Genomic DNA, 57,671 nt, shown 5'->3' with positions numbered 1-57,671 from the left:
CAGCATGCAACACATCCGCAAAAATATAAGAAGTCTCCTTCTTAGCATTAAGCACAACAACACCCTTACTACCCTTCTCAATCAAAGAAACAAGCTCCCTACAAACCTTTAACTTAAGATCACCATCCGAAGGCGGAATATACTCATCATTAGCAGAACCCAACCTCTTCTCAACAATAGAAGCCTGCTCCAACATCTCCTTCTGACGACTAACCTCATCCTCACCAACCAACCCAATCTCCAAAGCCCTATCCAACGTCATCTTAACCCCAGTAGTATTATCACGAAAACCACTATGAACATCAACAGTCAAAATCGGAACATCACAATCAACCTTCTCCACAGTAGACCCCAAATCCTCACCAATAATCATAGACGCACAAGTCCCAACAACACCAACCAAATCAGGATCAAACCTATCAATACCACGCTCAATAGTCTCAACCAACTTATCCTCACCACCAAAAACAAAATTATCCTCACCCATCGCAGAAGTCAACACAACAACACCATCCTCCTCCAACAAACGACCATGCTTAAAACTACAGCCCGGAGGACCATGCATAACAATCAAATCAACATCAAAATCACGCATCGTATACATCGCAGCAACAATAGTACTCGGACGAGGATGCAAAACCTCCTTACCATCAAATACACTAGATTTCAAAACAAATCACCAACCACAGAAAATAGAACCTAAAACCAATTAACTCTTTACACAAAAAACCAAACAAAAACCAAAAACAACACCCCAACAACCTAAACAAAACAAAAACCCAACAACCTAAACAAAACAACACCCCAACAACCTAAACAAAACAAAAAATCGTTAACCAATATGATGAACAAAACAAACCACTGAAAACATCTAAACTACACCACCACAACCTATTGAAACAGAGAATCCAGACATTTACCTCTTAAAAATATCGAGAAAAATAAAAAATCTAAATAAACAAAATAAAATAGAATTCAATTGGATTAAATTAGGTTAAGTTGGGTTGGGTTGGGTTGGGTTGTGTTGGGTTGTGTGTTTTGTTTTTGTGTTTGTTATCGCCAGGTTTTTACGAAGTTTAGTATTGTGTCGTTGGGTTTTGATTTTTTTAGTGCTAGGTTGATGGCTTTGTCTATGTCGTCTACGTTTGTTCCTAGGTTTTGGTATTTTTTGCCGACGGTGATTAGTTGTTTGTAGTTGTATTTGTTGACGGTTTTTTTTACTTGTTTGTACTGCATTTCTTCGCATATGTTTTTTTCGTCTTCGCCTACTAGGATGATTGTGTTGTTTAGGGATTTGTTTTTTTGTTGTTGGTTTTTTAGGTATTGGTTTAGGCTTGAGATTCGGGTTCCGGCGCATGAGTTGTCGATTATTGTTCGGCCTTTGATTTTTTTGGTTTGCATTCTTCCGGGGATTCCGTTGAACTGGTTTAGTATTTTGTTTATTGATTTGGGTGTGCATCCGTTTGAAGCTGCTGTTAGCACGGTTGTTCGGATGCTGTCTTTGAAGTAGGGGTATAATGGTAGTTTGCAGTTTACTGTGCCTTTATTTACTTGTTTGGTTGTTGTTGTTTTGTAATCGATTTTGAGGTTTTCTCCATCGAACTCGGTTTTTAGGCAATTGAAGTCGTTGTTGGCTCTATCGTTTTTGATGGCTGAGTTGAATATACAGTTGTTTTTTAGGTTGTCTACGCTATCCAGTTTAGCGTTACTTGCTTTTTTGGTTTTATCAGCTATCAGGTAGTCTTGGTCGACACTTGTTAGTGAAGCTATATCTCCAATGCCTGTAAAGCCTATTGAGAATTCAGAGATCCATATATCTGGGGTTATATCCAACTCAATGGTTTTCTCTAGAGCAAGTATTGTTCCATATGGCGCAACGGATTGTTTATCGATTCTATTGTCAAGGTTGTTGTGGTAAACGCCGTTTGAAGTGTGAGCAACCGTTTCAAAACCCTCTTCTCTGAAAATCTGTAACAACAGTAACGAACAACTTGTTTTACCGACCGTTCCAGTAACCTCTACACACAGGTCAACATCATCCAAATAACCTAACTCCATCAATATTTTTTTAGTTATTTGGTGATGGTTGATCACGGGTATGTTTTTCTCTTTCGCCTTCCTCAACATACCACAGCTAGGGTACATATGTACCGGGGAAACAAGGACATCATAATCCATGACATCCTCTTTTTCACCCCGATATGGATTTATAGCAACCGCTTCACACCCTAACTCAACCAAACGTTCAGCAAGCAAATCTCCACCATGAACAGTATCCAAAACCAGATACCTACTACCCAACATAAGTCAAACTCAACTACTCAAGAGCTTCCTCAATCCTCTTAACACCAATCTCAACTATCTCATCAGACATACCAAGTGGATTGGAATAATAAACCTCAGTCTCCCCACCTTCATGCTCCAAAACATCATGACTACCTTCAATACCAAGAGCTTTAGGTATATCCTCAGTCGTATGAACACCAGGCGCTAAAAACATCGGAAACGCAACAATCTTATCCAAACCCATACCCAACAACTCATCCAAAGCATCAGGCACCTTAGGCTCATTCATACCCAAAAAACTGTACTTAACAACATCAAAACGACCCTCAAGCCGTTCAGCAAAATCCATAATCAACTGCTTATTATAATCGAGCCTACTACCATGTCCAATAACCAAAACACCAATCTTACTATCCATATATATCAAATCTCCTACAAAACCCCTTACAAAAAAAGGGCTAACAAAAAAATAAATCTCACGCAATATATTTCTACTTACCAAAAAACCCAAACAAAATTATTTTTTTATTAGTTTTTTTATGTTGTCTCTGAGGTAGTGTTTTTTTTGTCTATTGGTTAGTTCCGCTACTTCTGTTTTTTTGAGTTCTACAGATGGATGGTGGAACGGAATGTCAGTTCCAAAGAGGACTCGGTTTATGCCAGTTCTTTCAAAGGCTTCCTTGATTTTAGTGTGCATCGGCATACCTGACGTTTCCAGATATAAGTTCGAGTGTTCACCTGCTGCCTGTATCGCGTTTTCTATATAGATCCCATGGCCATGCCCCATGTGGATTAAGACTATATCTAAGTCTGGATGTTTTTTGGCTAGGTTTGCAATTTGATTAGGCAGTGAGAAAGGTGGATGGCCTGAATGGACAAACAAAGGTATACCATGGTCTAAAGCGGTTTCTGCTACAGGATCTACGACATTGGAATCGGCAGGAAATGCATCGACCAAAGGATGAATCTTAACCGCCTTAAACCCTTGGTTAACATACTTCCCGATTTCATCAACAACCTCTTTGTTGTAGGGGTTGACCCAAACTTTACTAATAAAGCGATCTGGATATCGCTCAATAGCATTCAAAGTTTTTTCATTATCTTTAGAACACAAAACCGATTTAACAAACCCAAACCTATCCATCAAATCTATCAAATCATCAACGTTGATACCAACATCGAAATAACCGCCGTAATACCCAACATGGCAATGAGCATCAATTTTACCGAAATCAATAATATTCAATCAAACACCAATCCAAACTAAACATTAATCTAATCAAACCAACTCAATCTCCAGTAAATTCAAATACTAAAATTATATCTTAAGAACTATTTTCCATTATCTATAATTCAGGTTGACGACATCCTGCTCTAAAAAAATAAATATGTCCTCCCTGAATCAACATAAAAAAATTTTTTTACTTCTTTTTTATCTATGTTTGTTTTGTTGTTTTGTTAATGGCCGTGTTTCACGGTCCATTGTTTGATTTTTCCTTTGTAGTTGCAGTGTACGCATCTGGCTTCTAATTTATTTTCTAATCGGTATTCACAATCTACTTCCCGCATATTCTTTTTCTTTCCACAGTCGGGACATAACAACTTTAACATCCCGTTCTCGTCATACAAATCAAAATCAAATATCGACATACAATCCCCAGTTAAAACAAATAAACATACATCCTATTAGAATGATTCCCATCCAACTGAAAATTACAACAAAAACTGAATCTTCAATTATATAATAGATACAATCAAAGAAGAGATGGGGTGCAGAGTTTATTGGATATCTTGTTTTTTTGGGTTTGGGTTTAGGAATTGTTTTGTAGTTTTAGGATTAATTGTTGGTTGGTTTTGGTGAGATTATGATTGATTGTTCTATTGATGATGGTTTGCGGATTTGTGTTTATTTTCATATGCCTGATGTTTTTGATGTTGGTATGGGTGAGGAGGTTGTTGGTGGTTTAGAGGAGTATGGTTGTGTTGATGTGGTTGTTTCTGGGACCCTTACTAAAACGGCGGTTATTGATTGTGGTGTTGATGCTATTCAGATTGATGAGAAGTGGAGTAGTTGGGCTTTGGAGAATCAAGGTCGGTATGATGTGTTGTTTAGTGTGACTCATGCTTCGAGTCCTGATAAATCGTTGGCTGAGTGTTGGTATATTTCTGGTAAAACTGGGGATATTCCTTTGGTTAGTATTGAGACTAACAATGGGGTATTGGCTTGTTGGAGTGATAAAGTTCGGAAGTTTGGTTTGACTTTGGCTCAAGACCTTGGTTTGGAGTTGGTTGATACACCTGATTATGGTAGGGTTTTGTGGGAAGAAGACGGTAAGACATATAAACGGGTTTTGGCCGTTGAAAAAGGCGAGTTTGTATTGATAAACGGTATCATTGTAGGTCAAGCCACTTCGAACGACATACTAATTGTTGAAGAAAATAATGAGATCATTGAGTTGAGAAATGTCGATGTCAAACAACATGGGCTAGAGAAGTTGGGGCCAACTAAAATAGAAGAAGCAAAAATAGTTTCCACCGATTCATTCAGACGCACAGTTGAGAGACGTGGCTCGATAGAAGTTGAAAAGAAAAACCAGATAGGCCTACTAGACCACAGCGCCTACAACGTCCATGAAATCGCTAGCAAGGGATTATGTGGATGTATAACAATCGGTGATGACACAACAGCAGTAGCAGGAGACATACTACATAGATACGACATACCAATAATCGGAATCACAGACGGGGACATAGACCAAATACTAAACAAACCAAAACACCACCCAAAATCCCAAATCCTAAAAGTAAAAAAAGACGACACATTTGGAAAAATAATCAAAAAAGAAATATTCAAAAACCAAAAAACCCAGAAAATGACCTGGCAACAAGCAAAAAACCAAACAATAAAACTCGCAGAAAAACACAACCAACTAAAACAAAAACAAAAAACCCAACAAAACCAATAAAAAAATTAAAAACAAACAAAAATATCTAATAAAAAACTTAAGCTAGATATAATAGTTAAAACTAATTCTATATGGACATTAGATAGGAGTTTGTCTATACGTTCCTCTCTAAAGAGTACGTCTTAGGTTGAGTTTGGTATGAAGTTGACTGAAAAAGAGTTAAAGAAGTTTTATTTGGATCTGTTTGAAGAGGTTCGTGGTGAAGGAAGGTCTACAACCAATACTGGTGAGATCGTTCGAAAACTTAAAAAAGACCTGGATATCCATGAACAAGAAGAGTTGATTAAAATAATTAAAGAGATGAACGATAAAGACTACATCCAGTCCTATGGTATGACAGACTGGTTACTGAAAGAAATCGAATAACACACCCAACATCCAAAAAAACCCAAAAAATACGAAGACCCAAAACAGAAATAAAAAAGAGATTTAAACCCCGATCAACGAATACCAATGTTTGTATAAACCCTATTTTTATTTCTTTTGTTTTGTTTTATTTTATTATTTTTTTTTATTTTGTTGATTATTTTTTGTGTGCGTTTCCTCTGAATTCGGTTATTTTTTTGTAGTTTTTGTTTTTCATGTATTGTTTTATTCCTTTGTTGATTTCTTGGAATATGTTTATGTTTTTGTTGACTGCAGATCCTATTTGGATTGCGTGGGCTCCGGCTAATATCATTTCTACTGCTGTTTTCCAGTTTGATATTCCTCCGACGCCGATGACGGGTATATCGATGTTTTTTGTGATTTGGTATACTGCGTTGACGGCTATTGGATGTATTGCGTCTCCTGACACGCCTCCAACCTGGTTTCCTAATACGGGGAGTTCGGTATCAATATCTATAACCATCCCGGTAAGTGTGTTTATTGCTACTACGCCATCTGCATCTGCTTTTTCAGCCATAACTGCGACTTCGGATATATTGTTTACGTTTGGAGATAATTTGACCCAAACAGGTTTGTTAACGCTGGATTTCACGTTTTTAGTGTATCTATAGACGAGGTCAGGATCTTTACAGATGATGCCTCCTTCTACGTTGGGGCAGCTAAGGTTTAGCTCGACCACATCAACATAATCAGCAATCTTGTTACTTACCTCTTTAAATTCGGAGGGAGAGCTACCATAAACGCTGCCAACTATTGGGACATCGCCGCTAAAACGATCAAGTTCATCTATAAATTCATCTACACCAGGGTTCGGCAACCCCATGGAATTTATCCAGCCACAACTAGTTTTAGAGATTACCGGTCCTTTATTACCTGGTTTTGGATTCAAACTGATGGATTTCGATATAACACCACCGGCACCAGAACGCACAACCCTATTCAAAGAACTGGCAGTTGTACCTAAAACACCGGCAGCTAACAAACAAGGATTTTTAAAACCCACACCACCAACATCAATCGATAAAGACATCTCTAAATACTACCACCTAAAGATATTTAATTTTTAACTACCCAAACACAAACACCAGGTATCTGTATGTTTGGGTTTTGGGTTTGGGGAGTGATATTTTTGTGTTTAGGGACAATTAGGTTTTGTGATGTATTTTATTGAGACTTGGTTTGGTATTTTTATTGTTGATAGTGAACTTAATGTAGTTGATTCTAAGTTGTATTCGGAGGATGTTGATGAGATTGTTAGGTTGAATCGGGATTTTGATTGGAGTTATGTTAAGGGTTTTGATGCTGAACCTGCTCCTTTAGATTTGGAGAGGGAGTTTAGGTTGAATTTATGGGGTAGGTATGAAGAGAGGTATCGGTCGTTGTTGCATGAGGTTGGCCATCAGGTTTGTGAAGGTGATGTTGAGGTTTCGCTTGAGGATCGGGGTGAGGATGTTATCCGGGCTGTTGAGACCTTGGATAAGTTTGATAAATCTATTAATCTACTTGGTGAGTCTGTTAAGGAATGGGCTCTTTCACATAATGTTGGTGATGTCGGTTCTGGAGAGGAGATTGCTCAAGATATTTTAGATGGTGAGATATCTGAAAGTAGTTTCAAGAGCTCGGTTGTTTATCAGGAAGTTAAAAGGGTTTCAGAGCAGTTGATGTCTCTGAAAATGGCTAGAGATAGTGTTCTTTCCTATATTGAGAGGGAGATGATGGGTTTTGCGCCGAACTTAACCAAGGTTTGTGGCCCGGTTATTGGCGGGCGGTTGATATCGCTTGCCGGTGGTTTAAAGAAACTGGCTTTGATGCCTAGTGGTACCATCCAGGTTCTTGGAGCTGAGAAGGCTTTGTTCAGACATCTAAAGGATGGGTCTGAACCCCCAAAACACGGTGTTATATTTCAACATGAATTGATTAGGAACACGCATTGGAGTAAACGCGGTAAGTTGGCCCGTACATTGGCATCTAAAATAGCTTTAGCAAGCCGAATAGATTACTTCAGTGGTGAAGATAAATCTAAAACACTACTAGAAGACCTAGAGAAAAGAAAAAAAGAGGTTTTGCAATGAATAGATATTATAAAGAGATAGACGGAAAACCAACTACTCAAAACCAACTACCCGGTGAAACAGTATATGGAGAAGAAACCATCAAAAAAACAAATGAATACCGAGTTTGGAAGCCAGAGAGAAGCAAGTACGCAGCAATGTTAGAAAAAACAAACCAAAAACCACCAATCAAACCCAACGACAAAACCCTATACCTCGGTGCCGCCAGCGGAACAACCGCAAGCCACCTATCCGACCTACAGCCAGAAGGAACCATATACTGCATAGAATACTCACCAAGAACACTACAAGACCTAACAAAAAAATGCAAAAACCGAAAAAACATGATACCAATACACGGAGACGCAAACAAACCACAGACATACCAAAAATACATCCCAATAGTCGACAACCTATACCAAGACATCACCCAAAAAAACCAAGCAGAAATAACAAACAAAAACACAGAAAAATTCCTAAAACCCGGCGGCAACATAATACTCATGATAAAAGCAAGAAGCATCGACATCACAGGAAATGCAGAAAAAATAATCGAAAAAGAAATACAAAAACTCCAAAACATAGAAATAAAACAAAAAACACCACTAAACCCAATACACACAGACCACATGGCCATACACGCAAAATACAAACCAAAACAACCCTAAAAACCCTTAAAAAAATTTTTTGCTAACTTAAACCCAATTCTAAAATAACAACGCATTAATAAAAACAAACGAATAACGCAGTAGAGCGAGGTTAACTCACCTCCTCAACTTCTTTAGCTTACTACGAATATCTCTAACCACAGGACAAACCGTTTTAGACAGATCTACAAACTCACCAGTAAACGGATACCGTCTACATCCCAACGGCCGGTCACTATAAATCAAACAACTACAAACCCCACCAATAACCCCACCACCAGTTTCATCACACTTGAGAAACGGACAGAAATCAAGGTGTTCACCAGTTTCAGGATGGAAAAAAATACCATCAACCCCCTGAATCGTATAATCCATCGAAACAAACTTTATAGCAGGATACCTCCCAAACCGAGAATCAAATACCTTCTCCCTCCACTCCAAAACCTGACTTCTAGGCAACGAAAAACGACCAGCATACTCACGACAACACCTACCACAACGCCTACACACAAAACTATCTCTAAACAAAAACTCCATACAAAAAAATAATCAACAAAAAAATAAAAAACTACCTAAAGTACAAAATGGTTTACAATTAATTTTTATGATGCGGCTTTAAAGACAACTTATCTTCCAAACCAACAACCCTATCAATACGATCCCTCAACCTCTCCCTTTCATTACTTAAAACCGGCTCTAAAAACTTCCAAACAACCCTACGTTCAACATCAACCACAACTCGATCAAAACCACCATCACCAAACAAACCACCATCAAAAAACAAATCAGAAACAAACTCTACATCACTATCCAAACCATCTACATCTCCCTCAAAAACAAACAACTGCCACTCACCATCAACCCACTCACCAACCAACCCCATAAACAAAACACCAGAAGAAAACCTAACCTCTAAAAAAGGATTCCCCTCAACAACCCTACCCAAACCAATAAAATCAAACAAACTACTCTCAAAAACCCTTTTATTCAAATAAAAACTATAATTCGGCATCCCAACACCAACCAACCGCTCCAAAATATTATATCCTTCAAATTCATCTATCTTCCTACGAACCCAAACATCTAAAGAAGGAAGCTCATCAAACTTCTCCTCAAAACTCGAAGGCCTCTCATCAGTCGTACCAGAAAACCCATGAACAACAGACCCACCAGGAGAAAACTGCAAAACATACATCACATCACTATTATACCTAAACACCTTCACCCTGCAAAACGGCTCACCCCACCAAGCCTTATTCGGAACATCACCAGGAACATACTCCCAACCCTCAAACTCATACCAATCCTTCAAAGGCCTCTCATCCTTATACCAATCCACCTTCCGAATAATATCACCAACATCTAAACCTAAAAAACCCGCCAAAACCTCCTTAGTCCCTTCCACCTCATCAACAGACACAATCGACATAACAAACACTCCAAACAAAAAATTCAACGAAAAAACAAAACACCACAATAGCAAATCAAATCTAAGACAATAAAAAACTTATCGATAACGAAAAACCATTAAAAACCATTAAAAATCACATAAACCAACAAAAACACAACACAAAACTAAAAAAAGAAAAAACTATCAACAATAAAAAACAAAACCTATAAAATAAAAGCTCCGATAGTGTAGCCAGGCCAATCATCCTGGCCTCTCGAGCCAGGGACCGGGGTTCAAATCCCCGTCGGAGCACTCAAAATACATTTCAATTCTCTTAAACCCAACATAACATACCTATTCCATCTAAACAACATCTATATCAATGTAACCATAACTCGTTTATAATTATACTTTTTACATAAAAACTATTGACTAATTTAAATTAGTCTTTTAACTAAAAAATGTGTATGTTTGTGATTGATATTTTTTTATTACTGTTTTGATTTTTTTAGATTTTTTAGGCATTTTGGTTTGTTTTTTGTTTCATCATCCATAATTAATAAACCTTATTGTGTTTTTTTATGTCTATTTATTAATATATATGGGTGTGTTTGGGTGTGTGCGCGTAGTGAGATATTTCTTTTAAGGTTGGTTTTTTTGTCTTGTTTTGCGGGTTTTCTTGGTTTTTCGAAGAATTCAGTATTATTTTTAGAAAGTTTTTTATATGAGTGGTGTGTAGGAGATAAAACATTTTGATTAGATTTCTTGGAAGTAAAAAACCAAAATGTGTTACATATAGAGGTTTTCGTAATACTTATTATTACTTAAATGTATTTTGTGTTACTGCGGTGTTCTTATGGATAGAAAATTGAGTAGAAGAGATTTTATTAAAATGGGTATTGGTGGTTTAGCAGGTGTAGGTGGGCTTTCAATGATCTCAGGTTGTATAGACTCAGGTTTTGAAGAAGAAAGAAAGACCGAGTTTATCGATATGTTCGACCGTTCAGTAAAAATCCCTGGTGAGATTGGTAGTTTTGTTTGCCTTGGGTCAGGATGTCTAAGGATGACTTCATACCTGCTTGCCGGTAGAGAGGTCGATGATTTCGTTGTTGGTGTTGAGGATTACGAGCATTCAAATATGTCGAGGCCTTACAGTATGGCTTTCCCAGAATTCCAGGAAAAACCAATTATTGGTCCTTCAAATGAGGGAGATGCTGAGAAGATTTTGAGTGTAGATCCCGATGTAATTCTGGCAGTTAATGCTCCCTCTATCGACCATGACATGCTTCAAGAGCAAACTGGAAAACCGGTTGTAAAGCTTGATCATCCTTCTACTCTGGGGGGTATCTCCAATCCAGATACAGGTATTGGAACGCTCTATGACTGTATCGAGATGATAGGGGATGTACTTGGTTTTGAAGAACGTGCTGATGAGGTTGTTAGTTTATTTCAATACTATATAAACGATATACTTGATAGAGGTAGTGAGGGCGGGCTTGATCGCCGAATCTTCGTGGGAGGCGCCACCTGGCGAGGAGCTCAAGGGATAAGAAGCACAATACCGATTTTTCCACCTCTAAAGCTGAATGGCTTCAAAAACATGGATGGAATGTTAGAGGATGTTCAAACTGGAGAGCGTGTTGAAGTCGACCCGGAGAAACTGATTGAATATGACCCTGAAATCATGTTTGTCGACGCAATGGGTGAACATATAGTACGTGAAGATGCTGAGGAGCCTGAATACCGCGATATATCTGCTGTCAAAAGCAACCAGGTTTACAGGCTATATCCATACAACCAGTTTAACACTGAGTTTACCACAGTACTGGTTAACTCATATTTGGTGGGCCGTCAACTAAATCCAGATAACTACAGCGATATCGAGCCGGTCAAGTTGATGAATAATATCTACAGCGATTTCTTTGGTGAAAAAATTGCGGAAGAGATGGTTAGTAAATGGGGAGCTCCAGGTAAAATAGAGTTATAGTGAAATCCAGAGTTATATAATGAAATACGAGCCTTATTGGAACAAAAATGAGATATGTAGGGATAGTTCGCTGTATACCTACTGGAGAGATATGTATGAGAGTGACCGGGTTATTGTCGACTGGGATTCTCTGGCAGTTAGTTACAGCAGGAGGAAACGGAGAAATGATTTCAAGTTTGGCCGTGAAGTTTTGAGTTGTCTTGTTGAGGAGGAGGTCTGTAGTAAGGGTGGTTCTGCGCTGGATTTGGGTGGTGGGCCTGGTAGTCTGTTGATTCCGTTTTCAGGTTTTATGGGTTGGATGGTTGTTTTAGAGCCTTCTAGTATGATGTGTCTGGAGTTAAAGCGGAATGCTCATCGTTATGGTGTTAGGAATTATTCGGTTGTGAACTGTGGGTTCTTGGATGGGTGTATCTCTAATGCCGGTGGTTTTGATGTTGTTATTGGTAGTCATTTTTTGTCTTGGAGTTTCTTCAAGGATGTTAAAAGGGTTTTGTTAGGTATGGAGCGTAATTCTAGAGAGTTTTGTTGTCTTGTAGGCCGGCCAGACTATTGTTTAGCTTGGAGTGAATGGGAAAAGGAGTTATGGAAAAGTGTTGTTGGAGAGGAGATTCCCAGCAGGCCGGTTCTTGATACTACACTCCATGTTTTAAGTGATATGGGTAGGGATGTCTTCAGTCGAGTGGTTTGGCATAAGGAGTTTATCTCGGTTAATAGTTTGGTTGGTCGTAAGATTAGGTTTATAGGTAGGTATAAATCACTTAACTATGAGGATAAGTGTTTTATAAAGGATTTTGTAGAGAGCCGTTTTAGTGGTAGGGCTTGTTTGGATCGGTGTTCTGTGGTTTCATGGTGGCCAGTTTCCCAATCATATTCATGATTTTTTTGTTTTTTGTGTTTAAGACCTGTTTTTTTGGTTTTTGCTTTGATATCTGTTTATATGGGTGTGTTTGAGTGTGCGCGTGTTTTTTTCCTATACTTAAGATAACTATGAGTTAGTCTTTGTAATTTAATACATTATTAAGTTAGTTTTTGTAAGTTTTTCTTACTTTTAGTTTATTAAAAAATTTATATGTATTTGAAAATGCGCTCTTGTATATTTAATATGTTTATTAGTGGATTAAAGAGGGAGAGATAAGAACTAAATCTCTATTTAATAATACATATTGGTGGGTTTTCAGGTTTCACGCTTTTTTTTCTTATTTTCTCAAGAAACGCATATAACAAAAAACTCCATGCGCGTGCAATATTATATACTATATATGTAAGTTACAGCACACAAGTACCTTTTAGGTTTCTTTCTATAAGTTGCGTTATTTAGGTTGATTTAATTAATTTGGATTTACGCGCTTGTATTTAATTAATATGGGTAACTTGTGCGCACAATTTTGTTTAAAAAAAATTATATCTCAAAAAATTATAAAGGTTTTAGTAAACTGGTATATCTATATGCTGAGTAGTATCAACAGTCCACTCGAGACTGTATTTCAATGTTTCTGCATTCTGGTATCCACGTATTTCAAATACTACTATGTTATAAATTAGCTCTATATTGATCTGCAAAATAACAACGGTATTTGGACATAATCAGGACATGAAGACCCGTTAACCGATATTCTGCTCTTCTTCTTATACTTTTCAATATAGAAGTATTGTCTAATTTAACTCATTCACAACAACAAAAGAGTAACAGTTCAAAAAACAGCGTAAGAAAGACAGTACACAAGACAACAAACAAATAGAACAACAGAAACCAAACACCAGCAAAAGCAAGGTAAGACAGCAGCAGAACAACAGACAGTAAGAAACAGCGAGATACAATTAAGTGCAAGGGGGAGAGAGACACAGAGAACGAAACAGCTATACAAACTGCAGAGTAAACAGCAGGGCCGTACAACAGGACAGCAAGACCAAGAATTGTGTTCTCAATAGGGGATAACAGCTGAACACAGAAGGATAGGATACTGCATCTGAAAAGTAAGCTAAATCAACAGCTGTAAACCACAATAAAAATTTTGAAAGAGGGTTTTTTTGTTTTTTGAGTTATTTTTGCATGTTGGGCAATGTTTTTTTAGAATGATTTTGTTCCTTTACATCTTTATCCGTCTTCAACAGAACTATATTGAACTATTATTAAATTTCTACATACACTTAGATTTTGAAACCTTAAAGTGTCAAGAAATAAAGTAAAGATGATAGATTTACCCATCATCAGTGTAAGTTATCTTCCAATCCTCCTCGCCATCATGCTCTTCAATACTATCAATCATCTCATCTTCACTAACGTCGTCATTAAGCGTAGTATCACCATTAAGCTCAAGTGTATTGCCTGATGAATCTACACGTTCTACTGAAGTATCCTCGTGTAGTATCTCGATTATTACTTCTTCTGAATCTGAACCATCATTGATAATCTTCAATTCATCTTTCCATTCCTCAGTTTCTGGTTCTGTTGGGTCTGTGTCTGTTTGGATTGTTTTTAGTGTTGTTGATTGTTCTCCGTTGTTCCATACTACATATATTTCTTCTTGTTATTGTTCTGGTTCTAGTTGTATTCTGTCTCCGGGTTGTATTTTATCTGGTATGTTTTCGGGGTTTGCTCCTTTTACTTCTATTTTATCTCTGTCTAGTGTTTCTCCTCCGTTGTGCACTATAATGATGTTGTCGTCGTTTTTTTCAACTTCTAGGTTTGTGGTTGGTGGTGTTTCACCTAGCTGTCCGGTTAGTGTAGGTGTGAATGCAAAGAATAAGACTGCTATTAATACTGTTATGGAGACGAGTAGAATCACCCCAACTACTGGGGCCAACCCATTATTATTCGGAGGCAAAAAAACACCTGATAAACTTCGTTAACTACTGTTATATTCTAATATTTAAATGTTATCTTTTTTTGTATTTATTTTAGATTTATTTTTTTAGGTTTGTTTTTTAGGTTTTTTGGTGGTTGGTTCTCATAGATTATATCTGGGTTGTAGTTTGGTTTGTGTTTAAACTTCGCTGGTATTTTGGGGGTGGGGCACGGTTTGGAAGAAGGTTTTGGGTATCATGTTGTTATGAGGGACATTTTGTTGGGGGTTTTACTGTTTTGGATAGTGATAGAAATTCAAGGATTTTTGGATAGATCAAATTATATCTCTGAGTGCTCCACCTTTGGAAGCGGTTTTGTTACAAACTTCGGTGGTGAAGCATTCAAAATAATCTTTGAAACTGCTATATAATCTGTTTAATAATTCTGTGTTTATGGGTGTTGTTAGATTAAAAATTACTTTGTAGTCGTTTTCGATCGAACTCACCTACAGTAACATGTAACACAAAACCGGTCAGTATGACGAGTAATAATAAATTTCCAGTTAGCAGTTCTGCCGACCAAGCGAGAGCAACCAGTCCGATACCTAATGGAAGACCTAGACCACCTGGTCTTGGCACAAATTCGGAGAGTCGTAGAGCGATCCAGAGCGTAAATCCGGCTATGACTCCAATTGATAAAAGTAGTGTAATTGTCAAGTCTGTGAGGATGAGGCTAGATATACCAGTAAGTAGGGCTCCGACAGTGATTCCGAATCCGGTCCGCTGTAGCAATGTGGTTACGCGTCGGAATGGAAGTGATATTGATTCATGGGGATCTGTGTTTGCTTGTTTAGTTGTTTCGGTATGGTTGTGTGTAGTGATTTGTTGGCCAGCGGTGATTTCGGTCAGCTCTTGCCTTTCCTTTTGGCTTTTATTTTCTGTATTTTCTTCAGCTGGCAATCTCGATGATCTTCTTTCGACTTTATTTTTATTGTGTGAAGGTTCGTTAATTTGGATATTGTTAAATTGGACTGGGAGGGCTGCGGCTGTTTCGAAAGTGGGGCTGTCTTGTAGTTGGAAATGTAGATGTGGTTCTGAGGAGTTACCTGAGTGTCCACATCGAGCAATCTGTTGGCCTTGTTTGACATGGTCTCCTATGTTTACTTCGATGCTGCCAGGAACAAGGTGAACTAATGAACTGTATTCGTTGGAGGCGTGCTGGATGGTTACATAGTTACCTCTAATATCACGTTTCAACGGATGTGAGATACCTGCATGCTGAGACTCAAAGTCACTGTCCAGAATGTCTACGACGACACCGTCGGCTGGGGCAAGTACTGGTTCGTTGTAGCAGTAATATTCTTCAACGGCTGTTGAAGCATTATCTGGATGAGTTTGTCCCTTGTCATCGGTTATTACGTAATCGTAGGCATATCGCTGTGTGAGTGGGAACCACGAGTGCGAGTTTTCTTTGGTGAGGCCTCCATTAACAACTGTCCAGGTTCCTTCCACCGGTAACCGATAGTTAGCTTTAAGCTTGTAGTCAGCCTCAGGAACCGCTCCTTTATAGCGAATGTAGCCGATCAGGGAACCGGCAAACTGGAATGCATCTTGAACCATCAATAGAGGATTCAAGAACGTTGTCGGAACATAAATGACGTAGAAAATAATCCATTCAAGCCAACCACTATCAACACCATCGGTCGAATCGGATCTTGCTTCACTATCACCGTGTAATAAAGAATCTATGGCAGGGTGTATGTATGGCCAGAGGAACAAGAGAAAAAAGAGGGCGAATATTTGGAGAAGTTCGGCTGATTCAATGAACCAACCAGGGATAGCCAAGAAGCCTAGTAATCCTATTTTGGTGGGATCGATTTTACTGAGCCAGCTTTTAAAACTTCTCGCATTGGTTGGTGAGTCATCCTGTATCTCGGTATCGGTTTCAGTTTCGAAGGAATCTGCTCTGTGATTGGTGGCGTCATCAGTCATTGATATTCCCTCAGCCATGGCCAATCTACCGCTCCATATTCTTCCTTCATGCTGAACAAGATTGATTTTTGAACATCTGGATAGATATGGTAGCTATCGAAAAACGCTAAAACTGTCTTCTCCAGCATCGGCTGTTTCATGTAGGTCAAAGAACCGTAGAACGAACCAAGAAAGGTTCTTCCGGTTGGGGTGTTGTTCCAGTTAACATCTCTATCAAGTTCAAGGTTAATCTACACGTGATAACACCATTTTTTGTTTTTTTTAAATAGCTTTCTATGAGAATGACTTGGTATAATTGAGTGGTGAAAAATATAGATGTATCCTTGGTTTGTGGTTTGAAAGCCGTATATGCTATGGAACATCCTTTTAAGTTGTTTTCTGGCTATTGGGGTTTTTATTTGTTTGTGGGTTGGTTTTTTGGGTTATGTTTATTTGTTTATGAGGTTTATTTTGTTCTGGGTTTTTGGTTGTTTATTGTATGTTTATGGGTTGGTTGGGTTTGTAATGAATTTTGATTCGTATTTGCGTGAGTTGTGGTTTGTTTTTTTGGTTGGTTTTGGTGGTTTTTTTGGTGCTTGTCTGCGTTATATATTTGATTTGTGGGTTGGTGGTTTGGGTTCTACTTTAATAGTTAATTCTTTGGGTAGTTTTTTGCTTAGTTTGGTTGTTTATTATTCTTTAGTTCGGAAGAGCTTATCTGAGGGTTTTGTTGTTTTAGTTGCTACAGGTGTGTTGTCTTCGTTTACGACATATAGCACTTTTATCTTGCAGAGTTTCACTGCTAACCCTGTAGTTTTGGTTTTGAATATTTTAGGTAATTATGGATTTGGTTTGTTGGGTGCATATCTTGGTAAATTATTGATTAGGCGTTTTGGAGGTATTTGAATGGAGTGGTTGTTAGTAGGGTTTGGTGGTGTTGTTGGAGCTATATCAAGGTATTTTGTGTATCTATTTTTTAGGCAGGAAGAAAGTCCTAAAGGAACTTTATTGGTGAATTCTTTGGGGTCTTTCCTTATAGGTATCATAGTTTTTATAGGCTTGGATAGTTCGTTGGCTTTGTTTTTCGGTGTTGGGGTTGCAGGGTCGTTCACAACCTTTTCGTCAATGTCGGTTGAGACTATAAGAATTCAGGAAGAGAAGGGTTGGTGGCCAGCTTTCACCAATGGTTTTTTAAACCTAATACTGAGTGCAGCAGCCTTCCTAACCGCTTACCTAATCACTCAAACCCTTATATAAAAACCTAACGCCTAAAAAATAAATTCTATGTATCTATGTAATCAAAGTTTGATGAAAAAAGTTGGTTGTTTTTTTGTTTTTTTATAGATGGTTTTGTTTTTTATTTGGTTTTTAGAAAGTTATTTGTGGGATGTTTGTGTTATTGTTTATTTGTGAAAGTTGATGGTTAAAGATAAGCATGGTATGGGTGAGCCTGATAAGGATGGGGAAAAAGTGAGTTTGACTACTAATTCTGGGGAGCCGGTTCCGGATAATCAGAATTCTAAGTCTGCAGGCCCTAATGGTCCTCTTTTGATGGAGGATTATCATTATTTTGAGAAGATGGCTCAGTTTAATAGAGAGGAGATTCCGGAGCGTATCGTTCACGCCAAGGGTGGTGGTGCTTACGGAACGTTTACAGTTACTAATGATGAAATTGCTGAGTATAGTTGTGCAGATCTTTTTTCAGAGGTTGGTAAAGAAACCGATGTTTTTGTCCGTTTTTCAACTGTTGCTGGTTCTAGAGGGTCTGCAGACACTGTTCGAGACCCACGTGGCTTCGCAGTGAAGTTCTATACAAATGAAGGGAATTGGGATCTTGTTGGGAACAACACTCCTGTGTTCTTTATTCGAGACCCATCTAAATTCCCTGACTTCATACATACCCAGAAGGAAGTTCCAGGTAGTGGACTTAAGGATCCTACACCACAATGGGATTTCTGGTCCTTGAGTCCTGAATCTCTGCATCAAATCACTATTTTGTTCAGTGATCGTGGGATTCCAGCTTCCTGGAGACATATGAATGGATATTCAAGCCATACACTATCTCTATACAATGAAAGTGGAGAGCGGTATTGGGTTAAGTTCCATTTTAAAACCGACCAAGGAATAAAAAATTTAGACCCAGAGGAAGCTAAACGAATAGCTGGAGAAAACCCAAACTACCATCGTGAAGACCTTTGGACCGCAATAGAAAACGGTGAATATCCAACCTGGACCTTAGAAGCACAGATAATGCCTGAAGAAGAAGCAGAAGAATATCACATCAACCCATTCGACCTAACCCGAGTATGGCCTCACGGCGACTATCCACCAATAGAGGTTGGTACATTAGAACTGAATAAAAACCCCAGTAATTTCTTCCAAGAAGTAGAAGAATCCGCATTCAGTCCAGCACACCTAGTTCCCGGCATAGCTCCAAGTCCAGATAAAATGTTACAAGGGAGAATACCATCCTACGACGACGCCCACCGATATAGATTAGGTGTAAACTTCGAAAATATACCCGTAAATAAACCAAAAAACGCTGAAAAAAACAACTACCACCAAAATGGATTCATGCGAACCGATGGAAACCTCGGTTCTGGACCAAACTACGAACCAAACAGCTTCGGCGGCCCTATCGAAAAACCCTCAGTTAAAGCACCTCCACTCAAAATCTCTGGAAACGCCGATAGATACAAACCACAAGAAAGAATCGACAACTACAAACAACCCGGTGACCTGTTCCACAAAGTAATGAATGAAGAACAACGCCAACACCTAATGGATAACTTCGCAGAAAACATCAAACCTGTAGATGAAAAAATACAGAAACGCCAACTAACACATTTCTATAAAGCAGACCCCGACCTAGGACGAGGAGTTGCAGAAAGATTAAACATAGACATCACCGAAGCAGTGGACCAAAAACTAATCGAACTTGACGACACAAAGATAAGAAATGCAAAAAAAGTAGAAGACCTACTTTAAAAACAAACAATATAGGAGGATTTCAATTCCTCCTCTTCCAGTTTTTTTTCCCTCCAAACCTTTCCAAAAACTATTGTACTGTTGGTTTTATAATAGCTGTTTTTTGAGAAATATCTCTGATTTTGTGGATTATGTTTGTTTATTATAGTAATACTGTTTCGCCGTGTTTGTACTGCGATTAAAAAGGTATTGCCAGCTGTTGAATATTATTTGCCTAACTTCATCACAACTCTAGAAGGGGTTTTTGTCTTGAATATTTTATAGAAACTTCATTGAAAATTTTTCTGAGAAATATCAAACGGATTCTAATAATTTATATACTTTTGGTTTTGTTTTTATTTTTATTTCTTGTTTCTTTTGGTTTTGGTGGGATGGTTTAAAATGTTTTTAGATTTAATTCTGTTTGTTAGGTTTATGGATGGTGTTAGATGCCTGTTGAGATAGTTTATTTGACGGATTTTGCAATTGTTGTTGTTGCTGCTACTTTTATTGGTGTTTTGGCTCAGAAGTTTAAGCAGCCTACTATTGTTGCTTATATTTTGACTGGTGTGATTTTGGGTCCGGTTTTGTTTGATGTTGTTACTGAGGAGGGCTTGGTTGAGGTTATGGCTGAGTTGGGTCTTGGTTTTCTTTTGTTTTTGTTGGGTTTGAAGTTTCGTTTTAAGGATATTAAGGAGATTTTGAGGCCTATTTTAAATATTTCGGTTGGGCAGACTGTTTTGCAGACTGCTTTGGCGTTTGCTATTGCGTGGGTTCTTGGTTTTTCTCTTACTGAGGTTATTATTATTGCTTTGGCTACTGTTTTCGGTGCGACGCCTGTTATTGTTAAGATTCTTTCTGATAAAGATGAGATTACTACTTTGCCGGGTAAGATTGATGTTGGTGTTTTGATTGTTCAGGATATTTATTTGGTTGTTGTTTTGGCGTTGTTGGGTGCTGAAAATCTATCTAATCCTGGTGAGATTGCTTTAAGTTTGGGTCAGATTTTTTTATTGATGTCGGCTGTTGGTGTTGCTGCGATTGCTTCTTCTAGGTATTTACTTCCTAAGTTGTTTAAGAGAATAGCAGATCAGAAGGATATTTTCTTTACTTTGGCTTTGTCTTGGGCGTTTTTGTTTATTTATGTTTCAGAGTTTTTCGATCTTTCTATTGAGGTTGGGGCGTTTCTAGCTGGTTTGAGCCTTGCACAACTTCCATATAGCGATGAACTTCAAGATAGGATGAAGCCTTTGACAGATTTTTTCATTCTAGTGTTTTTCAGCAGTATTGGCCTCCAGATAGCTAGTGATGAATTATTCTATTATTGGTCTGAAGCTGTTATAGCATCAATAGTATTGGTTGTAGGTAATTTCTGGATAATGTTTTATTTAATCTGGAGAGAGAACTTCTCTATTGAGACATCCTTTTTGGGCAGTATCAATATGATTCAGGTAAGTGAGTTCTCGCTTGTTGTGGGAGCGCTTGCTTTAACTCAAGGGTTTATAGAAGCTGAGATTCTCGGATATTTGAGTTTGATGGCGTTGATGACGATGAGTGCGTCAACATACGTGATTAATTACAATCGGGAGATTTATGAGAAGGTTGAGCACCTATTCAGTGTTTTTGATTCTCCAGGACGTAAAGACACGGAGATACGGGAATATAAAAACCATGCTGTCGTTGTTGGTTATGATGAGTTAGCTGAAGCAATAGTTCCATTGCTTAAAAGGCATTATAACGAGGTTGTTGTGGTGGATCGTAAGACAGATAACATTGATTTACTTGAGAAACAGGACCATGAGTATGTGTATGGTGATTTTAAGCACACTGAAGTTAGGAAAGCCGTGAACCTTAAATATGCAGATTTTGTGTTCAGTTCTTCGGAACAGATTGATGTGAATAAACAGATATTGGCGGAAGTTAAACCTGAAACAATCTGTGTTTTCGAGGCTTCAAACTCTGGTGATGCTGAGAAACTACGTGAAATCGGTGCAGATAAAGTGGTTCTTCCAAAGGAGTTATCTGGAGAGATGATGGGTGAATACCTAGAGATCTACCTAAAGAACCCAAGCCATTTCAAGGAGATAATTCAACATGACTTAGATAGAATAAGGGGGGAGACAGATGGCTACTGAACTGATTCTCGACCTTTCAATCATCTTTATACTTGTTGGTTTCCTGCTCTTGGTATCTAACTACTTTGAATGGCCTACAATACCATTCTACATAATTGCAGGAATCGTTGCAGGGTTTTATATCGATGGTCAAAACATAATCGAGTTTGCTTATTGGGGAATCGCTTTCCTGGTATTTGTTTTCGGTGTTTCAATCGATTTCAATAAGATAAAATCAGTTATTTGGGAAAGCGAGATAACTGTTGGATTACAGGTATTAATCCTGGGTCCAATTGCATTTGCTATAGGGTTATTGTTAGGTCTAGATATAGTTAATGCGTTTTATTTCGCTGTAGCAGTGGTTTTAAGTTCAACAATAATAGGGTTTGAACTAAAAGACTATGAAAAGAGAGAAAGCTTTGTTCATGGAAGGCTTTCACAAACCATACATTTTTTCGACGACTTATTAGCAATTTTAATCGTTTTAATATTAAGTGCAGAAGCGTTCACAGCAGGGGAGATAACGCAGAACATACTGGCTGGTGGTTTATTAATATTAACTGGATTCCTAATCTATAGATATTTATTCAAATACATGGTGAAGATTACAAACGGATCCGGCGAACTCATGTTGATGGGAAGTATAACAATACTCATCTTCTTTTTAGGAGCTAGTGAGTTTTTAGGACTCTCAATTGTGGTTGGTGCTTTCGCAGCAGGTATATCGATTCGGACCGATGTTCCAAAATCCATGGATATGCTCAATGGCATAGAATCGATAAAAGATTTCTTCATAGTCCTGTTTTTCACAATGCTCGGTGCATTACTATCGATGCCTACAACAGAGACATTAATCATCGCTTTAGGCCTCCTAGTTTTAACAGGAATTTTAAAACCAATTATAAACACTGCATTCTTAGTTCAAGAAGGATATGACACGCGGACATCGACCCTAACAAGCATCAGCACAGACCAAATAAGCGAATTCACCCTAATAATAGCAATAGAAGGATTCCTAATCGGATTAATAGCTCCCGAACTATTCGATGCAATCATACTCTCAGCAGTAGTACTCATGATCTACAGCACATACACACATAAATACGACGAATATATCTACCGAAACATCATGAAAAAAATATTCAAGAAACCAGAAACAACTCAAACAGACAATCTAAGCGAGGTCAACCCCGACATAAAAGACCACGTAATACTGGTAGGGCATGGAAGACAAGGTAAAAAAATCCTGGAAAGCTGCAACAAAATCGGACACAAAACCATAGTGATAGAAAACGATCCCGCAGCCAGAAAAGAACTTAAAGGAAAAACGGAAAACTACGTAATAAGCGATGCAGTACAGCAATACACATGGCAGAAAGCAAAATACAAACAAGCAAAACTAATCATATCAACAGCACCCGACATAGAAGTGACAAACAAAATACTATCACTAAACACCAAAGCAGATAAAATAGTAAGATGCCGAAACATAGAGAAAAGCCGTAAACTACTGAATAAAGGAGCTCTATACGTAATACTCCCCAACATACTTTCACAAGACAAAGTCAAAAAAGAAATAGAAGACATACTCAAAAACAAAAAACAAACACAAAAATAAAACCAAAAAAATTAAACACCTAAATGAAACGTCAAAAAAATGATAAACTACGGTTTTTTGTTCCATTTAATTGTCTGGATATCGTGAATTAAACTCAGATGTTTTGTTTTTTGTTAGGTTGTTTTTTGGGTTTCTGTAGGTTTTTCTTCGGTTTTTTCCGTTTCTATTCCGACTATGTCTAAAACTCGGTTTTTAACGCTATTACTTACAATTTCGTTTAATATTTCTTGGTTTTCAACTGCACCATATATTTGGATTGGGATTTGGCCTCCAGCCATTCTTGTGTGACCTCCTGCTGACCCGATGTCTTGGAATGCTCTTCTTAATATCTCTCCAATGTCTACTCTGACATCTTTGTTTCTGGCTGATAGGTGTACTGTGTCTTCGACGATTCCGTACACGATTACTGTTGTGATTCCTTCAAGTTGTAGTAGGTAGTCCGCTGCTTGTATTAACGCGTCTTTGTCCGTTGATTCTTTTATTCCGGAAAGCAGGTAGGATCCATATACTTCTCGGTTTTTTATGGCGTCCCCTAATATATCTAGTGTTTCTGCATCCATTGCAGGTGATTCTAGTTCTTGTAATCGGTCTCGGTCTGCTAGGCTGTATAGGAAGTTTGCTGCGGTCATATCTGCTGGATTTACATTGCGTTTGAACTCTAGTGTATCTGTTCTTATCCCGAAAAGAAGTGCGGTTGCTAGATCTTCATCTACGAATATATCCAGTTCCTGTAGGTATTTTGTCATTATAGTTGAGGTTGACCCAACGTCATTTCTTATATCTATGAAATCTCCTTTTAGATCGACCTCTATGTCGTGATGGTCTATTACTATATCTACCTCAATATCTTTTGGTAGTACGTTGTTTTGTCCGGGAATAGCGTTATCGACCAACGCTATTTTTTCATATCCTTCGATACCACCGACCTCTTCGAACCTGATTAAATCGATATCAAGTAGGTTGACGAATGCACGGTTTTCTTGATGCCCAATCTCACCGCTATACACGATATCAGACTCGATATCTAGTTGTGAGGCTATTCGCTGTAAGGCATATCCAGCGGCTATTGAATCTGGATCTGGATTTGAATGTAAGAAGATGCCTAACCTCCTATCACTCCCTATCTCAGTAATAACATCTTTCAACTTACCTGTTTTGCGAACAATCTCCATTCGCTCTAGATTTCGGATAGCGGCATCTGAAATAACTTTTGCTGGATGTAGAACTATATCTCCACCGATATCCTTCATCGTTTGTTTATAAACAGGGTCTACAGCTCTAACAATCACCAGAGTTTCTGGATAACGACCTTTAATCTGTTTTAAAGCTTCAATATTCGATTCGTGGTCAGAAGATAAAATAAGAAACTGCTGAACCTCAGATAAATCCAAATCAACTTCATCCAAAGCTTTTATATCGGCTTGAACGGCATAATACCCTTTATCACGTAGATCCTCTACCTTATCAGGATCTAACTCGATAATCAAAAACTTCTCTTCTTTCTTATGAAGATAATCAGCTACGAAAGTCCCGGTACTACCACACCCAAGAATCGCATACTTAACATCTTCCGGTTTCTCCACATCATTCTGTTCTTCAGACATCAAAACCAAACCAAACCAATAAAACCATATCTATCTTTCTATCCTTTGTTTCCATTCTATATTCCTGTATTTATTTTTGTGTTTGTTTTTGTGTTTGTTTTTGTTTTATTTTGGCTAGTTTGTCGATTGGTTTTAGTGTTTTTAGTTTTTTTGTTTTTAGGTCTTTTTTAGCTGTGTTGTATATTTTTTTGCCTTTTTCGTTTCGGATGATTAGGGTTGACCATCCGTTTGAACTTGCTATGGAGCCTACGCTGATATCGGAGTGTTTTGATTCAAACTCACTACATTCCTTGCAGACCGGTCTTACACAGTGATTTATTTCGGATAGCTCCAATATGGATTCGGAGCCGTTGATTTTGTAGTTGAACTTGCCTTTGTTTATACCGATTTTTTCAATGTCGCATGCATCGCATTCTGCTTTGTCTGTGATTACTTTGAATAATTGTTGGTGTTGGAAGTTTTTCATGCAGAATACTCCGATGTAGTATTTGATGTTACCTACTCCGTTTTCGTTAAGTATTTTTGCAGCTTCAATTTGGCATGGGGTGCCCACGACAGCTATTTCACCATGTTGGGATGCTTTACGAACTTTAGATAGGATTGCTGCGGAACCAAATTTTGTTCCAGCTGATTCTAATACCTCTTCAGGTCTGGTTACAACGTATGGAATTGGTTTCCAGCTGTCTGTCTGTCCAACCACTACAGCAGCATCGATCTCATTTTTGTTTAGGAGAGATATTAATATCGAGGTGACTGCCCCCCCGTCTTGGCTTTTTTCTATTACCTCTGGGTTTCTACTTCTAACAGAGATAGATCTCTCTCTATCAAGTTCCTTTAATCCAAAACTATCTAAGTCATTAATTTCTGGACATACATCGGTGCACAAACCACATTCAACACATTCATCGATTAAATTCGGACCGTCATCTACTTCGATGACTCCTGGTTTGCATGCGGCAACACAAGCACCGCATATACGACATAAACCACTGTCAACAACTTCTTTTTTTAGTTTATCGAAACTCACAACTACCACTTCTCACTGTGAACAAACTTTTCCATTGAATCTCTTTTAGGTGGGTTGGGCTCCACGTCTGGATGGCCAATCGGTAGCATTGCAACCGGCCTCACACCACTGGGTATCCCCAGTATGTCTGACACCTGTGTTTCATTGAAAGCTCCAATCCAACATGAAGACAGGTTGAGTGCGTGAACTGTTAAAAGCATGTTCTGTATCGCTGCAGATGCATCTTGTATTGAATATAGGTTATATCCCCTATCACCATATTTCTGGCTTGAACGCTCCATGTTAGCACAAACAACAATTATGACTGGTGCATCGGAGATAAATGACTGTCCAGCTGCATCCACCAACTCATCTATAACTTCTTTATCTCGAACGATTATGTAGTCCCTTGATTGAAGATTCCCTGCGGAGGGAGCCCAAACACCCGCTTCAATAATCTTATCCACCGCTTCATCACTAACATCTTTATCCTTAAACTTCCGGACACTTCTTCTAGATTTAATTACATCAAATATATTCAATGCCTTAACCATTTCTTTTGAACTCATAAACAACCACCAAATAATTTAGAATAACAAAACTATACGTCAAACCATCTATCGTAATATAATCGTAGGGATATATGTTTTACAGTTAAATGTTTTTACCCTTTGAAACGTTTGAACATCTTATCGAAAAAAGAGTCATGTTCTTCCTGTGGACCACGAACCAACAAAACAGTTCCTTCATACTCACTACCTATCTTTTCAGGAAGTGGGCCGAACAATGTATCTAGATTAAGTTTAGAGTTCATAACACTACCAACACAAACATAATCATACCCCCTAACTTCTTCTAGCAATCTTTTCTTCCGATTACTCCCTACAACCACAGAGATTTCAAAAGAACCTTCTAAACCTGCTTCTTCAGTCATACGACTAATCAACTTCCGACCAACCCTCTTAACCTTATAAACCTCCTCACTCGACATACTGGAATCAACCTCCTGGTAATTAACTAAAGTCAAGTCACCATCGATAAACTCCCTAAGTTGCCCAGCCCGCTTAACGGTGTACAATGTATTAGGGCCCTCCCCAACCAAACAAGCAATCGAGATATCCTCACCAACCCCATCCTTAACAACTGTAACCTCACAACAAGCACCACGAACAATCGGATCGATTTTAGAACCAAGGACATAATCCTTTTTAGAAACCTCACCATCCCAACCAATAACCAGATGATCCGCATCCTCCTCCTCTAAAACACGTAAAACCGAACTACCAACATCCCTACCAACAATCGCTCTAGTACGAAGCGACACATCACCCAATCTATCCAAACTACCAACTAAGTTTTCAGCCTGATCCAAAATCTTTTTCTGAACATCAAGTCCACGAGATTCTGCCTCAATACTCTGAGACAAAGAAATCTGAGGAGGAACCTCAACAACATTAACAACAACCAACTCACCCACACCACCACCTATAATAGCTCCAGCCATCTTCAACAAACAAAACTCAGTACTAGGATTCCTAACAGGCACAACAACCTTAACATCATCAACAGTAATAAACAAAACCTCCAGTAAACCCCACTACATAAATATATCAAATATCACAACAAAACATTTACCTAAAAAACATACAAAAAACCCAGAACAAACAATTATATTAAAACATGACAACTAAAATGTCAGCAATTATCTCTACAAAAAAATGCTAAATTTATTGAAAAATAGTTATCCTCTTTTTATTTTTCTTAGATTTCTAAAAAACCAGTTATCTACTTGTTTTTATCTTTTTTTATGTTTATATTTGTTTTATTTTGTTTTTAGATAGTTTTAATAGATTATAATGCAATCCATAGTTATATGAGATTAACTACAGTTGATCGTTTTCCGGATAAAGAAGTTGTTGAGGATTTGGGAGTTGTTCGGGGAAATACGATTAGAGCTAGAAATATTGGAAGAGACATCACACAGGCATTTAGAAATCTGGTCGGCGGTGAACTAAAAGCATATACCGAGTTGTATAGCGAGGCTCGGGAAGAAGCTATCGATCGAATGATAGAGGATGCAAAAAAACTCGATGCAGACGCAATCATAAACATTAGGTTCATGACATCAATGATAGCGACTGCTGGAGCCGAAATACTGGCTTATGGAACCGCAGTTAAACTGAAAGACAAAGAAAACAGAAAAGATAACTAAAAAACCAAAAACCATTTTTTATTCACTAAGAAAAAAACCTACCTACTCCATTTCATTTTATTTTATTTTATTTTCTTGTTGTTTTTTTGTTTTTTTTGTGTTGGTTTTGGTTTTACTGGTTTTTGTTTTGTTTTGTTTTGTTTTTGTGTTATTTGTAGAGTGGTGTGTCTTGTATGTAGTTTTTGTTTGTTTTGAGTGCTGTTTCGGCTTTGTGTAGTTCTTTGCTTAGGTATGCGGTGTGGTGTTTTGTGGGGTTTTGTGTTTCTATTATTTTGTTTATTATTGTGTCTGAGTTTTTTCCTATCAATGTTTTTGTTGGTTTTTTTGTTTTGCAGTTGTAGTATGTGGCGTATATTGTGTTGTTTTTGCGGTTGACTCCTATTTGGTAGCATCCTTTGCAGTTTTCGATGTTTTTGTTGGTTTTTTTGTTTTGGGTGGTTTTGATTATTTTTTTGGCTTTTGGTGGTTTGAATTCTTTGTATGTTTTTTCTTTGTGTTTTATTAGGTGGGCTCCGAGGTTTTTGGGTGTTGTTCCACGGATTTTTGCTAGTATGCTCATTGTTGTTGCGGTTTTTAGTTCACTGGTTGATCCTTGGGTTTTGGGGCTTTCTTCTGTTGTTAGTAGTAGGTTTACATCGAGTTCTATTGCTATTGAAGCCATTAATGCGTTTATGCTGTGGCTGTCGGTGTCTATTAGTTCGGTGATGTTTCCGATGCCCATTAGTAGTGGGGTTTTTTGGTCTTTTTCTCGGAATTGTATGTATCTTTTTAGTGAGTTTGTTAGTCCTTGTAGTGGTGGGCTTAGTATTGGGTCGGCTATTGGGTTGGCTCCGAGGTTTTTTGTTTTTTTGATGTTTTGATGTATCTTTTCAGGGTTGTTTGGGTCGCCTAATACAACTAGGTTCTGGTTTTTTAGTTTATTTCCGAGTTTGTTTATTAGTTTTTCGTTGACGCTTAGTATTAGGTCTATATCTTGTTCTATGCCTGTTTCGATGTGTTCTGGGTTCATTGTGTCTAGGCTTACTGGAGCTATGTCTTGGATTGTGTTGATGGTTTTTTTTATGTCTTGGGGTTTTGCGTTGTGGTGTACTCCGATGTCGATTATGTCGGCTCCGTTTTCTATGTGTTGTTTGGCTTTTTTTCGTAGTTCGCTGGGTTTTTTGTTTGTTGCGTCAACTATTTCGGTGATTATTTTTGTTTTTGTGTTTTTCCCTATCTGTAGGTCACGTATCTGTAGTTGGGGTTTGGGGTTTTGGAAAAACTGGTTTATTGTTTCTTGATCGATATAGCCTATTTCTATTACTTCGTCGGCTGGTTTTTTGGGGCTTAGTTTAGAGATTTGTTTGTAGTTGATTTCAGTTATGTCGTAGGCGTTTTTAGGGCCTTTTACTACGTTCTGTAGTTCTGAGTAGTCGTGTGGACTTAATCCGGAAACAACTATCCAACTATATCTATTTTGGTCGATAATTCGTTTTATATGGTTGGGGGTTGTGAAGGCAGCTACGTCTATAGGTAGTTTCTGAACTTCGAACTCTATGTTGTCTGCCTCTAATTTGTTTGTTTGTTGAGAAAGTACTTCGAATGCTTTTTTTCCTGTAACAAATAGGATTTTATCCATCTATCCGTATCCTCTTTTTTAATTTGTTATATCAGTAAGGTTAGTATCAATATGATTAACACTAGAATGGCTATAATTAACAATAAGAATAGGATGACGATTGGTGTTAGTAAAAAAGTGAGTATTGTTACCAATGTTCCTCTGAGGACTGGGTAGTCTTTTTCTTTTTTCTTTGCATCTCTATATACAAGGTAGCCAAGTAGTATGGCCAGTAAGATGATTATTATTGTTGGAACTGAAAATATCATCCTATTCGGTTTCCATTTTTTTTATTTTTTTATTTCCATTTTTTGGGGTCACATATCTCGTCTGTTGTTCTTTCTATCTCTAGTTCTTTGACTGGTGTTGCTCCATCTTGTATTGCTTTTTCTACAGAGAAGCTGTCTTTCATTAGGAATATGTTGTAGTCTTGGATCATTCTCTGTGAGACTGAGTTTTTTAGTATTGAGGCGTGTTTTGTGTATCTTTCTTTGCCGACACAGTAGGGTGTTAGTTCGTGAGTTATTTGAGGTCGGTAGTAGTGTTCGTTGAGTGTATCGAAGACATGGTCTTTGTCGGGTTCTGTAAACTCGAATCTATATTTACTTTGGTTGTAGTAGTCACCTAGTTTCGAGAAAATTTCTTTTTGATCGAAATATTGTTTGAAAACGTATTTAGATCCTAACTTGAAAACTACCAGTTTTTTGGGGTTAACATCAAAATCTGACATCAAAAAAAGTATTGTTTTTATAAAAGAATAATACTTACCACACCGTGATGGCGTGGCTTGGTTTTTTTAGATTAGATTAGGTCGAGTTGTTTTAGTACTTTTTTGAGTTGTTGTCGAGATCCATTTTCCATTCCTACCATTGGGCTTCTTAGGCCTCCTGAGGCTAGGCCGATTAGTTCTGCTCCAGTTTTTACAGGTATTGGGTTGGTCTCTATGAATAGTGTTCTGTATAGGGGTGCTAGTTCGTAGTGGAGTTTACGGGCTTTACCGATGTTGTTGTTTTTGATTGCTTCGACCATCATGGAAACTCTTTTTGGAGCGAGGTTTGCCGCAACCGATACAACTCCTTTTCCACCTAATGCCATTATAGGTAGTGTCATTGAGTCGTCTCCAGATAGCACTGTGAAATTCTGGGTGGTTTTTTCGATTACATCGCTTACCTGGTTGATGTCACCGCTTGCTTCTTTTATTCCTATTATGTTTTTTTCTCTTGATAGGGTTGCTACTGTTTCGGGCTGGATGTTTGTTCCTGTACGGCTTGGTACGTTGTAGATAACTATTGGTATGTTTACACTGCTGGCTACCTCTCGATAGTGTTTTATTAGGCCTGCTGCAGTAGGTTTGTTGTAGTATGGTGTTATAACCATAGCTATGTCTACGCCTACGTCTTCTGCATATCCGGTTAGCTCTATTGCTTCGCGTGTGGAGTTGGAGCCGGTGCCGGCCATAACAGGGACACGGCCTTTAGCTGTTTCTACAGCGAGTTCAATAACTCTCTTGTGTTCTTGGTATGATAATGTTGCAGACTCTCCTGTTGTTCCACATGGAACGAGTCCTGAAACACCATTATCGATTACATAGTCAATGTTTTTCTTGAAGCCTTCTACATCAACTTCGTCATTTCTGTCAAAAGGAGTTATTAAAGCCGGAAATACGCCTTCTAATTCCATTTTAATTACAACCTAAATAAACTGTGTTTTTTACGCCCACTCTAACGACATTAATTAGGCGTCTTTCCTTTTAACCATTTTCCCTAAAAAAATGGAATAAAACTGCATACACCTCTGGTTAAATGAAAAATAAGTTATTGATAGTTTTTATTTTTTTCTGGACCTAACCATATAGGGTTTGGAGGTCTTTTTTCTGGATACCCTATGTTTGTTTTGAGGTATCCAGTATTTTTTTATGTGTTTTCTTCTGTCGTTGTGTTTTTACTGTTTTTCTTAGCTATTAAACCTGCTATTCTGTTTCTCAATCTTTTGCTTCTGACGTTCGTTAGTTCTTCCACCATCTCTTTGTTTTCTTCAAAGTCATCTGAAAACTTTTCGCCATGATACTTCATCAGTTCTTCTCCAACACTTCTTATAAATTTTGGTCTACTTCTACCCAATATTTCACCGGCCTTTGTTTTTTGTTGTATTTAGTCGGACAGTCCATTAAGATTTATGTGTGTTTCCAATAGTCATTAGGGTTCTATGGCTTTATTTTGGTTTTTATTTTTTATTTTTTTTTTAATTTCTCTATTATTTGGTTTGGCTCGATGTCTCTGATCTTTATTGTTTTTTTATTTTGTCTATGACCTTTAGTTATTGATATATCGTTTTTGTTAACCGATAAGATGTTTTGTAAGTAATTGATTAGTTCTTTGTTTGCTTTACCTTTTTCTGGCGGTTCTTTTACGTCAATTCTAATCCTCTGTCGCCATTCGTTATATCCAGTTATCTGGGTTTTGTTTTGACCTGGATTTACATTAACTCTGAGTTGAACATCGCTGTTCGTTTTCTTTAAAGCCCCTTCCATGTATAATCGATTGATTCCCTAAATTGTTTTTTGTTTCGGTAAGAAAAAACAGTTAAAATTAGTTAAAATATAAAAAATAAAAATGTAGGGAGAGGAGGTGGGTGGTTAGGTTTTTCTGTGTTTTTTGTATTGGTTGGTGTTTTATTTGTCTAGTTCGAATGTTTTTGCGTTTCTGTTGGCGATTTCTTGTATTTGTTCTATTTTTTGTTGGCCGTTATCTTTTTTGAATAGGTGTTTGTATCGTTTTTGTTTTTCTAGGTATTCTTCGACTGGTTTGCGGTTTTTTATTTTTCTTATATTTATTATTTCTCCGTTTTCCATTTCGTATACTGGCCATAGGGCTGTTTCTACTGCTAGGCGTGCGATTTCGATTGTGTCGCTTTCTTTGAATCCCCATCCTGTTGGGCATGGTACGTGTATTTGTACGTATGATGGGCCGTCTAGTTCTGCTGCTTTTTTTACTTTTTCTACTACGTCTTTTGGGTATGCTATGCTTGCTGAGGCTACGTATCCTACGCCGTGTGAAGCTGCTATTGCGAGGGCGTCTTTTTTGGTGTTTTCGTTTCCGTATGATTGTTTTCCTGGTGGGCTTGTTGTTGTTGATGCTGCTAGTGGTGTTGCTCCTGATCTTTGAATTCCTGTGTTCATGTATGCTTCGTTGTCGTAGCAGATGTAGGTTACGTCGTGTCCTCTTTCGAACATTCCGCTGAGGCCTCTCATTCCTATGTCGACGGTTGCTCCGTCTCCTCCTTGGGCGATTACTTTTGTTTCGTTGTCGCCTTTGGCTTTTAATGCGGCTTCTATTCCAGCTGCTACTGAGGCTGAGTTTTCGAATAATGAGTGGATCCAGGGTATTTCCCATGAGCTTTCAGGGTAGGGTGTGCTTATGACTTCTAGACATCCGGTGGCGCAGGTTGCTATTGAGTCTTGTTCTACTCCTTTCATTGCGAGGCGGGCTCCTAATGCGAGTCCACATCCTGCACAGGCTCTATGGCCGGATACGAAGTCTTCTTGTTCTCTTAGTTTTGTCATTTTTTATTCCTCCTTTAGGTCGACAAATCTTACTTCGCGTGTTTGTCCGTTGTTTAGGTCGTCTTTTGTTTGTTGTACTATGTTTTTGATTGATTGTCTAGGTATGTCTCTTCCTCCGAGGCCTACGATGTAGTTTGTCATTTGGGGTTTTATGTCTGCGGAGTATAGTGTGTCTTTCATTTCGGTGTATAAGGCTCCTTTTTTACCTAGTGTTATGTTTTTGTCTAGTACTGCTACGGCTTCTGCGTTTTGTAAGCCTTCGATTAGTTCTTGGTCTGGGAATGGTCTGAATGCTTTTATTTTGATTGCGCCTACTTGTTTTCCGTTTTCTCTTAGTTCGTCTACTGCTTCTTTGATTGTTCCCATTATTGAGCCGAGGCTTACCAGTATTATCTCTGCGTCTTCGGTTTTGTAGTTCTCTGTTAGGGTGTTTTGTGTTCGTCCGAATTTTTCTTCGTATTCACTGAATACTTTGGGCATTATGTCGCGGGCGTTTTCCATTGCTTGGTATTGTTCGTGTCTTATCTCCATGTAGTCTGATGGGAATCCGACTGTTCCAAGTGTTAATGGGTTTTCGGGGTCTAGTTTTATTTCTGGGTCGAATTCGGGTAGGAATTCTTTTACTTTTTCTTTTTTTGGTATTGATACTGGTTCGTATGTGTGTGTTAGTATGAATCCGTCCATGCATACCATTGCTGGTAGCATTACGTCTTGGTTTTCGGCTATTTTGTAGGCTTGTATTGTCATGTCTAGTGCTTCTTGGTTGTCTTCGGCGTATAGTTGTATCCAGCCTGCGTCTCTGACTCCCATTGAGTCTGAGTGGTCGTTCCATATGTTTATTGGTGCTCCCATTGCTCTGTTTGCTACTGACATGACTATTGGTAGTCTTAGGCCTGAGGCATTGTATAATACTTCGCTCATTAGCATTAGGCCTTGGCTTGCGGTTGCTGTGAATGTTCTAGCGCCTGTTGCACTTGCTCCTACGCTTGCGCTCATTGCTGAGAACTCGCTTTCAACTCGCATGTAATTGCTTTTTAGGTCGCCGTCTGCGACGAACTGGCTTATTTTTTCTACTATGTGTGTTTGGGGGGTGATTGGGTATGCTGATACGACGTCTGGTTCGCAGCATCTTACTGCGTGGGCGACGGCGTGTGAACCTTCCATAACTCTTCTTTCAACCATAATTCTTTCCTCTTTGTTTTTTGGTTATTTCTCGTCTAACTCCATCTCTATTGCTTCTACGGGACATTCTTTTGCGCATATTCCGCATCCTTTGCAGTAGTCTAGGTCTGTTTCGAATATTATGTCGTCTTCGTGTTCTACTTCGATTTTACATGTATCTGGACAGTATTCCCAACATTTTTCGCAGCCGATGCAGGCGTCTTTATCTAATATTGGTTTGTATGTTCTCCAGGTACCGGTTTTGTATTTTTTTGTGGTTCCTGGGTCTGCTTTTCCAGCGAAGTCTACCATTTTTTAGTCCTCCATTTTTTCTTTGGCTTTATCCATGACTAATGCATTTTTTTCTCCTATTTCTCCTGGGAACCGGGCTTTGACTCTTTGTTTCATTGCTTCTACACTTACTATTCCGGTTGCTCCTGAGAAAGCTCCTAACAACGCTGTGTTCATGATTGGTTTTCCTAGTATGTCTAGAGCTAGTTTTGTTGCGTCTATTGTGACTACTTCTGCATTTGTATCGAGATCGAGTTGATCGGGGTTTCTGGATGTGTTGATTATTATCATTCCGTCATCCATGATTCCCTTGGTTACGTCTATCGTTCCGATGAGTGTTGGGTCTTGAACTATGACGTGTGAGGGTTCGTATATCTGGCTTCTGATTCTTATTGGTTCATCACTAATTCTTGCGAATGCTTTAACGGGTGCGCCCCGTCTTTCAACACCGAACGCTGGGAATGCCTGTGCTTCTAAACCGTCTTCAAAAGCTGACTCCGAAAGCAGTTCGGCGGCGGTTACGGAGCCTTGTCCACCCCTTCCGTGTATCCTAATCTCTTTCATCAACTCACTTCCAATTTTTTTAATCTTAATTTCATTCCCACAACTGTGTTTTGTGGTATACCTTACTAAATTTACATAAATTAATAATTATAAATCATGATAAATATATCGATTTATACTAAAAAAACCAAAATAAAAACAAAAAATAACATAAATGATTAGTTAGAAAGGATAAATAAACCCTACATCGTTAAATCAAGACCAATACTAAATCTAAAACATAGTTAGATTAAAGAAACACATAAAAAACCTGTTCTGTTGGATAAAAATGAAAAAAATGAAGAGATGGATAGACAAGATGGAAAACCGTTACTCAAATAACGGAGAAAAAAACGTTCAATATCCAAAACTAAATGAAATCAACAATGTTGCAGTTGAAAAAGAGTTGGTAACCAGGAGAACATCCATCGACCCATCTCTTCAAAACCTACATCACAACCCACTACGTTGGTTCGAAGACAAAGAAATCATAAACGGCTATCGGAACATAATCGACACATACTGGCTAGAAAGAGGTTTCTCACGCTGCATAATATACGAACACCTAGACGAAATGGACCTTAAATACGTGGTTATAGAGCCACAGCTAACCGAAGAAGAAAAGGAGATAACACAAACAATATTCAGAAAACTAAAAAACCAGATACTTAAAAACGAGATAACTACCGACCAAGAAAAACGAAAAAAAATCCTATACAAACACCTAAAAGACGTCTGCAGAAAAATAGATAAACAGATCGATCAAACCCGGTTCCTAAAGATATACTACTACATAAAGAACCAGGTCTTCGGTTTCGACGTAATAGAGCCGTTGATGCAAGACAGATACCTAGAAGACATCTCCTGCAACGGCAGCGACATACCAATATACGTATACCACCAAAAACATGGAAACCTCAAAACAAACATCCAGATCGAACCTAAAAAACTCGAAAAACTAGTGATGACAATAGCTCAAAGAAGCGACAGACAGATAAACTTCGCCAGACCAACAGCAGAAGCAACACTACCCGACGGCAGTAGAGCACAACTAAGCTTGGGAAAAGAAGTAACCCTCCGAGGCAGTACATTCACAATAAGAAAATTCCCCGAACAACCAATAACACCAACAGACCTCGTAGCATGGGAAACACTCTCACCAGAAATACTCGCATACCTATGGCTACTTTCCGAAAACGGAAAAAACATAATGGTAGTTGGAGGAACAGCCACAGGAAAAACAACAACACTAAACGCAATAACACTATTCATACCAACAAACTCAAAAGTAGTCACCATCGAAGACACACACGAACTAAGACTCCCATTCGAAAACTGGATTCCATCAATAACAAAAAAATCACAAACCAAAGACATCGAAGACATAGATATGTACGACCTACTCAGAAGTTCATTAAGACAGAGACCAGAATACATAATCGTAGGAGAAGTACGTGGAGACGAAGCCATATCACTATTCCAAGCAATGTCAACAGGCCACACCTCCTTCTCAACACTACACGCCTCAAGCGTTGAAAAAGCAGTTAGAAGACTAGAAAACCCACCAATAAACGTACCAAAAAACATGATACCCGCCCTAGACATAATAATGGTGCAATCACTCCAAAAAATCGAAGACAAAAAATACAGAAGAGTGCTCGAAATCCAAGAAATAGGAGAATACAACCCCGACTTCGACGCAATCATGACAAACCTACTCTACAAATGGGACAACACCAGAAAGAAATTTAAAAGAAAATCAAGACCCATCAACCTCAAAAACATATCCGAGGAACAAGGAATATCATACGGAGAACTCGAAGAAGAACTAAATACAAGAAAAAAACTGATAGAAAAAATGGTTGAAAAAGACATCCGTAGCTACAGACAAGTCGTAAAAACGATCAAAAAATACGAGAAAGATAAAGAAACACTACTAGAAACACTCAATATAAACCAAAAAAAGAGATAAAAAACACCTTTCACCAGCCAGTAGATGTAATATGTTATCTAAAGCCATCCTAAAACGATATAAACACATCATATCGAAATACATAGACCATGAAGAGATGGCTATACTACTAAAATCAGCAAGACTATCTACAACACCAGAAAAACTAATCACAACAGCATTCTTAACAGCAACAACAACCCTAATAATAGGCATAACACTCTCACTAACACTACTAACCGCAGCAACCATAATACCTGGAATAATAATAACCGGTTTTTTAAGCATTATAACAGGCCTATCAATATTATACTACCCCAAATTGGTGGCAGACGGAAGAAAACAACGAATAAACATCAACCTCGGCACTGCCGTCACATTCATGTACGCTTTATCCAAAGGCGGTATGGATATATCAGAGATATTCAGACGTCTAGCCCTACATGAAGAAGCCTATGGAGAGCTCAGTAAAGAAGCAAAACTAATAACCACAGAAATAGATTTTTTCTCAAAAGATATACAAGAAGCCGTAAACGAATGCATCAAAGTAACTCCCTCACCAAAATTCAAAGAGTTCCTCGCAGACATGATACCCGTACTAAGAGCGGGAGGCGACATATCAAACTACCTAGAAAAAAAATCAACAGAATACCTTGACGACTCCCTTGAAGAACAAAAAAACTACATCTCATTCCTAGGATACATCTCAGAGATCTATGTAGCAGGTTTCGTAGCAGGCCCACTCGTCTTGATATTAAGTGTAGTTATACTAGGAATAACATTCGGTACATTCCCAGTTGAACTAACATACAGCATATACCTCTTACTCCCACTCGGCGGATTATTCTTCATAATACTACTAAAAACTGTTTCACCTGAAAAAGAAAACAAATTCAAAGAAACCGATTACCATAGATTTACAAAACGGTTTGAAGGCATGGAGCCCAATGAATTCAGTGAGAACAAAATCGAATACCAAACCGATTATACCGAAAAAATAGAAAACTACATATGGCTGATGAGATCAAAACCAATAAACACACTATACCTCACCATACCAATATCAATACTCTACATAACCCTCATCCTCCTAACCAATGGCTACTACTATCTAATTGAAACCATAGAGCTTCAAACCGTTTTATTAAGTATCATACTATTTCTACCGATGTCCGTTTTTTATGAAATAGAAGAAAGACGTCGGAAAAAAATCGAGTCACAGTTCCCAGACCTACTTAGAATGATAAGCAGTTTAAATAGAACTGGAATGTCTCTTAAATCAACAGTAATGGAGATCTCAGAGGTCCCAGGCATCATAGGCCGAGAAATAAGCCGAGTCAGAAATGGAATCGAATGGAACATCGGAGTAAGAGAGTCACTAGCCCGATTCGCATTCAGAATGAAAAACAAAGAAGTATTAAGGTCAATAATATTGATTTTAGAAGGAACCAGAGCCCACAACCAAGTTAGCACAGTATTAAACGTAGCAACCGAAGACATAAACAACAGAGAAACATTAAACAAACAACTAAAAAGAGACATACTACCCTATATAGCTTTAGTTTGGCTCGCATTCCTAATATTCCTATTCACCGCCTTGGTACTATCAAACCAATTCATCGCCGAAATGCCTTTAGCCGAAGAAATCGGTGACGTAGACCAAATAGAGTTCGGTTTCGAAAAACACGAACTAGAGATAATGGAAACACTAATCCTACATTCAGCAATGTTAATGGGATTCGTCTCCGGAATCGTAGCAGGAGAACTTTCAAAAGGAACAATGTACAGCGGCCTCAAACACGCATTACTAATGTTGATAATAGCATACACACTGTTCACAATATTCTACTAAAAAAACAAGAAAAAAAACACAAAAAAAGATATTTCTGTTAAATCGCTTGTTCTATTAGGTTTGTTATTTCTGAACTATTATTTATTTTGTTTTTGTTTTTGTTTTTGTTTTTGTGGTGATTGTTTTTTTGAGTTCGCCTGTTTCTGGGTTGTATAGGCATTCGGGGTCTTCGGCGTAGAAATTTCCTTTTTGGTGCCATGCTTTTTGTCTGCATCCTCCGCAGAGTGTTTTGTAGTCGCATTCTCCGCATTTTCCTTGTAGTTTGTTTTCTTTTTGTCTTAGGTTGCATAGTGTTTTGTTTGGGTTTTCGTTCCATATTTGGCTGAATTTTTTGTTTCGTATGTTGCCGATTTTTTTGTGTGGGGCGAAGTGGCATGGGTTTATGTTTCCTAGGTGGTCGATGTTGGCGACTTTGGCTCCGATGGAGCATCCTCCGGATAGTTCTAGTAGTTCTTTTATTTCGTTTATTCGTTCTTTGTCTATTCCTTCTTGTTTCATTCTTTCTAGTATGTATACGCCGTCCATTGGTGAGTCTGTTGTTAGGATTTCGATTTCTTTGTTTCTTAGTTCTATTGCTTTTTCGTATAGGTAGTCTAGTACTTGTTTTCTTTGTTCGAGTGTTATGTCCATGTTGGTTATTTTTTGTCCTCTTCCTGTGGGGACTAGGTGGTATATGCAGAAACGGTCTACGTTGTGTTTTAGTGCTAGGTCGAGTAGTTCTGGGACTTCGTTCCAGTTTTTTTGGTTTAGGGTTAGCCGGATTCCGGTTCGTATGCCGGTTTTTTTAGCGTTTTTGATTCCGTTTAATGCTTTTTGGAAGCTTCCTTCTATTCCTCGGAAGTTGTCGTGTGTTTTGGGTTTTGCTCCGTCGAGGCTTACTCCTGCGTATCTTATTCCGGCTTCTTTGAGTTTCTGGGCTTTTTTTTCTGTTATTAGTGTGCCGTTTGTTGATATGACGGTTCTTACTCCTTTTTGTTTTGCGTAGTTTGCGTAGTCGAAGAATTTATCGCTGGCTAGGGGTTCTCCACCGGTGAATATCAACATTGGTATTTCCATTTCGGCTAGTTCGTCTATTAGTTGTTTGCCTTCTTTTAGTGTTAGTTCGTTTGGGTGTGGTTCTTTTGCGTCGAGGTAGCAGTGTTTGCAGTCGAGGTTGCATTCTCTTGTTATGTTCCACATTACTACTGGCCGTAGGTCGGTTGAAAATCTGATTAAACTGTCTTCTATGTCTTTAGATCTTTTGTATCGGGCTCTCATTGCTTCGTATACGGTTCCATTATCACTGAGTAGTTTTGAGAATACTATCATTTTCTTGCCTCAATGGTTTTGTTAACTTCCTTGACCATTTCAGTAAATAAATAGTCTTTAGGAACTATTACTTCTTTAACCCCATATTCATTTAGTATGTCTTTGGTTGGATGTCCAATCGCTGCTACATACATGTTGTTCATTTGTCTAACTGTTTTGTTTTGGGTTTCTAGTTCTTTGGCGACTTTCATGTAGTTTTTAACTGTCATTTGGCTTGTGAAACCGATTATATCGATTTGTTTTTGGTTTATTTCGTTTATTAGTTTTTTTATTGGTTTTTTGTTTCTGGGCATTCCTACTTTGTATATCGGTACATCATGTACTGTTGCGCCATATTTCTTTAGGCCTTCTGAGAGTTTTGGGCTTCCATGGTTGCTTCTAGCGATCTCTATGTGTTTTCCATCTACTTGGTTTCCGATCTGTTTTACAAGTCCTGTTGAAGAGTATATTTCTGGTATTAGGGAATCTACATTGTGTTTTTTTAGTGCTTTCTGTGTTTTTGGGCCTATCGCGTAGACTGTTATTTCTTTTAGTTTTTGTTTGAATTTTTTTTGGTTTTCTATTCCGTTGAAAAAGTATTTGACGCCGTTTTGGCTTGTTAAAATCAGTATATCTGTTTCGCCTTCTAGTATGTTTTGGATTAGTTTTTTGTATTCTTGGTTGTGTTCGGGATATAACTGGATTGTGGGTGTTGCTTTGGGTTTGTATCCATTTTCTTTTAGTATTTTTTTAGATTTCTCTATCGATGGTTTTGGTCTTGTTATCGCGAATACCTTCATTTTTTTCCTCATCTTTGATTTGGAATATTTGTGATGCAGTTTCTATTAGTTTTTGATCTCTTTCCACAGCCGCTTGTTTTAGGGCTATTGTTGGGTCGGAGAGTATTTTGTTTTTTATAGATCGTGTTAGGTCGTCGATTATTTCTTGCTGTCCGTTTTCTAGAGATAGTTTATGTAATGCTTTCTGCATCTCTTCTCTACGTATTTTGTCTGCTCTTTCGTGTAGGGTGGCTATTAGGTCGTCGATTTTTTTTTCTTCATATTTCCTTATTAAGAGTTCGAGTTCTCTTTTGCATATCTGTTCAGCTTTCTCGGCTTCTTTGTATCGTTTTTTCCGGTTTTTTTCTGTAACTATCGTTAGGTCATCTATGTCGAATAGATTTACGTTTTCTATCTCGCTGACTTTATGGTCGACATCACGTGGGTTTGATATATCTATTATTATCAGTTTGTTCCCATTTACGTTTTCGATGTCATCTCTTTTTATTATTGGGTGGGGTGCTCCGGTTGCGGTTATTATTATGTCGACATGGGGGAGGTGGTTGGTGTATTGGTTGTATTTGATTGGCTGGCCATCGATTTTTCGTGAAAGGTTTTTTGCTCTTTCGTATGTTCTGTTTGCAACTGTTACGCCACCGAGGTTGTGTTCGTTTAGTGATTGGGCGACGAGTGTTGCCATCTCTCCTGCTCCTATTATCAATACTTTTTTTCCTGTTAGGTCGTTGAGTATCTCTTCAGCTAGGTCTACTGCAGCGGAGCCGACTGAGACGCATCCTTCGTTTATTTTTGTTTCATTTCGCACGAGTTTACCGACGTTGATCGATTTTTCGAATGCGAGGGATAGGGTTTCTTGAACTGCTCCATGTTCTCTTGATTGTTGGTATGTTTCGCTTAACTGACCGAGTATTTGGTCTTCACCTATCACCATCGATTCTAATCCGGAGGCGAGTCTTAGCATGTGGTGTAATAGTTTTTTTCCGGCATAGAAACGTACATAACGATCTATATCTATCTCTGTTTGGTTTCCGATATAGTCTAATAGTATTTCTCGGCCTTTTTGAAGTGTATCTGGAACTATGTATATCTCGACTCTATGGCATGTTTTCAGGACAGCGCATTCGTTTACACCTTCATAGGAGAGTAATTCATTAACTACTTCATCTGTATCGCCTATTCTTATGCATTCAAGCTGTCCGATTTCAGCCCATTTATGGGTTACCAAGAGTCCTAGTACATTAACCATTTCTCTCTCCTATGATTTCTCTACTTTTCTTAACAGCTTTTTGGTAAAAGTTCTTTCGTAATAAACTCCAGATTTCTTCTGATTCGATTACTCTCCATAATATTTCCTGTCTCTCTTTTTGGTTTTTTATTTCTTTTTTAAGTGTTTCTCGGATTTCATCTTGAAGTTTCACCATCAATCCATATTCAGGTCCTAACTCCTTTTCGAGTTTTTTTCGCATGTATTTACAGAAGGCTGGACTTCTTCCTAAACTTGATATAGATATCAGGTATTCGTCTTGGATGGTTGATGGGATTATTACGTCTCCTTCTTCACCATCAACCTGATTGACTAGTATGTTTTTCGACATCGCTTGTTTTGTGATTTTATTGTTCAGTTCTTTGTTGTCTAATGCTGGAATTACGAGGAATGCGTTTTCTATAAATCTATTTATGTTTTTTGGAGTTATCTTAGTTTGTTTTTGTGTTACATCGAGTTTTTTAAATTCTGGGTGGAATCTGTCGCTGACTACGGTTAGTTTTGTTTCCTTGAAGTACTTGGCCTTACGTAGTCCTACCGAGCCGCCGCCAAAAATAACTATTTTTTTGTTTTCAAGTGATACAATTAATGGCTTCATTTTTGTTTTGTTTTTTGTTTGGGTAGTTTTACACCTGTTTTTTTGAACTCTCTAGTGCTATATATCAGTTCGTATTCATGTAGGTTGAGGTCTTTGCTTATCTTTTTCGCTATTTCCTGTGTTTCCCCTTCGCTTTCACCATGGACCATTGTGAATAGGTTGTAGTTCCAGTCTTTTCTACGTGGTCTTTCGTAGCAATGTGACACTTCTTCGTACTCGGTCATTTTACGGCCGATTCTATCCACATCGTAGTTTGGTACGTCCCATACAATCATCGCGTTGTATTTTTTTCCGGCTTTGTAGTGGTTTATAGAAGCTCCAAATCTTCTTACCTTACCTTGTTTAGTTAGGTCTTTAACGATATTTAGAAGTTCGTTTGTTTCCATCCCTATTGATTCAGCGATCTGTTGATATGGGTTTTCAGTTATCGGGATTCCGTCTTGTAGAGCTGTTAAAACTTTTTTTTCCTTTTTATTTAGGTTTAGTTCGGTCATGATATCTTTTTTTATTTATCTGTAAATGAGAATGAAACACCTATTTTGTACATCTGTAGTGATGGTAGTTCAATTATTTCGTCTATACCAGTTTCTCTTGAGATCTCATCGATTATTTGATCTATTTTCTGTCTACTGGTTGTTGATAGTGTATACCATAGGTTGTATTCATGGTTTCGTTGGTAGTTGTGCGATACCTCAATGTATTGGTTTACTGTTTCCGCTACCTCTTCAATCCGGTTTTCAGGAACCTTCATAGCTACTAAAGTACCTGTTAAACCTATTTCTCGTGAATCGATTATTGGAGCTATCCGGCGGATATATCCCTGGTTTTTGAGGTGTTTTACTCTACTAACAACTTCCTGTGGCTCTATATCTAAATCACTAGCGATTTTGTGAAACGGTTTTTCGATCACAGGGAAATCAGACTGTAACCTTTCAAGCAACTGTTTATCTAGTTTATCCATCGTAATATTGTTTTTAATCTTTAATGTAAAAATTCCTACTAATCTAAATAAGGGAAGAAATACAAAGGATGTGATCTTGTTTAAAACTATTGTATCTATTGGTGTTTGTTTTTTGTGTTTTTTAATTGATTTGATGTAAAAAAAATATAAAAAAAATAGGTGGTTTTGGGGGAGTTTACTACATTTTTTGATAGTGGGGAAACTATGTGTAGGTTTTATCCCCCAAAGATTTTCCTGAAGGGATGTCTGGTTTTAGGTTTTTATTCCGGTTTTTTTGAGGCTTTTATTATCCCGTAGAACATGGCTATTACGCCTATTATCGCTATTAGTATTGCTAGGTTGATGCCTATTGTTACTAATATCCCTTCGTATATCCGTGTTCCTCCTAGTAGTAGTGTGATTATCGATAGAAGGATTAGTGGTACTCCTATTTTTCGGATCATGTCGTTGTCTTTCATGTTATTGGCCTCCTTCTACCCATTTTGGATGTTCTTCTTGTGCTTCTTGTTTCTCCATGTCGCCGGAGAATATTGACATTTCGATTGGGTATTTCTCTGGATGCATGTGTACGTTCATGAAGTGGAATAGGAATCCAGCGAGGCTTAGTACGGCGAATGCTCCGTGTATGTATCGGAATGCGAGTACTGTTTGTAATGACATGAATTCGAGGAATAGTGTTGGGAACCAGAGTACTAGACCGGTTACGATGAATATTACTGCTTCCACCCCTATTATCCATACTTCGGTTTTCTCTAGGTATCCGTATTTTGGTAGTCTTGGTTTTTTACCTGAAAGACCGAAGGCGTATTTTACGTCTAGCATTAGGTCTTTTATGTCGGTGGGTGTTGGTAATACTCTTTTTAGGATGCCTTTGTCGTATATTATGGTTGCGATTGCAGCGTATATCAGGAAGTATATTACTGAGAACGCCATTACGACTGCTGCAATTCGGTGGATGACCATTGTCACTTCGGCTCCACCCATTATTGTTAGTATCCAGCCCAGTTGGTCTGGGAAGAATATGGGTAGGCCTGTTACGTAGAGGACTAGTACTGACACTGCGTATAGGAAGTGTACGTATACTTGTTTTGGTGAGAATCTTTTTAGGTATTCTGTCATTTAGTGTTCCCTCCGCCATTTCATTACGCTTAGCAATGCTAGGAATAGTATCCCTATTATTCCGAGTGCTACGATTATGTACATGATGTCTTGGATTAGGTAGACTAGGTTCATTGTTTCTCCGTAGTCTGGTGTTGGCATTCTATCTATCTCGGTTAATGGGATTATGGAGTCGCTGGCGTACCAGAGTGTTCCTATTATTATTGCTATCGCTGCTATTGCCGAGGCTAGCGATAGTTTCTTCCTTTTCTTGATCTCGTTCATACTACTCACTGTTGTTCACCCAAATAAAGTGGTGTGTGGAGTGTGACCATTGTGGTCAGGGACTCACTATTGGTTTTCCGGTTTTTGCGACTCTTTCTTTGTATTCATCGGTGATCTCGGTCATGTCGCCTGCTAGTATTGCCCCGGTTACACAGTTTGCAGCGCATGCTGGTTCTTTTCCTTCATCTATTCTGTCTACACAGAATGTGCATTTGTTCATTACTCCTTTACTTCCTGTTACGCCGTCTCTTCCGAACTGTGGTGCGCCGAATGGACATGCGTATATGCAGTATCCACATCCGATGCATTCGTCTTCGTCTACTGTGACGATTCCATCGTCTCTTTGGTCAATTGCGTCAACTGGGCATATTGTGGCGCAGGGTGCGTCTGAGCAGTGTAGGCATGACATGGGCCAGTGTTCTTCTTTGCCTTCAACTCCTTCGTCTACTGTAACTACTTTCCGCCAGTTTACGCCTCTCTCTACTCCTTGTTCTCTTTTACAGGCGACCTCGCAACCTCCACACTCTATGCAGCGTGATACGTCAACGAGGAATCCATATGTATTTTCTACCATTTTCTTTTACCTCCTTTTTTTTGTGTTTAGCTTCTTTTTTCGTAGATTTCGTGGTATCTGCTTGCGTCTTCGCTACTGGCTTTCTCTATTTTACAGATTCCTGCTTTCGTTTCTTGCATCTGGCTGGTCCATGCATATCCATAGTTGCATACTTTGTTTGCTGGTTCTCCAATTCCATATGGAATCTTGTCTTCGGGGTAGTAGTCTGTTCGGTCTTCTCCTCCGAAGATTCCGAACCAGTGGTATGGTAGGAATACGTGGTCTTCCATCGGTCTCCGTGTAACTTTGGCTTTGACAAGTATCTTACCTTCTCTTGTTTCAACCCATACTATGTCTTCATCTCTTATGTTGAGGTCGTTTGCATTTCTTGGGTTGATTTCTACATACATTTCAGGTTGTAGTTCTACAAGCCACCAAGATTGTCTTGTTCCGGCTCCACCACCCATGTGTTCGACTTGACGACCGCTTGTTAGTACGAGTGGGTATTCTTCTGCATCGTCTTTTCTTTCTTGTTGTTTTGTTTCAAATTCTGTTGTAAGTCGGTAGTGGTTTTCTCGGTCTGCGTATGTTGGGTATTCTTCTATTAGGTCTGGTCTTGGACTGTTGATTGGTTCACGGTGTACAGGTAATCCATCTCCACCTTGGTTTGCCCATTCCCAAATGTAGATTCTTGCTTTTCCACGTCCGCTTGGCACTTTGTTAGCATCTAATGCCTCTTTGTAATCTGTTTCTAAATCGTTTGACCAGCTTCCTTCTATTCCGTATTCATCTGCTAGTTGGTCGTGTCCGTTTTCTCCTGATAGCATGCTAACTTCTGCTATTTCGTCTACTACTGGCTCCACTATCTCTTGCATCATGTCGTTTAGGCCGTCGAGTAGTTCTTCTCTAGTTGGTGATTCGGTTGTGAATCGAACTCGGAAGTCGTGTCCTCCTTCTGATACAGGTATGTCGTTTCTGTAGAGTATCGGTGTTCCTGGGTGGTCTTCGTTCCAACATGGCCATGGTTTTCCGAAGAAGTCTCCGTCGTATTCTCCTCCTTCTGCTTGTAGTGTGTCTGGATCGAAGTGGTGGCTGTATTCTGCGTGGCCTTTGAGGGTTTCTGGGGTTCCTCCGGTGTATTGGATTGTTTTGCAGCCCATGTTGATTTCTCTTGTGACGTCTTCGGGCATATCTTCCCAATCGCCGTCTCTGTTTTTAGCGAACTCATCTTTAAATCCGAATCTGTCGGCTAGTTCTAGCATTATTTCGTAGTCTGGTTTGCTGTCTTCTATTGGGTCTGTTACTTTGAATCTCCATTGTTGTTGTCTTGATGTACTGCTTACGCTTCCTTCTTCTTCTAGTTGTGTGCAGGCTGGTAGTAGGTATAGGTCGTCTTCTCGGTCTGTTAATGCGGATGCTGCTGATGGGTATGGGTTTACGATTACGACGAGGTCTGCTTCGTCTAGTGCTTGTTTTTCTCTTTCCATCTCGGTTATGGAGTTGAGGCTGTGTCCCCATACGACGACTGCTTTTACGTTGTTTGGTTGGTCTATTTCGTCTTCGTCTTTTATAACGCCTTCATACCATCTTGATACTGTGAAGCCGTCTGTTTCCATTAGTTCTTTGTTTTCGAATCTGTCTGATATCCAGTCGTAGTCTACGTCCCAGACTTTGCACCAATGTTTCCATGCGCCTTCATCTAATCCGTAGTAGGCTGGTAGTGTGTGTGATAGTATACACATGTCTGTTGCGCCTTGTACGTTGTCGTGGCCTCTTAATGCGTTTAGTCCTCCACCTGGTTTACCCATGTTCCCTAGTACTAGTTGTAGTATTGCGTATATTCTGGTGTTTTGTGCTCCTTTGCTGTGTTGTGTTGACCCCATTGAGTATTGAATTGCCATTGGACCGTCTTCGCCGCTGTTTTCTATCAATATGTCTGCTAGTTCTTCGAGTTTATCTTCTGGTGTTCCGCATATGTTTGAGACTGTTTCTTTGTCGTAGTTTTCTATGGCTTCTTTTAGTACTGGGAATCCATATGTCCGGTTTTCTATCATTTCTTCGTCGTACTTACCTTCGTCTATGGCTTTTTTGATTACGTACATTATTAGTGGTATGTCGGTTCCGGATCTGAATGGTACGTATAGGTCTGCTTGTGCTGCTGTTTTTGTGTATCTTGGGTCTGCAACTACTATTTTTGCGTCGTTTTCTTCTCTTGCTTCTATTACGTGTCTCATTGTTGCTGGGTGAGCTTCTGCTGCGTTGGACCCTATGAAGAATGCACATTTTGTGTTTGAAAGGTCGTTTACGTTGTTTGTTTGGGCGCCGTATCCCCATGTGTTGGCGAGTCCGAAGACTGTTGTTGAGTGGCATATTCTTGCTTGATGGTCTACGTTGTTTGTTCCCCAGAATGCGGTTAGTTTTCTGAACATGTATGCTTCTTCGTTGCTGATTTTTGCTGAACCCATCCACATTACTGAGTCTGGACCGTATTCTTCTCTTATGTCGAGTAGTTTGTCAGCTATGTCGTCTAATGCGGTGTCCCAATCCAGTCTTTGCCAGTCGCCTCCTTCTTTGAGCATTGGTGCTTCTACTCTGTTTGGTGTTTTTACTAGTTGGTGTTCTGCGTTTCCTTTGGAGCACATTCCTCCTCTGTTTACTGGATGTTCTTTCCATGCTTCTTGTCCGACGAATTCTCCATCTACGACTCTTGCTTTTAGGCCGCAGCCTAGTGAACAGTTTGTACATATTGTCTTCACTAGCTCTTCATCTCCTTCTGGAGCTGCGTCGACTGATCCTATCATGCCGTCGAAGTAGTCGCGGGATTTTGAGTAGCCCGCCAGTCCGGCGGCTGTTGTGAGGGCGGTTGCCTTTAAGAAGGTCCGCCGTTTAAGTTTTGCTTTATCTATTAGACTTTTGTTTTCTGGTTTATCCATTTATGTAAAACCCCCGTGTTTTCATATTCCTTTGAAAAGTAAATCTATGAAACTTAAATAGTTTTTCATGATTAATAATTATATTATGGGTGTGTGTAAAATAAGCACCAGTAATAACACAGTTAAACCAACCAGTACACACAAAACAACTGGTCGGGGAAAAAAACAATAAAACTAGGGTTTAATCCCCAGTTATCCCCACAAAATTATCCCTCTCAAAACTGAGAAAACCATTTGTTATGAGACCCACAGCCTCATAAAAACTAGACTCATCAGACTCAACCAAATCACCACACATATCAGGAACCCAAACAAATATATGGTCCTCTAAAAACTCCCTCTGATAAACAATAGCATCCTCATCTCCATCTAAAGCCCTATCACAAAGATGCCGCATCACATCAAACTCAAAAGCGATATGATCCTCAGTCTTACTGAAATCCTCAGTCTTCCCATACTGAATCTTCCTAAGGAACTTCTTAACCTCAAGAAGAGAATCAGACCTCAACTCACCATCAACATAAAAAGATTCATAAGGAATAACCTCCTTCTTCACAGGCCCTAAAAAAATCCTTGTAAACTCCCGATCCAAATCCTTCTTAATCAAATCAGGGTCATCATGGCTCTCCATATAATCCTCAATCAAACCAAAACCCCTAACCATATCACTATCCAACCAAGGATTTTCCTCTTCATCTGGAATCAAAAAATCTCCAGAAGCCAAATCCTCAGCCATCACTCGAGGAGGTTCCTCTAAAAACATCCTTTGCAAAAAACTATAATAATACTTCCTAAGTTCAAACAGCTCTTCAATATTCATAAATCATCACCTGGACTTCCAAGATCACGGAGAGCAACCATAGGCCTACAATCCTCACAATACTCAATCAAACCAACCCTATCCTCAGATTTGGAGCCACCAGCACTCTCAAGAGAATCCACAACCTTCCTGTATGCCTCCATACTTATAAATTCCTTCCCACACTCCTTACAACACATCATCTCAGATTCAACCAAACCAACATCAACACCAAGACTGTCGAAATCTATTAGGTAATCGATATCAACGGCGTCTTCAGGACACACCTCAATACACAACCCACAGCCAGTACACCTCTCATGTCGAAAAACCAGTTCATTATCCTTACGGATCAACGCACCGGTTTGACATGCATTCGCACAAGCATTACAGAGCGTACAGTCACCTGAAACATCAACAAAACCGAAAGAATACCTACCCTCTACAACCCCCTCAACATCCAACTCCTCTAACAAACCAACAAGAGCCTCCCTATTCTCATAGCTATCCGGACGGCTCACACCAATCCGGTTACCAGTTACAACAGATCGATAAAACATATCCAGCCAAGAAACATCAACCCCACCAGCCATCACACCAACCCTACCAACACCAAGTTCATCAACTATCGCTTGAGCCATATCAACCGCTGGAGAAACCTGACCCAAAACAACAACACCATCAGCCTTACACGCCGTATATACAACCAAAGCAGCAGATAAACTACCAGGCCTCACCTCAATAGGTATGTAAGGCGAAACTTCCACACCACTACGAACAGCCTTACCATACTCTCTCAACCCCTCTCTAGATCCAAACAAAACAACATGTTTATCCAATGGATCCTTTCTCAACAAACCACCCTTCTCATACAAAACACTGTCAACCACATTGAAATACGATTTATTAGACATCTTGTGGTTCGGAACAGAAAGCGGACAGATAGAAGAACACAACCCACAGCCGGTGCACTCAACCCTATCAAAATGAACCCCCTCACCATCAATCCAAACAGCATCAGCCGGACATAAATCCATGCAATAGGAACAGCCTTCACTACCACCTGGACCAACACTGTTACACAACTCATGCTTCACATCAAGCCAAACATCCTTTCGGAAACCCCCAGCCCTCTCTAAAACACTTGAAACACCCTCTAAACCATCTTCACCCAACACATAGACCCCGGATGGGAGTTCATCAACACCTAAACCTAATGAATCTTCCGAAAACAAAACCTGATCCGTTTCAAACAACCTTTTCTCATTCCTACCAATCTCAATAGCATCAACCGGACATACATCAACACAATCCATACATTCATCACAAACATCTAAAACCCTATAGCCCGATGTAAAAGCATCTAAATCACATTCCAAACGACACCTATCACAACCTATACACATATCTAAATCAACAGCACTCTCCTTAGACACACCAACCTCAAGACCCCCAACACGACCCTCAACCTTAAAAACATCGCCTTGATAAACCGATTGCCCACCAACCAACCGCTCATAACCAACATCGATATCCTCCGGAACCAACTGAACTACATCCAAATCACGAGATAAGTAATCAACCACTCTATCCACAACATCTCCACCACCAACAACAAACACACTCTCCCCAATATTAACAGCCATATCCCTAGGATGTTCCAAAGAACTTAACTTCTCAATCTCACCTGCAACAGCCCTTTTCGCAGCCTCAACACCCTCTTTACCACCAACAGACAAACAAAGATCCCTTAAATTAACAAAACCAACATTCTCAGGCTTAACCCCAACCTCAGAACAAGCATCAACAAACCCACCCCCACCATAACTACAACCAACAACAACAGAATCCAAATCGTTTCTCTCAATATCCCTCTTCAAAACCTCCAACCCAGACTCACCACACCCAACATCAACCAACTCAACAACCTCAGCTCCCTCAACCTTCTTAACATCCTTATACCTAACATCAACCCTACCATTACAAGTACAAAACAACACACCAGTTTTCAAAAATAACACACCAAATACTAAGAACATCTACAGCTCATTAAATTTTAGGTAAAAAAACAAACCCCTAACAAACCCAAAAAAACAATCGAAAAAAAAACACCAAAACCAAAAAAAACAGAGTTTAACAACCTTAATTTAAGTAAACTCCAACAATAATATAATTTAAATTACTCCACAAAAGGAATATTTTAAGTTAAATTACATTAATGGTATTAGAGAAAATGTACGAAACATACATAGAGCTATTCCTATTCTTCCTTTCACTAATGATAGTACTGTTCTCACTATACGGAGTTCAGGTCTCAGAAGTAAAATACTACAGAAGAGGTCTAACGCTGATAGGCATTGGATTCGCCTTCGTATCGATAGGGCTTTTTATAAACATACTCTTAACCAACCAAGAAAACATACAACTATACCTAACAACCATCGGATACATCCTAGTACTACTAGGCCTAACACTACTAACATGGTTTAGAAAAAAACTGGGACTATAACCTAAAGGTGGCCAAACTTGACAATTGAAGAAGCATTACACAACCTACATAAACACAAACCATCCGCTTGGACCGAAAACGAGGTGCAAACAAGAGAAGAGCTAGGGGAAACAGTAGATATCTATACCTTCAAACAACTACAATCCAGTATATTCCTATTCGACCCAACACTACTCACCAACACATACACACATACAAAAAACATCCTAAACAAAGAGGTTAACGATTGGTGTGAAAAAACAGGCTTAAACGATTTTTACCAAAAAGATTTCCAAAAACTAACAAACGAAAAAAAAGAAAAACACATACAATCAATCGTCAACGAACATGTCAACAAAATACTAAAAAAAATGGGTTACGGAGTAGTAAACCTAAAGAAAACCAACCTAGAAGAAAACCAAATACACATAGAAGTCAAAGAAAGCATCGAATCCTTCAACTCATCAAACATAAAACGACCCTACTGCTTCATGCTCTCCGGACTACTATCAGGATTAATAGGAAGCAGATTCGGCAACTGGATAGCCTACGAAACCAAATGTAACGCAACAGGCCACAACTCCTGTGAAATCATACTAGGACCAGAAGAAAAAACAATCGAAAACATGAGAAAATACCTCGACCTCTCACCAAGATTCAGCTTCGGATTCAAAAACAGACTATCATCAATGATGGCAGACTCAAGAAAAAAAGAAGACTACTCCCCACTACTAGAAGAAATAACAAACAAAACCCTAAACATAGTAGGCAGAGACCTCAAAAGCAAACCAAGACCAGAACTCGGATCAGACATAACAATAAAAGCACTACAAAAATACTACCTAACCTTCTACGTCAAAGACTACAACACAGGAAGCCAAAACCTATATGACGCAGGATACCAACAAGGCTACCGACTAGCCCGCATACTATCAGCAATAGGAATAAACAACATATACCAAATAGAACGAGTCCTACCCGAAATGTGGAAAAAACTAGGACTAGGAATACTAAAAACAACCAGAGAAGGATACAACACATTTAAAATCGAAATAGAAGAATGCGCATACACCAGCGACCTAAACCTAGACAACGAAATATGCCACTACAACTCCGGAATATTCGCAGGAATATTCTCACACACACAAAACAAAGACTACAAAACCAAAGAAATAAACTGCAACGCCAAATCAACCGAAAACTGCACACACATAATCCAAGAAAACTAAACTAAACTAAACTAAATTTTTATTTGTTTTGTTTCCTGTTTTTTTATGTTGCAATAACTTAGGTTTTAGTTATAGTGTTTTAGTTATTGTTAGAAATATCTAGTTTTTATGTTTTTTATTTTGTGCGTGGAGATAGGTTGTATGTGGATAGTTATTTTTTTTATTTTCTATATTTGGTTTTATTGGATTTCTCTTCTAATGTTTAGAAAAGTTGTATAGTGAAACCGACGTATCACTATGTTAGAGCTGTAGAGGTGTTTGTTATGCTGTTGTGTTGAAGTTGTGATGTGTTTTTAGTTTAGATCTGGTTTTTGGTTTGTGTTGTCTGTGTTGGTTTTTTCGTTTTTTTATATGTATCTGGTTGTTTCTAGGTTTTTGGGTGCGAGTGTGTCCATGTGGAATTTTTTGTAGAGTGTTGATGCGAGGTCGATGCATTTTTCTTCGTCTCCGTGTACTGTTAGTACTTTTTCTGGTTTGGATTTCATGCTGCGTATGAATTCGATTAGTTGTTGTCGGTCGCTGTGTCCTGAGAATCCTTCTATGCTGTCTATTTCTAGTCGTACTTTGACGCTTTCTGTTCTTTCGTTTCCACCTGATAGTGGTACTTCGTCCCATCCTTTTTGTATGCGTCTTCCGAGTGTTCCTTCGGCTTGGTATCCGACGAATGTTAGGTTGTTTTCAGGGTCTGGTGCTAGTTGTTTGAAGTATTGTATTATTGGTCCTCCGTTTAGCATTCCTGAGGTTGATAGTATTACGCAGGGTTCTCCTTTGATTACTTCTTCTCTCATGTTGTTGCTGTCGACTCTGTGGAATATGTCTGATAGGAATGGGTTTTTTTCTTTGTGGAATATTCTGTTTTTGATTTTTTCGTTTAGGTATTCTGGGTATGTTGTGTGTATGGCTGTTGCTTCCCATATCATTCCGTCTAGGTATACTGGTACTTTGTCCATTTTGCCATTTCGCATGTGTTCTTCGATTACGAGCATTGTTTCTTGTGATCTTCCTACTGCGAATGCTGGTATTATGACTTTTCCTCCTCGTCTTGTGGTTTTGTTGACTATGTCGACGAGTTTGTCTTCTCCTCTTCTTCTTGATGGTTGGTTGTCTTGTGCTCCGCCGTAGGTTGATTCCATTATTAATGCTTCTACTCTTGGGAAGTTGTTTGATGCTGAGTCGAATAGTCTGGATTTTCCTGAGTTGAAGTCACCTGTTACTGTTACGTTGTATAGTCCTTCGCCTATGTGGAAGTGTGCCATGCTGGAGCCTAGTATGTGGCCGGCGTTGTGTAGTGTTAGTCTTATGTCTGGGGCTATGTCTGTTACTTCGCCGTATTCGAGTAGTATTGCGTGTTTTGTTGCTTCTCGAACCATTTTGGAGTTGTATGGTATTCGGTCGGATTCTCTGGCGGCTATATCTATGTAGTCTAGTTGAAGTAATGCCATCAGGTCTCTTGTTGGTGCGGTGCAGTATATGGGGCCTTCGTATCCATATTTGTAGAGTAATGGTATTAGGCCGCTGTGGTCTAGGTGTGCGTGGGTTATTACTACTGCGTCTATGTCGCTTATTGGGTAGGCTTCGGGTATATGTAGGTATGGTGTTTGGTTTGATCCTGGTTTTATTCCACAGTCTACTAGTACTCTTGATTCGGGTGTGGTTAGTAGTATTGAGGATCGGCCGACTTCTCTTGAACCTCCTAGGTGGGTGGTTCTAACCCATTCTTCTTCTGAAGTGGGTTCTCTATGTATTTTACGTCCTACTCTCTTGAGTATCTCTTTTCTTTCTTCGCTTTGGGCTCGTATGTATTGTCTTACGCTTTGCACTATTGGTGTTTCTATTGGTGGTTTGCGTATTACTTTTAGTGTCCATCCGATATTTTCTGTTATCTCTCTTAATGTAGATCCGTATTTACCTATAACGAGCCCTGGTTTTTCAGCTTCTACTGTTGCTTCTCCGAACTCGGAGTCGAAATAGATGTTGCTGATTCCAGCGTCGTCTGGGACTATTTCTTTTATTTTGTTTCTTGCTTTCTCTGGATCTGAAAGTACCTTTACGTTTGGTCTTACTGTAACTCTCTTTCTGAGTTTCTTAGCTAGTTCTCTCACGATGTCTCCGTCTTTTGCGAATTTTCGAGGGTCTTCTGTGTAGATAACTACTTCAGGACCTTCGAACTCTACGTTTGAAATTGTTATTTCTTTCGGGACCTCTTCTATTATTCGATCCCTAATCTCGTTCAAAGTCTGTTGGACTGACATTCTATTTCCGTTTCTAAAAAAGGTTATAATTAGTTTTTAAATTCGTTTTATATCTCGTTCTCATCTAAAATCTCAAAACCATCACTGGTTATTTTGGCTATATCTATGCCGTTTCCGGAAGAAGAATCTCTCTCCATAGCAGCTTTTAAGGCCCTTGCTGCAATGTCGACTCCTTCATCAACCGTTATCTCTTCGTTGTATCTGTCTTCAAGCACACCGTATGCAATTGGTGAGCCGGAGCCGGTTGAAGTAAGTTTTTCTTCGAGACACCCTCCTCCAGGGTCAAGTACATAGATGCTTGACCTATCTTTATCAACCCCTCCGATAACTAGCTGTACGTAATACGGGAGTATTCCTCCTCCAAGTATATTCGACATCAGGGTTGAAGTGGCCTTAACACTTATCGGTTTCTCTCGCTTGAGTTTATAGAGCTTGGTTTCCGCTTTTATAGATCGAACCAGTTTTTGGGCGTCTCCAACTGAGCCAGCCATAGTCAAGCCGATTGTGTCCTCAATTTGAAAAACTTTTTTAGCTCTTTTACTGGCTATCAGGTTACCCATACTAGCACGTCTCTCGGACCCAAGCACTACACCATCTCTGCACACTAAACCTACGGTAGTTGTACCTTTAAATTTGTCACCGCTTTCCATAATAAAGCACCTAGAATTTGCGTTAAAAAAATCAGTTCACAAATCGCTGTTAAAAAGAGATGTCTTCAAAAATACTTAAAACTTGCTGAAACACCCATACAACGATAACTATATGTGTTATGTTTTTTTGTTTTAATTTCACAATCTCTTTGTATAGTGGTTTTTTATTTGACTTCTTTTCTGAGTTCTCCCATTTCGGCGGCTCTTTCGGCGAAGGCGTTGTGGCTGTGGATGCTTTCTTCGTTTATCTGTCTTGCAGTTATTAGTGCGTTGTCGGGTAGGTTTGGAAATTCTTCTACTATGTATGCTATCATGTTTCTTACTGCATCTTCTACAAAAACTGGGTTTTTATGTGCTTTTTCCACTACCTCTGCTTCGTCTTCCCGTTTAAGTAGTTCGTATATTCTTGAACTCATGGATCTTTCTATTATTTCCACTAGTTTTTCGATTGGAACTTCGTATCCTACCGGAACTTCAATTGATATACTCCCCCGACCTCTTTGGTTATGTGTCGCGATAGGTATTTCTTTGAGTATCGTATCTGCCTTAGATTTTGGTATATCTAGGTTTTGTAATACTTCCCGGATGTTCTCTGCCATTATTCCTTGTGCGCATGGACAGGCGGTGGTACCTTTTACTTCAGTTCCTACTCGATTTCTTACTCCTTCAGGTGTTGCTACTGCACGTGCGAAAATCTTGATTATGTCTTGAGAAGCTATTTCTGAAACCGGAGCCTTTTTCTTCATTGAAAACTCGCTTTCCATATTTACTTCTGCTCTATTTGCGTATTCATGTCTCTCAAGAATTTCCTTAGCTACCTCAACACATAGGCTTTCTATCTCACATACAGGTTCCTCTACGGCCCGCTCCAATACTTCATCTATTGCCTCAAAGTTCCGTGATAGATTAGCTCCTTTTCTATCAGATGGAAGATCAACTGAAATGTTAAATTCAGATAGCAATATCATAGGCCTATCAGACCCTTCTGTACGTAACTCAACGTGTTTTCTTATGTTTGAAACCCCTACTCTGGTTAGGTCAACGGGAACGCTTGGTTTATCGGCTTGAACATCTGGAAGTGTCATTTTAATATACCTTCAATTAATTTAGTTTTATATAACTGAAATCAATTGTGTCTTATTTTAGATTTGAGTTGTAATAAAAAAATATTAATCCCACATACCCAACTGAATTAAGTTGAGTTATGTTGGGTTGGGTGATGTCAACCGACCGTTTTTTATTGGTCGGTTGGTAGTTTGTTTGGGTTGCTTTTTTTAGAACATTTTTCTTAGTGCTGGGTACATCTCCATTAGCTGTTCTTCGGCCATCTCTTCGTATAGTCTGTAGAGGATACCGACTGTTAGGAGTATACCTGTACCTGTTGCCATTCCTATTGTTCCGAGTAGGTTTGCGAATGCGGCTATTAATCCGAGTATCAAGCCACCTAGGATTGTAACGGCTGGTATGTATTTTTTCAGTATCTTTTCCATTACTGATGCATTTCGCCTGAATCCGGGTATCTGCATTCCT

The 57,671-nt window shown here is 38.8% G+C and carries 59 protein-coding genes and 1 tRNA gene (2 of these 60 cut by a window edge); 18 read left to right on the top strand and 42 right to left on the bottom strand.

The annotated features are described in order from the left end of the window. The 5 genes from cfbD to AMET1_RS00800 form a co-directional block, all read right to left on the bottom strand. Nucleotides 1-670 carry the 5' portion of a Ni-sirohydrochlorin a,c-diamide reductive cyclase catalytic subunit gene (cfbD, locus tag AMET1_RS00820; protein ID WP_201721222.1) on the bottom strand. The gene continues 440 nt to the left of window position 1, outside the view, so 670 of the gene's 1,110 nt are visible here — the first part of the coding sequence; it begins with the start codon at nucleotides 668-670; the stop codon falls past the left edge of the window. A gap of 383 nt (nucleotides 671-1,053) precedes the next feature. Next, on the bottom strand, nucleotides 1,054-2,280 hold the full coding sequence (locus tag AMET1_RS00815) for a hypothetical protein (protein ID WP_143406782.1): 1,227 nt from the start codon (nucleotides 2,278-2,280) through the stop codon (nucleotides 1,054-1,056). 37 nt (nucleotides 2,281-2,317) lie between these two features. Next, nucleotides 2,318-2,704, bottom strand: coding sequence for a sirohydrochlorin nickelochelatase (gene cfbA / locus AMET1_RS00810; RefSeq protein ID WP_086636587.1), 387 nt, complete (start codon nucleotides 2,702-2,704; stop codon nucleotides 2,318-2,320). Between the two features lie 99 nt (nucleotides 2,705-2,803). Beyond that, nucleotides 2,804-3,532, bottom strand: coding sequence for an amidohydrolase family protein (locus AMET1_RS00805; protein WP_086636586.1), 729 nt, complete (start codon nucleotides 3,530-3,532; stop codon nucleotides 2,804-2,806). 212 nt (nucleotides 3,533-3,744) lie between these two features. Further along, entirely contained in the window at nucleotides 3,745-3,936 is a 192-nt protein-coding gene (locus AMET1_RS00800) for a hypothetical protein (protein ID WP_086636585.1), read from the bottom strand. Between the two features lie 215 nt (nucleotides 3,937-4,151). Between AMET1_RS00800 and AMET1_RS00795 the strand changes: the two genes are divergently transcribed. Both AMET1_RS00795 and AMET1_RS00790 read left to right on the top strand, forming a co-directional pair. Beyond that, nucleotides 4,152-5,252: a DUF2117 domain-containing protein gene (locus AMET1_RS00795; protein WP_086636584.1), complete on the top strand. Its 1,101-nt coding sequence runs from the start codon at nucleotides 4,152-4,154 to the stop codon at nucleotides 5,250-5,252. 138 nt (nucleotides 5,253-5,390) lie between these two features. After that, nucleotides 5,391-5,618 (top strand): hypothetical protein, encoded by a 228-nt coding sequence (locus AMET1_RS00790; protein WP_086636583.1) that lies wholly within the window; start codon nucleotides 5,391-5,393, stop codon nucleotides 5,616-5,618. Between the two features lie 157 nt (nucleotides 5,619-5,775). On the opposite strand, the gene AMET1_RS00785 is transcribed toward AMET1_RS00790, so the two are convergent. Beyond that, entirely contained in the window at nucleotides 5,776-6,669 is an 894-nt protein-coding gene (locus tag AMET1_RS00785; RefSeq protein ID WP_086636582.1) for a dihydroorotate dehydrogenase, read from the bottom strand. Nucleotides 6,670-6,796: 127 nt separating this feature from the next. On the opposite strand from AMET1_RS00785, the gene AMET1_RS00780 reads away from it, so the two are divergent. Together AMET1_RS00780 and AMET1_RS00775 are read left to right on the top strand one after the other, a co-directional pair. Continuing rightward, nucleotides 6,797-7,711 carry an NOP5/NOP56 family protein gene (locus AMET1_RS00780; protein WP_086636649.1) on the top strand — a complete coding sequence of 305 codons (915 nt, stop codon included), beginning with the start codon at nucleotides 6,797-6,799 and terminating at the stop codon, nucleotides 7,709-7,711. Further along, nucleotides 7,708-8,358: a fibrillarin-like rRNA/tRNA 2'-O-methyltransferase gene (locus AMET1_RS00775; protein WP_086636581.1), complete on the top strand. Its 651-nt coding sequence runs from the start codon at nucleotides 7,708-7,710 to the stop codon at nucleotides 8,356-8,358. The genes AMET1_RS00780 and AMET1_RS00775 overlap by 4 nt, the downstream gene beginning before the upstream one ends. Nucleotides 8,359-8,454: 96 nt before the next feature. Here AMET1_RS00775 and AMET1_RS00770 read toward each other — a convergent pair whose 3' ends face one another. Together AMET1_RS00770 and AMET1_RS00765 are read right to left on the bottom strand one after the other, a co-directional pair. Then, the gene (locus tag AMET1_RS00770) at nucleotides 8,455-8,865 is read right to left on the bottom strand and encodes a YkgJ family cysteine cluster protein (RefSeq protein WP_161490694.1); all 411 of its coding nucleotides are present in this window, start codon (nucleotides 8,863-8,865) and stop codon (nucleotides 8,455-8,457) included. Between the two features lie 67 nt (nucleotides 8,866-8,932). Beyond that, nucleotides 8,933-9,766 (bottom strand): hypothetical protein, encoded by an 834-nt coding sequence (locus tag AMET1_RS00765; RefSeq protein ID WP_086636579.1) that lies wholly within the window; start codon nucleotides 9,764-9,766, stop codon nucleotides 8,933-8,935. A 198-nt stretch (nucleotides 9,767-9,964) separates the two neighbouring features. On the opposite strand from AMET1_RS00765, the gene AMET1_RS00760 reads away from it, so the two are divergent. The 3 genes from AMET1_RS00760 (at nucleotide 9,965) to AMET1_RS00750 (ending at nucleotide 12,591) form a co-directional block, all read left to right on the top strand. After that, nucleotides 9,965-10,039, top strand: a tRNA-Glu gene (locus tag AMET1_RS00760). A gap of 544 nt (nucleotides 10,040-10,583) precedes the next feature. Continuing rightward, nucleotides 10,584-11,714 carry an ABC transporter substrate-binding protein gene (locus AMET1_RS00755; protein ID WP_143406781.1) on the top strand — a complete coding sequence of 377 codons (1,131 nt, stop codon included), beginning with the start codon at nucleotides 10,584-10,586 and terminating at the stop codon, nucleotides 11,712-11,714. A gap of 19 nt (nucleotides 11,715-11,733) precedes the next feature. Then, nucleotides 11,734-12,591, top strand: a complete 858-nt coding sequence (locus AMET1_RS00750) for a class I SAM-dependent methyltransferase (RefSeq protein WP_143406780.1) — start codon at nucleotides 11,734-11,736, stop codon at nucleotides 12,589-12,591. 1,321 nt (nucleotides 12,592-13,912) lie between these two features. Here AMET1_RS00750 and AMET1_RS00745 read toward each other — a convergent pair. Then, on the bottom strand, nucleotides 13,913-14,131 hold the full coding sequence (locus tag AMET1_RS00745) for a hypothetical protein (RefSeq protein ID WP_086636576.1): 219 nt from the start codon (nucleotides 14,129-14,131) through the stop codon (nucleotides 13,913-13,915). Between the two features lie 111 nt (nucleotides 14,132-14,242). Next, nucleotides 14,243-14,539, bottom strand: a complete 297-nt coding sequence (locus tag AMET1_RS00740; protein ID WP_086636575.1) for a type IV pilin — start codon at nucleotides 14,537-14,539, stop codon at nucleotides 14,243-14,245. Between the two features lie 195 nt (nucleotides 14,540-14,734). Here AMET1_RS00740 and AMET1_RS00735 point away from each other — a divergent pair, with 195 nt between their 5' ends. Next, nucleotides 14,735-14,929 (top strand): hypothetical protein, encoded by a 195-nt coding sequence (locus AMET1_RS00735; protein WP_143406779.1) that lies wholly within the window; start codon nucleotides 14,735-14,737, stop codon nucleotides 14,927-14,929. Nucleotides 14,930-14,966: 37 nt separating this feature from the next. On the opposite strand, the gene AMET1_RS00730 is transcribed toward AMET1_RS00735, so the two are convergent. Further along, a complete protein-coding gene (locus tag AMET1_RS00730; protein ID WP_161490693.1) occupies nucleotides 14,967-16,343 on the bottom strand; it encodes a M23 family metallopeptidase in 1,377 nt (458 codons plus the stop codon). 651 nt (nucleotides 16,344-16,994) lie between these two features. Between AMET1_RS00730 and AMET1_RS00725 the strand changes: the two genes are divergently transcribed. The 5 genes from AMET1_RS00725 (at nucleotide 16,995) to AMET1_RS00705 (ending at nucleotide 23,168) form a co-directional block, all read left to right on the top strand. Continuing rightward, on the top strand, nucleotides 16,995-17,375 hold the full coding sequence (locus tag AMET1_RS00725; protein WP_161490692.1) for a fluoride efflux transporter FluC: 381 nt from the start codon (nucleotides 16,995-16,997) through the stop codon (nucleotides 17,373-17,375). Beyond that, nucleotides 17,376-17,726: a fluoride efflux transporter FluC gene (locus AMET1_RS00720; RefSeq protein ID WP_086636571.1), complete on the top strand. Its 351-nt coding sequence runs from the start codon at nucleotides 17,376-17,378 to the stop codon at nucleotides 17,724-17,726. A 162-nt stretch (nucleotides 17,727-17,888) separates the two neighbouring features. After that, nucleotides 17,889-19,457, top strand: coding sequence for a catalase (locus AMET1_RS00715; protein ID WP_330848012.1), 1,569 nt, complete (start codon nucleotides 17,889-17,891; stop codon nucleotides 19,455-19,457). Between the two features lie 428 nt (nucleotides 19,458-19,885). Beyond that, entirely contained in the window at nucleotides 19,886-21,571 is a 1,686-nt protein-coding gene (locus AMET1_RS00710; RefSeq protein ID WP_086636570.1) for a cation:proton antiporter, read from the top strand. Then, a complete protein-coding gene (locus AMET1_RS00705; protein ID WP_086636569.1) occupies nucleotides 21,561-23,168 on the top strand; it encodes a cation:proton antiporter domain-containing protein in 1,608 nt (535 codons plus the stop codon). The genes AMET1_RS00710 and AMET1_RS00705 overlap by 11 nt, the downstream gene beginning before the upstream one ends. A gap of 113 nt (nucleotides 23,169-23,281) precedes the next feature. On the opposite strand, the gene AMET1_RS00700 is transcribed toward AMET1_RS00705, so the two are convergent. From AMET1_RS00700 to AMET1_RS00685, 4 genes are all read right to left on the bottom strand, one after another. Continuing rightward, nucleotides 23,282-24,772 carry a DHH family phosphoesterase gene (locus tag AMET1_RS00700; RefSeq protein ID WP_086636568.1) on the bottom strand — a complete coding sequence of 497 codons (1,491 nt, stop codon included), beginning with the start codon at nucleotides 24,770-24,772 and terminating at the stop codon, nucleotides 23,282-23,284. A 70-nt stretch (nucleotides 24,773-24,842) separates the two neighbouring features. Further along, nucleotides 24,843-25,799, bottom strand: a complete 957-nt coding sequence (locus tag AMET1_RS00695) for a Coenzyme F420 hydrogenase/dehydrogenase, beta subunit C-terminal domain (protein ID WP_161490691.1) — start codon at nucleotides 25,797-25,799, stop codon at nucleotides 24,843-24,845. A 2-nt stretch (nucleotides 25,800-25,801) separates the two neighbouring features. Further along, nucleotides 25,802-26,347, bottom strand: coding sequence for a nitroreductase family protein (locus AMET1_RS00690; RefSeq protein ID WP_201721221.1), 546 nt, complete (start codon nucleotides 26,345-26,347; stop codon nucleotides 25,802-25,804). Between the two features lie 95 nt (nucleotides 26,348-26,442). After that, on the bottom strand, nucleotides 26,443-27,357 hold the full coding sequence (locus AMET1_RS00685) for a universal stress protein (RefSeq protein WP_161490690.1): 915 nt from the start codon (nucleotides 27,355-27,357) through the stop codon (nucleotides 26,443-26,445). 294 nt (nucleotides 27,358-27,651) lie between these two features. Here AMET1_RS00685 and AMET1_RS00680 point away from each other — a divergent pair, with 294 nt between their 5' ends. Then, complete coding sequence (locus AMET1_RS00680) at nucleotides 27,652-27,990, top strand: YbjQ family protein (protein WP_086636565.1); 339 nt, start codon at nucleotides 27,652-27,654, stop codon at nucleotides 27,988-27,990. 148 nt (nucleotides 27,991-28,138) lie between these two features. On the opposite strand, the gene AMET1_RS00675 is transcribed toward AMET1_RS00680, so the two are convergent. The 10 genes from AMET1_RS00675 to AMET1_RS00630 form a co-directional block, all read right to left on the bottom strand. Continuing rightward, nucleotides 28,139-29,608: a dihydropteroate synthase-like protein gene (locus tag AMET1_RS00675; protein ID WP_086636564.1), complete on the bottom strand. Its 1,470-nt coding sequence runs from the start codon at nucleotides 29,606-29,608 to the stop codon at nucleotides 28,139-28,141. 26 nt (nucleotides 29,609-29,634) lie between these two features. Next, nucleotides 29,635-29,856 (bottom strand): hypothetical protein, encoded by a 222-nt coding sequence (locus AMET1_RS00670; RefSeq protein WP_086636563.1) that lies wholly within the window; start codon nucleotides 29,854-29,856, stop codon nucleotides 29,635-29,637. Nucleotides 29,857-29,885: 29 nt separating this feature from the next. Then, nucleotides 29,886-30,317, bottom strand: coding sequence for a hypothetical protein (locus AMET1_RS00665; protein ID WP_086636562.1), 432 nt, complete (start codon nucleotides 30,315-30,317; stop codon nucleotides 29,886-29,888). Between the two features lie 71 nt (nucleotides 30,318-30,388). Next, on the bottom strand, nucleotides 30,389-31,267 hold the full coding sequence (gene dapA / locus AMET1_RS00660; RefSeq protein ID WP_086636561.1) for a 4-hydroxy-tetrahydrodipicolinate synthase: 879 nt from the start codon (nucleotides 31,265-31,267) through the stop codon (nucleotides 30,389-30,391). A 233-nt stretch (nucleotides 31,268-31,500) separates the two neighbouring features. After that, nucleotides 31,501-31,707: a 30S ribosomal protein S17e gene (locus AMET1_RS00655; RefSeq protein ID WP_086636560.1), complete on the bottom strand. Its 207-nt coding sequence runs from the start codon at nucleotides 31,705-31,707 to the stop codon at nucleotides 31,501-31,503. A 110-nt stretch (nucleotides 31,708-31,817) separates the two neighbouring features. Beyond that, nucleotides 31,818-32,117: a DUF167 domain-containing protein gene (locus AMET1_RS00650; protein WP_086636559.1), complete on the bottom strand. Its 300-nt coding sequence runs from the start codon at nucleotides 32,115-32,117 to the stop codon at nucleotides 31,818-31,820. A gap of 141 nt (nucleotides 32,118-32,258) precedes the next feature. Then, nucleotides 32,259-33,149, bottom strand: coding sequence for a thiamine pyrophosphate-dependent enzyme (locus tag AMET1_RS00645; protein WP_086636558.1), 891 nt, complete (start codon nucleotides 33,147-33,149; stop codon nucleotides 32,259-32,261). A gap of 3 nt (nucleotides 33,150-33,152) precedes the next feature. Continuing rightward, complete coding sequence (gene porA / locus AMET1_RS00640; RefSeq protein WP_086636557.1) at nucleotides 33,153-34,331, bottom strand: pyruvate synthase subunit PorA; 1,179 nt, start codon at nucleotides 34,329-34,331, stop codon at nucleotides 33,153-33,155. Between the two features lie 24 nt (nucleotides 34,332-34,355). Continuing rightward, nucleotides 34,356-34,622, bottom strand: a complete 267-nt coding sequence (locus AMET1_RS00635) for a 4Fe-4S dicluster-binding protein (RefSeq protein WP_086636556.1) — start codon at nucleotides 34,620-34,622, stop codon at nucleotides 34,356-34,358. Between the two features lie 3 nt (nucleotides 34,623-34,625). Continuing rightward, nucleotides 34,626-35,165: a pyruvate ferredoxin oxidoreductase subunit gamma gene (locus AMET1_RS00630; RefSeq protein WP_086636555.1), complete on the bottom strand. Its 540-nt coding sequence runs from the start codon at nucleotides 35,163-35,165 to the stop codon at nucleotides 34,626-34,628. Nucleotides 35,166-35,433: 268 nt separating this feature from the next. Here AMET1_RS00630 and AMET1_RS00625 point away from each other — a divergent pair, with 268 nt between their 5' ends. Together AMET1_RS00625 and AMET1_RS00620 are read left to right on the top strand one after the other, a co-directional pair. After that, on the top strand, nucleotides 35,434-37,116 hold the full coding sequence (locus AMET1_RS00625; protein ID WP_086636554.1) for a type II/IV secretion system ATPase subunit: 1,683 nt from the start codon (nucleotides 35,434-35,436) through the stop codon (nucleotides 37,114-37,116). Between the two features lie 31 nt (nucleotides 37,117-37,147). Beyond that, nucleotides 37,148-38,947: a type II secretion system F family protein gene (locus tag AMET1_RS00620; RefSeq protein WP_086636553.1), complete on the top strand. Its 1,800-nt coding sequence runs from the start codon at nucleotides 37,148-37,150 to the stop codon at nucleotides 38,945-38,947. Between the two features lie 81 nt (nucleotides 38,948-39,028). Here AMET1_RS00620 and AMET1_RS00615 read toward each other — a convergent pair whose 3' ends face one another. The 13 genes from AMET1_RS00615 to AMET1_RS00555 form a co-directional block, all read right to left on the bottom strand. Then, complete coding sequence (locus tag AMET1_RS00615) at nucleotides 39,029-40,255, bottom strand: radical SAM/SPASM domain-containing protein (RefSeq protein ID WP_086636552.1); 1,227 nt, start codon at nucleotides 40,253-40,255, stop codon at nucleotides 39,029-39,031. Continuing rightward, nucleotides 40,252-41,034 (bottom strand): uroporphyrinogen-III synthase, encoded by a 783-nt coding sequence (locus AMET1_RS00610; RefSeq protein WP_161490689.1) that lies wholly within the window; start codon nucleotides 41,032-41,034, stop codon nucleotides 40,252-40,254. The genes AMET1_RS00615 and AMET1_RS00610 overlap by 4 nt, the downstream gene beginning before the upstream one ends. After that, on the bottom strand, nucleotides 40,985-42,277 hold the full coding sequence (hemA, locus tag AMET1_RS00605; protein ID WP_086636550.1) for a glutamyl-tRNA reductase: 1,293 nt from the start codon (nucleotides 42,275-42,277) through the stop codon (nucleotides 40,985-40,987). Before hemA ends, AMET1_RS00610 begins: the two co-directional genes overlap by 50 nt. Next, nucleotides 42,270-42,893, bottom strand: coding sequence for a precorrin-2 dehydrogenase/sirohydrochlorin ferrochelatase family protein (locus tag AMET1_RS00600; protein ID WP_086636549.1), 624 nt, complete (start codon nucleotides 42,891-42,893; stop codon nucleotides 42,270-42,272). The genes hemA and AMET1_RS00600 overlap by 8 nt, the downstream gene beginning before the upstream one ends. Next, nucleotides 42,890-43,387 carry a siroheme decarboxylase subunit beta gene (gene ahbB / locus AMET1_RS00595; protein WP_086636548.1) on the bottom strand — a complete coding sequence of 166 codons (498 nt, stop codon included), beginning with the start codon at nucleotides 43,385-43,387 and terminating at the stop codon, nucleotides 42,890-42,892. The genes AMET1_RS00600 and ahbB overlap by 4 nt, the downstream gene beginning before the upstream one ends. A gap of 11 nt (nucleotides 43,388-43,398) precedes the next feature. Further along, nucleotides 43,399-43,833, bottom strand: a complete 435-nt coding sequence (ahbA, locus tag AMET1_RS00590) for a siroheme decarboxylase subunit alpha (RefSeq protein WP_143406778.1) — start codon at nucleotides 43,831-43,833, stop codon at nucleotides 43,399-43,401. 281 nt (nucleotides 43,834-44,114) lie between these two features. Continuing rightward, entirely contained in the window at nucleotides 44,115-44,312 is a 198-nt protein-coding gene (locus AMET1_RS00585; RefSeq protein WP_086636546.1) for a hypothetical protein, read from the bottom strand. A gap of 1 nt (nucleotide 44,313) precedes the next feature. Next, nucleotides 44,314-44,973 (bottom strand): formate dehydrogenase subunit gamma, encoded by a 660-nt coding sequence (locus AMET1_RS00580; protein WP_086636545.1) that lies wholly within the window; start codon nucleotides 44,971-44,973, stop codon nucleotides 44,314-44,316. Continuing rightward, a complete protein-coding gene (locus tag AMET1_RS00575) occupies nucleotides 44,974-45,246 on the bottom strand; it encodes a hypothetical protein (RefSeq protein ID WP_143406777.1) in 273 nt (90 codons plus the stop codon). It abuts the gene before it with no gap. A 46-nt stretch (nucleotides 45,247-45,292) separates the two neighbouring features. After that, nucleotides 45,293-45,811, bottom strand: a complete 519-nt coding sequence (locus AMET1_RS00570) for a 4Fe-4S dicluster domain-containing protein (protein WP_086636543.1) — start codon at nucleotides 45,809-45,811, stop codon at nucleotides 45,293-45,295. A gap of 26 nt (nucleotides 45,812-45,837) precedes the next feature. Further along, a complete protein-coding gene (locus AMET1_RS00565) occupies nucleotides 45,838-48,723 on the bottom strand; it encodes a molybdopterin-dependent oxidoreductase (RefSeq protein WP_201721220.1) in 2,886 nt (961 codons plus the stop codon). A gap of 181 nt (nucleotides 48,724-48,904) precedes the next feature. Next, nucleotides 48,905-49,543: a TorD/DmsD family molecular chaperone gene (locus AMET1_RS00560; RefSeq protein WP_086636542.1), complete on the bottom strand. Its 639-nt coding sequence runs from the start codon at nucleotides 49,541-49,543 to the stop codon at nucleotides 48,905-48,907. Then, on the bottom strand, nucleotides 49,540-51,534 hold the full coding sequence (locus AMET1_RS00555; RefSeq protein ID WP_161490688.1) for a 4Fe-4S binding protein: 1,995 nt from the start codon (nucleotides 51,532-51,534) through the stop codon (nucleotides 49,540-49,542). Before AMET1_RS00555 ends, AMET1_RS00560 begins: the two co-directional genes overlap by 4 nt. Nucleotides 51,535-51,755: 221 nt before the next feature. On the opposite strand from AMET1_RS00555, the gene AMET1_RS00550 reads away from it, so the two are divergent. Both AMET1_RS00550 and AMET1_RS00545 read left to right on the top strand, forming a co-directional pair. After that, complete coding sequence (locus AMET1_RS00550; RefSeq protein WP_086636540.1) at nucleotides 51,756-52,031, top strand: hypothetical protein; 276 nt, start codon at nucleotides 51,756-51,758, stop codon at nucleotides 52,029-52,031. Between the two features lie 17 nt (nucleotides 52,032-52,048). Beyond that, on the top strand, nucleotides 52,049-53,239 hold the full coding sequence (locus AMET1_RS00545; protein WP_086636539.1) for a V4R domain-containing protein: 1,191 nt from the start codon (nucleotides 52,049-52,051) through the stop codon (nucleotides 53,237-53,239). A gap of 347 nt (nucleotides 53,240-53,586) precedes the next feature. On the opposite strand, the gene AMET1_RS00540 is transcribed toward AMET1_RS00545, so the two are convergent. The 4 genes from AMET1_RS00540 to secY form a co-directional block, all read right to left on the bottom strand. Continuing rightward, nucleotides 53,587-55,491 (bottom strand): beta-CASP ribonuclease aCPSF1, encoded by a 1,905-nt coding sequence (locus AMET1_RS00540; RefSeq protein ID WP_086636538.1) that lies wholly within the window; start codon nucleotides 55,489-55,491, stop codon nucleotides 53,587-53,589. Nucleotides 55,492-55,538: 47 nt separating this feature from the next. Beyond that, a complete protein-coding gene (psmB, locus tag AMET1_RS00535; RefSeq protein WP_086636537.1) occupies nucleotides 55,539-56,141 on the bottom strand; it encodes an archaeal proteasome endopeptidase complex subunit beta in 603 nt (200 codons plus the stop codon). Between the two features lie 164 nt (nucleotides 56,142-56,305). Continuing rightward, nucleotides 56,306-57,226 carry a GTP cyclohydrolase MptA gene (gene mptA / locus AMET1_RS00530; RefSeq protein WP_086636536.1) on the bottom strand — a complete coding sequence of 307 codons (921 nt, stop codon included), beginning with the start codon at nucleotides 57,224-57,226 and terminating at the stop codon, nucleotides 56,306-56,308. Between the two features lie 189 nt (nucleotides 57,227-57,415). After that, nucleotides 57,416-57,671, bottom strand: the final stretch of a protein-coding gene (gene secY / locus AMET1_RS00525) for a preprotein translocase subunit SecY (RefSeq protein ID WP_086636535.1). 1,244 nt of this gene lie beyond the right edge of the window; the window shows 256 of its 1,500 coding nt (coding positions 1,245-1,500); its start codon lies off the right edge, out of view — the gene reads right to left on this strand; the stop codon is at nucleotides 57,416-57,418.

It is taken from the genome of Methanonatronarchaeum thermophilum (genome assembly GCF_002153915.1).
GTDB classification, from domain to species: Archaea; Halobacteriota; Methanonatronarchaeia; order Methanonatronarchaeales; family Methanonatronarchaeaceae; genus Methanonatronarchaeum; species Methanonatronarchaeum thermophilum.
Note: the sequence above shows the minus strand (reverse complement) of the source record. Positions and strands in the feature narration are given on the sequence as shown.

What these genes read in the sequence shown, in the direction of transcription:
- cfbA (WP_086636587.1), bottom strand. Translation starts at nt 2,704, where the DNA reads ATGGATAGTAAGATTGGTGTTTTGGTTATTGGACATGGTAGTAGGCTC.
- AMET1_RS00800 (WP_086636585.1), bottom strand. Translation starts at nt 3,936, where the DNA reads ATGTCGATATTTGATTTTGATTTGTATGACGAGAACGGGATGTTAAAG.
- AMET1_RS00795 (WP_086636584.1), top strand. Translation starts at nt 4,152, where the DNA reads ATGATTGATTGTTCTATTGATGATGGTTTGCGGATTTGTGTTTATTTT.
- AMET1_RS00790 (WP_086636583.1), top strand. Translation starts at nt 5,391, where the DNA reads ATGAAGTTGACTGAAAAAGAGTTAAAGAAGTTTTATTTGGATCTGTTT.
- AMET1_RS00785 (WP_086636582.1), bottom strand. Translation starts at nt 6,669, where the DNA reads ATGTCTTTATCGATTGATGTTGGTGGTGTGGGTTTTAAAAATCCTTGT.
- AMET1_RS00780 (WP_086636649.1), top strand. Translation starts at nt 6,797, where the DNA reads ATGTATTTTATTGAGACTTGGTTTGGTATTTTTATTGTTGATAGTGAA.
- AMET1_RS00775 (WP_086636581.1), top strand. Translation starts at nt 7,708, where the DNA reads ATGAATAGATATTATAAAGAGATAGACGGAAAACCAACTACTCAAAAC.
- AMET1_RS00765 (WP_086636579.1), bottom strand. Translation starts at nt 9,766, where the DNA reads ATGTCGATTGTGTCTGTTGATGAGGTGGAAGGGACTAAGGAGGTTTTG.
- AMET1_RS00755 (WP_143406781.1), top strand. Translation starts at nt 10,584, where the DNA reads ATGGATAGAAAATTGAGTAGAAGAGATTTTATTAAAATGGGTATTGGT.
- AMET1_RS00750 (WP_143406780.1), top strand. Translation starts at nt 11,734, where the DNA reads ATGAAATACGAGCCTTATTGGAACAAAAATGAGATATGTAGGGATAGT.
- AMET1_RS00725 (WP_161490692.1), top strand. Translation starts at nt 16,995, where the DNA reads ATGAATTTTGATTCGTATTTGCGTGAGTTGTGGTTTGTTTTTTTGGTT.
- AMET1_RS00720 (WP_086636571.1), top strand. Translation starts at nt 17,376, where the DNA reads ATGGAGTGGTTGTTAGTAGGGTTTGGTGGTGTTGTTGGAGCTATATCA.
- AMET1_RS00715 (WP_330848012.1), top strand. Translation starts at nt 17,889, where the DNA reads ATGGTTAAAGATAAGCATGGTATGGGTGAGCCTGATAAGGATGGGGAA.
- AMET1_RS00710 (WP_086636570.1), top strand. Translation starts at nt 19,886, where the DNA reads ATGCCTGTTGAGATAGTTTATTTGACGGATTTTGCAATTGTTGTTGTT.
- AMET1_RS00705 (WP_086636569.1), top strand. Translation starts at nt 21,561, where the DNA reads ATGGCTACTGAACTGATTCTCGACCTTTCAATCATCTTTATACTTGTT.
- AMET1_RS00700 (WP_086636568.1), bottom strand. Translation starts at nt 24,772, where the DNA reads ATGTCTGAAGAACAGAATGATGTGGAGAAACCGGAAGATGTTAAGTAT.
- AMET1_RS00690 (WP_201721221.1), bottom strand. Translation starts at nt 26,347, where the DNA reads ATGAGTTCAAAAGAAATGGTTAAGGCATTGAATATATTTGATGTAATT.
- AMET1_RS00680 (WP_086636565.1), top strand. Translation starts at nt 27,652, where the DNA reads ATGAGATTAACTACAGTTGATCGTTTTCCGGATAAAGAAGTTGTTGAG.
- AMET1_RS00675 (WP_086636564.1), bottom strand. Translation starts at nt 29,608, where the DNA reads ATGGATAAAATCCTATTTGTTACAGGAAAAAAAGCATTCGAAGTACTT.
- AMET1_RS00670 (WP_086636563.1), bottom strand. Translation starts at nt 29,856, where the DNA reads ATGATATTTTCAGTTCCAACAATAATAATCATCTTACTGGCCATACTA.
- AMET1_RS00665 (WP_086636562.1), bottom strand. Translation starts at nt 30,317, where the DNA reads ATGTCAGATTTTGATGTTAACCCCAAAAAACTGGTAGTTTTCAAGTTA.
- dapA (WP_086636561.1), bottom strand. Translation starts at nt 31,267, where the DNA reads ATGGAATTAGAAGGCGTATTTCCGGCTTTAATAACTCCTTTTGACAGA.
- AMET1_RS00650 (WP_086636559.1), bottom strand. Translation starts at nt 32,117, where the DNA reads ATGGAAGGGGCTTTAAAGAAAACGAACAGCGATGTTCAACTCAGAGTT.
- AMET1_RS00645 (WP_086636558.1), bottom strand. Translation starts at nt 33,149, where the DNA reads ATGACAAAACTAAGAGAACAAGAAGACTTCGTATCCGGCCATAGAGCC.
- porA (WP_086636557.1), bottom strand. Translation starts at nt 34,331, where the DNA reads ATGGTTGAAAGAAGAGTTATGGAAGGTTCACACGCCGTCGCCCACGCA.
- AMET1_RS00635 (WP_086636556.1), bottom strand. Translation starts at nt 34,622, where the DNA reads ATGGTAGACTTCGCTGGAAAAGCAGACCCAGGAACCACAAAAAAATAC.
- AMET1_RS00630 (WP_086636555.1), bottom strand. Translation starts at nt 35,165, where the DNA reads ATGAAAGAGATTAGGATACACGGAAGGGGTGGACAAGGCTCCGTAACC.
- AMET1_RS00625 (WP_086636554.1), top strand. Translation starts at nt 35,434, where the DNA reads ATGAAAAAAATGAAGAGATGGATAGACAAGATGGAAAACCGTTACTCA.
- AMET1_RS00620 (WP_086636553.1), top strand. Translation starts at nt 37,148, where the DNA reads ATGTTATCTAAAGCCATCCTAAAACGATATAAACACATCATATCGAAA.
- AMET1_RS00615 (WP_086636552.1), bottom strand. Translation starts at nt 40,255, where the DNA reads ATGATAGTATTCTCAAAACTACTCAGTGATAATGGAACCGTATACGAA.
- AMET1_RS00610 (WP_161490689.1), bottom strand. Translation starts at nt 41,034, where the DNA reads ATGAAGGTATTCGCGATAACAAGACCAAAACCATCGATAGAGAAATCT.
- hemA (WP_086636550.1), bottom strand. Translation starts at nt 42,277, where the DNA reads ATGGTTAATGTACTAGGACTCTTGGTAACCCATAAATGGGCTGAAATC.
- AMET1_RS00600 (WP_086636549.1), bottom strand. Translation starts at nt 42,893, where the DNA reads ATGAAGCCATTAATTGTATCACTTGAAAACAAAAAAATAGTTATTTTT.
- ahbB (WP_086636548.1), bottom strand. Translation starts at nt 43,387, where the DNA reads ATGACCGAACTAAACCTAAATAAAAAGGAAAAAAAAGTTTTAACAGCT.
- AMET1_RS00585 (WP_086636546.1), bottom strand. Translation starts at nt 44,312, where the DNA reads ATGAAAGACAACGACATGATCCGAAAAATAGGAGTACCACTAATCCTT.
- AMET1_RS00580 (WP_086636545.1), bottom strand. Translation starts at nt 44,973, where the DNA reads ATGACAGAATACCTAAAAAGATTCTCACCAAAACAAGTATACGTACAC.
- AMET1_RS00570 (WP_086636543.1), bottom strand. Translation starts at nt 45,811, where the DNA reads ATGGTAGAAAATACATATGGATTCCTCGTTGACGTATCACGCTGCATA.
- AMET1_RS00565 (WP_201721220.1), bottom strand. Translation starts at nt 48,723, where the DNA reads ATGGATAAACCAGAAAACAAAAGTCTAATAGATAAAGCAAAACTTAAA.
- AMET1_RS00560 (WP_086636542.1), bottom strand. Translation starts at nt 49,543, where the DNA reads ATGAATATTGAAGAGCTGTTTGAACTTAGGAAGTATTATTATAGTTTT.
- AMET1_RS00550 (WP_086636540.1), top strand. Translation starts at nt 51,756, where the DNA reads ATGTACGAAACATACATAGAGCTATTCCTATTCTTCCTTTCACTAATG.
- AMET1_RS00540 (WP_086636538.1), bottom strand. Translation starts at nt 55,491, where the DNA reads ATGTCAGTCCAACAGACTTTGAACGAGATTAGGGATCGAATAATAGAA.
- psmB (WP_086636537.1), bottom strand. Translation starts at nt 56,141, where the DNA reads ATGGAAAGCGGTGACAAATTTAAAGGTACAACTACCGTAGGTTTAGTG.
- mptA (WP_086636536.1), bottom strand. Translation starts at nt 57,226, where the DNA reads ATGACACTTCCAGATGTTCAAGCCGATAAACCAAGCGTTCCCGTTGAC.